Origin of the sequence: Azotosporobacter soli (genome assembly GCF_030542965.1) — a bacterium.
Classification (GTDB): Bacteria; Bacillota; Negativicutes; order SG130; family SG130; genus Azotosporobacter; species Azotosporobacter soli.
Genome location: NZ_JAUAOA010000015.1, coordinates 1 through 57,671 on the forward strand (window position 1 = coordinate 1; position 57,671 = coordinate 57,671).

General features: G+C 52.2%; 43 protein-coding genes (1 of these 43 running past the window's edge). 34 read left to right on the forward strand and 9 right to left on the reverse strand.

The genetic code is table 11. The annotated features are described in order from the left end of the window. Both QTL79_RS12570 and nifJ read left to right on the forward strand, forming a co-directional pair. Window positions 1–1,350: amino acid permease (locus QTL79_RS12570; RefSeq protein ID WP_346355317.1), on the forward strand; the 1,350-nt coding region annotated here is incomplete at its 5' end. 100 nt (window positions 1,351–1,450) lie between these two features. Then, window positions 1,451–4,960 (forward strand): pyruvate:ferredoxin (flavodoxin) oxidoreductase, encoded by a 3,510-nt coding sequence (gene nifJ / locus QTL79_RS12575; protein ID WP_346355318.1) that lies wholly within the window; start codon window positions 1,451–1,453, stop codon window positions 4,958–4,960. A 688-nt stretch (window positions 4,961–5,648) separates the two neighbouring features. Here nifJ and QTL79_RS12580 read toward each other — a convergent pair. Beyond that, entirely contained in the window at window positions 5,649–6,974 is a 1,326-nt protein-coding gene (locus QTL79_RS12580; protein ID WP_346355319.1) for an SLC5/6 family protein, read from the reverse strand. Between the two features lie 305 nt (window positions 6,975–7,279). Between QTL79_RS12580 and QTL79_RS12585 the strand changes: the two genes are divergently transcribed. The 6 genes from QTL79_RS12585 (at window position 7,280) to nrdJ (ending at window position 14,284) form a co-directional block, all read left to right on the forward strand. Further along, a complete protein-coding gene (locus QTL79_RS12585; protein WP_346355320.1) occupies window positions 7,280–8,314 on the forward strand; it encodes a M42 family metallopeptidase in 1,035 nt (344 codons plus the stop codon). A gap of 234 nt (window positions 8,315–8,548) precedes the next feature. Further along, a complete protein-coding gene (locus QTL79_RS12590; RefSeq protein ID WP_346355321.1) occupies window positions 8,549–9,235 on the forward strand; it encodes a Crp/Fnr family transcriptional regulator in 687 nt (228 codons plus the stop codon). A 17-nt stretch (window positions 9,236–9,252) separates the two neighbouring features. Continuing rightward, entirely contained in the window at window positions 9,253–9,957 is a 705-nt protein-coding gene (locus QTL79_RS12595; protein WP_346355322.1) for a DUF969 domain-containing protein, read from the forward strand. After that, entirely contained in the window at window positions 9,954–10,880 is a 927-nt protein-coding gene (locus QTL79_RS12600) for a DUF979 domain-containing protein (protein WP_346355323.1), read from the forward strand. The genes QTL79_RS12595 and QTL79_RS12600 overlap by 4 nt, the downstream gene beginning before the upstream one ends. 2 nt (window positions 10,881–10,882) lie before the next feature. Further along, a complete protein-coding gene (gene pcp / locus QTL79_RS12605) occupies window positions 10,883–11,527 on the forward strand; it encodes a pyroglutamyl-peptidase I (protein ID WP_346355324.1) in 645 nt (214 codons plus the stop codon). A gap of 411 nt (window positions 11,528–11,938) precedes the next feature. Beyond that, the gene (gene nrdJ / locus QTL79_RS12610) at window positions 11,939–14,284 is read left to right on the forward strand and encodes a ribonucleoside-triphosphate reductase, adenosylcobalamin-dependent (protein WP_346355325.1); all 2,346 of its coding nucleotides are present in this window, start codon (window positions 11,939–11,941) and stop codon (window positions 14,282–14,284) included. Window positions 14,285–14,335: 51 nt separating this feature from the next. Here the strand turns inward: nrdJ and QTL79_RS12615 are convergent, their stop codons facing one another. Both QTL79_RS12615 and QTL79_RS12620 read right to left on the reverse strand, forming a co-directional pair. Further along, on the reverse strand, window positions 14,336–15,952 hold the full coding sequence (locus tag QTL79_RS12615) for a flagellar assembly protein A (RefSeq protein ID WP_346355326.1): 1,617 nt from the start codon (window positions 15,950–15,952) through the stop codon (window positions 14,336–14,338). Between the two features lie 96 nt (window positions 15,953–16,048). Then, entirely contained in the window at window positions 16,049–16,519 is a 471-nt protein-coding gene (locus QTL79_RS12620; protein WP_346355327.1) for an acyl-CoA thioesterase, read from the reverse strand. Between the two features lie 254 nt (window positions 16,520–16,773). On the opposite strand from QTL79_RS12620, the gene QTL79_RS12625 reads away from it, so the two are divergent. Beyond that, entirely contained in the window at window positions 16,774–17,157 is a 384-nt protein-coding gene (locus QTL79_RS12625) for a hypothetical protein (RefSeq protein ID WP_346355328.1), read from the forward strand. Between the two features lie 54 nt (window positions 17,158–17,211). Here the strand turns inward: QTL79_RS12625 and htpG are convergent, their stop codons facing one another. Then, the gene (htpG, locus tag QTL79_RS12630; protein ID WP_346355369.1) at window positions 17,212–19,158 is read right to left on the reverse strand and encodes a molecular chaperone HtpG; all 1,947 of its coding nucleotides are present in this window, start codon (window positions 19,156–19,158) and stop codon (window positions 17,212–17,214) included. A 277-nt stretch (window positions 19,159–19,435) separates the two neighbouring features. On the opposite strand from htpG, the gene QTL79_RS12635 reads away from it, so the two are divergent. The 12 genes from QTL79_RS12635 to QTL79_RS12690 all read left to right on the forward strand — a co-directional run bounded on the left by QTL79_RS12635 (window position 19,436) and on the right by QTL79_RS12690 (window position 37,718). Continuing rightward, complete coding sequence (locus tag QTL79_RS12635) at window positions 19,436–20,362, forward strand: exopolyphosphatase (protein WP_346355329.1); 927 nt, start codon at window positions 19,436–19,438, stop codon at window positions 20,360–20,362. Window positions 20,363–20,747: 385 nt separating this feature from the next. Next, the gene (locus tag QTL79_RS12640) at window positions 20,748–22,430 is read left to right on the forward strand and encodes a ribonuclease J (protein WP_346355370.1); all 1,683 of its coding nucleotides are present in this window, start codon (window positions 20,748–20,750) and stop codon (window positions 22,428–22,430) included. A 166-nt stretch (window positions 22,431–22,596) separates the two neighbouring features. After that, window positions 22,597–23,466 (forward strand): aldose 1-epimerase family protein, encoded by an 870-nt coding sequence (locus QTL79_RS12645; RefSeq protein ID WP_346355330.1) that lies wholly within the window; start codon window positions 22,597–22,599, stop codon window positions 23,464–23,466. A gap of 15 nt (window positions 23,467–23,481) precedes the next feature. After that, window positions 23,482–24,963 carry a tetratricopeptide repeat protein gene (locus tag QTL79_RS12650; RefSeq protein WP_346355331.1) on the forward strand — a complete coding sequence of 494 codons (1,482 nt, stop codon included), beginning with the start codon at window positions 23,482–23,484 and terminating at the stop codon, window positions 24,961–24,963. 216 nt (window positions 24,964–25,179) lie between these two features. Further along, window positions 25,180–25,656 (forward strand): PTS sugar transporter subunit IIA, encoded by a 477-nt coding sequence (locus QTL79_RS12655; RefSeq protein WP_346355332.1) that lies wholly within the window; start codon window positions 25,180–25,182, stop codon window positions 25,654–25,656. A 33-nt stretch (window positions 25,657–25,689) separates the two neighbouring features. Continuing rightward, entirely contained in the window at window positions 25,690–26,526 is an 837-nt protein-coding gene (locus tag QTL79_RS12660; protein ID WP_346355333.1) for a PRD domain-containing protein, read from the forward strand. Window positions 26,527–26,580: 54 nt separating this feature from the next. Continuing rightward, complete coding sequence (gene nagE, locus QTL79_RS12665; protein WP_346355334.1) at window positions 26,581–27,984, forward strand: N-acetylglucosamine-specific PTS transporter subunit IIBC; 1,404 nt, start codon at window positions 26,581–26,583, stop codon at window positions 27,982–27,984. 296 nt (window positions 27,985–28,280) lie between these two features. After that, window positions 28,281–29,183, forward strand: a complete 903-nt coding sequence (locus tag QTL79_RS12670) for a type I phosphomannose isomerase catalytic subunit (RefSeq protein ID WP_346355335.1) — start codon at window positions 28,281–28,283, stop codon at window positions 29,181–29,183. 147 nt (window positions 29,184–29,330) lie between these two features. Further along, the gene (locus tag QTL79_RS12675) at window positions 29,331–30,737 is read left to right on the forward strand and encodes an FAD-dependent oxidoreductase (protein ID WP_346355336.1); all 1,407 of its coding nucleotides are present in this window, start codon (window positions 29,331–29,333) and stop codon (window positions 30,735–30,737) included. 9 nt (window positions 30,738–30,746) lie between these two features. After that, window positions 30,747–31,829, forward strand: a complete 1,083-nt coding sequence (locus tag QTL79_RS12680) for a lipocalin-like domain-containing protein (protein WP_346355337.1) — start codon at window positions 30,747–30,749, stop codon at window positions 31,827–31,829. A gap of 41 nt (window positions 31,830–31,870) precedes the next feature. Continuing rightward, on the forward strand, window positions 31,871–36,841 hold the full coding sequence (locus QTL79_RS12685; RefSeq protein ID WP_346355338.1) for a diguanylate cyclase domain-containing protein: 4,971 nt from the start codon (window positions 31,871–31,873) through the stop codon (window positions 36,839–36,841). Between the two features lie 112 nt (window positions 36,842–36,953). Then, on the forward strand, window positions 36,954–37,718 hold the full coding sequence (locus QTL79_RS12690) for a sulfite exporter TauE/SafE family protein (RefSeq protein ID WP_346355339.1): 765 nt from the start codon (window positions 36,954–36,956) through the stop codon (window positions 37,716–37,718). Window positions 37,719–37,810: 92 nt separating this feature from the next. Here QTL79_RS12690 and QTL79_RS12695 read toward each other — a convergent pair whose 3' ends face one another. Together QTL79_RS12695 and QTL79_RS12700 are read right to left on the reverse strand one after the other, a co-directional pair. Continuing rightward, a complete protein-coding gene (locus QTL79_RS12695) occupies window positions 37,811–38,713 on the reverse strand; it encodes an RluA family pseudouridine synthase (RefSeq protein WP_346355340.1) in 903 nt (300 codons plus the stop codon). 23 nt (window positions 38,714–38,736) lie between these two features. Then, a complete protein-coding gene (locus QTL79_RS12700; RefSeq protein WP_346355371.1) occupies window positions 38,737–39,549 on the reverse strand; it encodes a YitT family protein in 813 nt (270 codons plus the stop codon). A 269-nt stretch (window positions 39,550–39,818) separates the two neighbouring features. Here QTL79_RS12700 and QTL79_RS12705 point away from each other — a divergent pair, with 269 nt between their 5' ends. From QTL79_RS12705 to QTL79_RS12720, 4 genes are read left to right on the forward strand one after another with little or no spacing between them, the layout of a single operon-like run. Further along, a complete protein-coding gene (locus QTL79_RS12705) occupies window positions 39,819–40,367 on the forward strand; it encodes a folate family ECF transporter S component (protein ID WP_346355341.1) in 549 nt (182 codons plus the stop codon). Window positions 40,368–40,400: 33 nt separating this feature from the next. Further along, on the forward strand, window positions 40,401–41,186 hold the full coding sequence (gene modA, locus QTL79_RS12710; RefSeq protein WP_346355342.1) for a molybdate ABC transporter substrate-binding protein: 786 nt from the start codon (window positions 40,401–40,403) through the stop codon (window positions 41,184–41,186). A 56-nt stretch (window positions 41,187–41,242) separates the two neighbouring features. Continuing rightward, window positions 41,243–41,740, forward strand: a complete 498-nt coding sequence (gene msrA / locus QTL79_RS12715) for a peptide-methionine (S)-S-oxide reductase MsrA (RefSeq protein WP_346355343.1) — start codon at window positions 41,243–41,245, stop codon at window positions 41,738–41,740. 21 nt (window positions 41,741–41,761) lie between these two features. Then, window positions 41,762–42,586, forward strand: coding sequence for an epoxyqueuosine reductase (locus QTL79_RS12720; protein ID WP_346355344.1), 825 nt, complete (start codon window positions 41,762–41,764; stop codon window positions 42,584–42,586). Between the two features lie 254 nt (window positions 42,587–42,840). Here the strand turns inward: QTL79_RS12720 and QTL79_RS12725 are convergent, their stop codons facing one another. After that, the gene (locus QTL79_RS12725; RefSeq protein ID WP_346355345.1) at window positions 42,841–43,188 is read right to left on the reverse strand and encodes a PAS domain-containing protein; all 348 of its coding nucleotides are present in this window, start codon (window positions 43,186–43,188) and stop codon (window positions 42,841–42,843) included. Window positions 43,189–43,295: 107 nt separating this feature from the next. Next, the gene (locus tag QTL79_RS12730; protein ID WP_346355346.1) at window positions 43,296–43,568 is read right to left on the reverse strand and encodes a hypothetical protein; all 273 of its coding nucleotides are present in this window, start codon (window positions 43,566–43,568) and stop codon (window positions 43,296–43,298) included. A 249-nt stretch (window positions 43,569–43,817) separates the two neighbouring features. Between QTL79_RS12730 and QTL79_RS12735 the strand changes: the two genes are divergently transcribed. The 9 genes from QTL79_RS12735 (at window position 43,818) to hutH (ending at window position 57,263) form a co-directional block, all read left to right on the forward strand. Next, a complete protein-coding gene (locus QTL79_RS12735; RefSeq protein ID WP_346355347.1) occupies window positions 43,818–45,098 on the forward strand; it encodes an HD-GYP domain-containing protein in 1,281 nt (426 codons plus the stop codon). A 79-nt stretch (window positions 45,099–45,177) separates the two neighbouring features. Then, window positions 45,178–48,102 carry an ATP-binding protein gene (locus QTL79_RS12740; RefSeq protein WP_346355348.1) on the forward strand — a complete coding sequence of 975 codons (2,925 nt, stop codon included), beginning with the start codon at window positions 45,178–45,180 and terminating at the stop codon, window positions 48,100–48,102. Between the two features lie 158 nt (window positions 48,103–48,260). Beyond that, complete coding sequence (gene hutG / locus QTL79_RS12745; protein ID WP_346355349.1) at window positions 48,261–49,271, forward strand: formimidoylglutamase; 1,011 nt, start codon at window positions 48,261–48,263, stop codon at window positions 49,269–49,271. A gap of 15 nt (window positions 49,272–49,286) precedes the next feature. Next, the gene (gene hutU / locus QTL79_RS12750; RefSeq protein ID WP_428845480.1) at window positions 49,287–51,326 is read left to right on the forward strand and encodes a urocanate hydratase; all 2,040 of its coding nucleotides are present in this window, start codon (window positions 49,287–49,289) and stop codon (window positions 51,324–51,326) included. A gap of 13 nt (window positions 51,327–51,339) precedes the next feature. Further along, window positions 51,340–52,599, forward strand: coding sequence for an imidazolonepropionase (hutI, locus tag QTL79_RS12755; protein WP_346355350.1), 1,260 nt, complete (start codon window positions 51,340–51,342; stop codon window positions 52,597–52,599). Between the two features lie 12 nt (window positions 52,600–52,611). Then, window positions 52,612–53,505: a glutamate formimidoyltransferase gene (gene ftcD / locus QTL79_RS12760; RefSeq protein ID WP_346355351.1), complete on the forward strand. Its 894-nt coding sequence runs from the start codon at window positions 52,612–52,614 to the stop codon at window positions 53,503–53,505. Window positions 53,506–53,523: 18 nt separating this feature from the next. Then, window positions 53,524–54,147: a cyclodeaminase/cyclohydrolase family protein gene (locus QTL79_RS12765; protein ID WP_346355352.1), complete on the forward strand. Its 624-nt coding sequence runs from the start codon at window positions 53,524–53,526 to the stop codon at window positions 54,145–54,147. Between the two features lie 142 nt (window positions 54,148–54,289). Then, the gene (locus QTL79_RS12770) at window positions 54,290–55,705 is read left to right on the forward strand and encodes an amino acid permease (RefSeq protein WP_346355353.1); all 1,416 of its coding nucleotides are present in this window, start codon (window positions 54,290–54,292) and stop codon (window positions 55,703–55,705) included. A gap of 28 nt (window positions 55,706–55,733) precedes the next feature. Next, window positions 55,734–57,263: a histidine ammonia-lyase gene (gene hutH / locus QTL79_RS12775; protein WP_346355354.1), complete on the forward strand. Its 1,530-nt coding sequence runs from the start codon at window positions 55,734–55,736 to the stop codon at window positions 57,261–57,263. Between the two features lie 98 nt (window positions 57,264–57,361). On the opposite strand, the gene QTL79_RS12780 is transcribed toward hutH, so the two are convergent. Then, window positions 57,362–57,671: the final stretch of a sensor histidine kinase gene (locus QTL79_RS12780; RefSeq protein WP_346355355.1), read on the reverse strand. Its footprint extends 1,697 nt past the window's final position; 310 of the gene's 2,007 nt are visible here — the last part of the coding sequence; its start codon lies off the right edge, out of view; the stop codon is at window positions 57,362–57,364.

Consider the following 57,671-nt stretch of genomic DNA (forward strand, 5'->3'; position numbering starts at 1 on the left):
GAACTGATCGCTTTGGGCGGCACAATCGGCGTAGGTCTATTCATGGGTTCGGCAAGCACCATCAAGTGGGCAGGACCGTCGGTTCTTCTCGCCTATGCGTTAGCCGGCATGGTTATGTTCTTCGTTATGCGGATCATGGGCGAAATGCTGTTCCTCGAACCGGTCACCGGTTCCTTCGCCACCTATGCGCATAAATACATTCATCCGTTGGTCGGTTATCTGACCGCCTGGTGTTACTGGTTCCTCTGGGTCACCGTCGGCATGGCCGAGGTCACCGCAATCGGCATTTATTGTAATTATTGGTTTCCGGACGTCGCACAGTGGATTCCTGCACTCGCAGGCGTTGCGATCGTCGCTGCGGCCAACATGGCAGCAGTTAAATACTACGGCGAATTCGAATTCTGGTTTGCACTCATTAAAGTAGCGGCCATCATCACAATGCTGGTCATCGGCGTTGGCATCATCGCTTTCGGTATCGGCAACGGCGGCGTGCCGATGGGCATCGGCAACCTCTTTAATCACGGCGGTTTCTTCCCGGGCGGTCTCGAAGGCTTCCTCTTCGCACTCTGTTTAGTTACCGCGGCGTACCAAGGCGTTGAACTCGTCGGCATCACGGCCGGCGAAGCCGAAGATCCGAAAAACACGCTGCGCAAAGCAACGAAAAACATCATCTGGCGTATCCTGATTTTCTACATCGGCGCGATCTTCGTTATCCTGTCCATCTATCCCTGGAATCAAATCGGCACCATCGGCAGCCCGTTCGTTATGACCTTTGCCAAAGTCGGCATCGTAGCCGCTGCCGGCATCATCAACTTCGTTGTTTTAACCGCGGCCATGTCCGGCTGTAACAGCGGCATCTACAGCGCGGGCCGCATGCTCTACACGCTGGCGCAAAACGGCCAGGCGCCGAAATTCTTCGGCAAAGTATCCGAAAGCGGCGTACCGTCGAACAGCATCATGACCACAATCGGCTGTCTGCTGCTTGGCGTATTCTTCAACTTTATCGCACCGGATTCCAAACTGTTCATCTATATCTACAGCGCCAGCATCCTGCCTGGCATGATTCCCTGGTTTGTCTTGGCGATTGCGCAACTGAGCTTCCGCAAGAAATGGGCGGCTGAAATGCCGAATCATCCTTTCAAATCGCCGTTCTATCCGATCAGCAACTATTTCACGATTGTGTTCCTCTGCTGCGTACTGGTCGGCATGTGGTTCAACTCCGATACGCAGGTATCGCTGATCGTCGGCGCAGTGTTCTGCGCGATCGTCATTGCCAGCTATTACATCTTTGGCATGGGCAAACGTCAGACGCTGCATGATGCGGATGAGAAAAAAGCAGTGAATCAATAAGCGTCTTCCAGTAACTGATTGCTTGCGCGCCGCAAGGTGCGCAAGCAATCTTACTTTAGAAAACAAAACAATTTACGATAGAAAGAAGGATGGAAAAAACATGACAAGAAGAATGCAAACAATGGACGGCAACACGGCTGCCGCATACGTATCCTACGCGTTTACCGATGTAGCGGCTATTTTCCCGATCACGCCTTCCTCCAACATGGCGGAACACGTCGACGAATGGGCGGCCAAAGGCAAGAAAAATTTATTCGGCCAAACGGTCGAAGTCGTTGAAATGCAATCGGAGGGCGGCGCAGCCGGCGCTGTGCACGGTTCGCTGCAAGCAGGCGCATTGACCACCACTTATACCGCATCGCAAGGTTTGCTCTTGATGATTCCGAACATGTACAAAATTGCCGGCGAATTGCTGCCGGGCGTCTTTCATGTCAGCGCGCGCGTTGTCGGCGCGAATGCGATTAACATTTTTGGCGATCATTCCGACGTCATGGCGACGCGGCAAACCGGTTTCGCACTGCTCGGTTCGAACAGCGTGCAGCAGGCGATGGATCTGGCTGCCGTTGCACATCTGTCGGCGATCAAGGGCAAGGTTCCGTTCATGCATTTCTTTGACGGCTTTCGTACTTCGCACGAAGTGCAAAAAATTGAAGTGCTGGAATATGAGGAACTGGCAAAACTGCTCGATCAGGATGCGGTCGACGCTTTCCGTCGTCGCGGCTTAAATCCGGATCACCCGGAAATCAAAGGCACCGTACAAAACTCGGACATTCATTTCCAACAGCGCGAAGTATCGAACCGCTATTACGAAGCGCTGCCGGAAATCGTAGAAAACTACATGGCGGAGATCAACAAATTGACCGGCCGTGATTACCATCTCTTCAATTACTATGGCGCAGCCAACGCCGACCGTCTGATCATTGCGATGGGCTCGGTTTGCGAAGCGATTGAAGAAACCGTCGATTATCTGAACGCCAAAGGCGAAAAGGTCGGCTTGCTGTCCGTGCACCTTTTCCGTCCGTTCTCGGTCGAACATTTCTTCAAATACATCCCGAAGACGGTCAAGAAAATCGCCGTGCTTGACCGCACAAAAGAACTCGGCTCCTATGCCGAACCGCTCTATCTCGACGTCAAAGCCGTATTCTGCGGCAAAGAATGGCAACCGACCATTGTCGGCGGTCGTTGCGGCGTCGGCGGCAAGGACGTCATTCCGGGCCATATCGAAGCAGTCTTTGAAAACCTGAAACTGGCGCAACCGAAAGATCATTTCACGGTCGGCATCGTTGACGATGTAACGCATACGTCGCTGCCGCTCGGCAATGACATCGATACAACCGCTCCCGGCACAAAAGCCTGTAAGTTCTGGGGCCTTGGTTCCGACGGCACCGTTGGCGCGAACAAGAGCGCGATTGCGATCATCGGCGATCACACCGACATGTATGCGCAAGCTTACTTTGCCTATGACTCGAAAAAATCGGGCGGCGTTACGATTTCGCATCTGCGTTTCGGCAAACGTCCGATCCGTTCCCCGTACCTGGTTAACCAGGCAGACTTCATTGCCTGCCATAACCAGTCCTATGTCGATAAATACAACGTGCTCGAAGGCCTGAAACCGGGCGGCAACTTCCTCTTGAACTGCAACTGGAGCGCGGCCGAACTCGACGAGCACCTGCCCGCCGACATGAAGCGCTATCTGGCAAAGCACAAGATCAACTTCTACACGCTCGATGCGGTGAAAATTGCGCAGGAGATCGGTCTCGGCGGCCGGATCAACATGATCATGCAATCGGCCTTCTTCAAAATTGCCGACATCATTCCGGTTGACGAAGCGATCGCGCACCTGAAGAAAGCGGTCGTAAAATCGTACGGCAACAAAGGCGACAAGGTCGTCAACATGAACAACGCGGCAATCGACCTCGGCGTGAACGCAATCGTCAAGATCGATGTTCCGGCTGCCTGGTCGGATGCGAAAGACGTTGCGACAAACAGCCAGGAAACGCCTGCGTTCATCAAAAATGTTCTGGTACCGATGAATCGCCAGGAAGGCGACAAACTGCCGGTCAGCGCTTTTGTCGGCATGGAAGACGGTACCTTCCCGATGGGCACGTCCGCTTATGAAAAACGCGGCATTGCGATCAACGTGCCGTGCTGGTTGGAAGACAAATGCATTCAGTGCAACCAGTGCGCCTATGTCTGCCCGCATGCGGCCATCCGTCCGATTTTGGCCGACGCGGCTGAAATGGAGCGCGCACCGCAAGGATTTAGCGCAAAAGCGGCTGTCGGCGCAAAAGATCTGAGCTTCCGTATCGCGGTCTCGCCGTACGATTGTACCGGTTGCGGCAACTGTGCGCAAATCTGCCCGGCGAAAGAAAAAGCGTTGGAAATGAAACCGCTCGAAAGCCAGCTGGAGCAAGCTCCGCTCTGGGATTATGCGATGGAAGTCAAAACCAAGGTCAATCCGATGAATCCGTTCACGGTCAAAGGCAGCCAATTCGAACAGCCTCTGCTCGAATTCTCCGGTGCCTGCGCCGGTTGCGGCGAAACGCCGTATGCGAAATTGGTCACCCAGCTGTACGGCGATCGGATGATGGTCGCGAATGCCACCGGCTGTTCGTCCGTCTGGGGCGCCAGCGCGCCGTCGATGCCGTACGCGAAAAATCAGCGCGGTCATGGTCCGGCTTGGGGCAACTCGCTCTTTGAAGACAACGCCGAATTTGGTTTGGGCATGATGCTTGGCGTGAAACAACTGCGCAAAAAAATGGCGCTCGATATTGCAAAAGCTATCGAACTGCCGGTTAGCGCCGAGTTGAAAGCGGCCGGACAGGCTTGGCTCGACAATGTTGATAATGGCGAAGGAACGCGACAGCGCGCCGATCAACTGATCGCCTGCCTGGAAAAGGAAAAAGGCAGCGATGCGCTGCTCAACGAAATTTACAAAAACCGCGACTTCTTGGTGAAACGTTCGCAGTGGATCTTTGGCGGCGATGGCTGGGCGTACGACATCGGCTTCGGCGGTCTTGACCATGTGCTGGCTTCCGGCGAAGACGTCAATGTGCTGGTCTTTGATACCGAAGTGTACTCCAATACCGGCGGACAATCGTCGAAAGCAACGCCGACCGCGGCGATCGCCAAGTTTGCCGCCAGCGGCAAGAAGACGCGCAAAAAAGACCTCGGCATGATCGCGATGAGCTACGGTTACGTCTATGTGGCGCAAATCGCAATGGGCGCCGACAAGAACCAGACGCTCAAAGCAATTGCCGAAGCGGAAGCGTATCCGGGTCCGTCGCTGATCATCGCTTACGCGCCGTGCATCAACCATGGCCTGAAAGTCGGCATGGGCTGCAGCCAGCTCGAAGCAAAACGCGCGGTCGACAGCGGCTACTGGGCGATGTACCGCTACAACCCGGCGCTCAAAGAAGCCGGCAAAAAAGCGTTCAGTATGGATTCCAAAGAGCCGATTGCAGACTTCAAAGAATTCCTGATGGGCGAAGTGCGTTACTCCTCGCTGCAAAAACAGTTCCCCGAAATGGCCGAAGCGCTGTTTGCCAAGACGGAAGAAGACGCCAAGGATAAACTGGCTACCTATCGTCGTCTGGCGGAACAAGAATAGAGTAAGAACGAAATAGAAGGGCGTCGTCGAATAGCTAAAACTATCCGGCGACGCCCTCTTTTTTTCAGACTTGCTTAAAAGGAGTCTGCTTCGCAAACTAAACTTGATTGTGCTGCTTTCATTCTAAGCATCAGCTCTATCCGCAGACGTGGTTTTTCCAGAACTAACGGGCTCCGTACCCGACATGGCCGAAAGAGTCTGCATCTTCCGTCATTCCGGACACAATGCGCCATCCGGGCGCAGTGTCCGCCCGCAGCGTCCATGCTGCGGGTGATGTCAGATTTGCCTCTTTCAACCTGTCGGGCTTTACTCGCCCTAACGTTCTGTAAAAATCACGCCTGCGGGGCTTGGGAGACGGAAGGATAAGACGGAAAAGGATTCGATGATTCTCGGCGTTCCTTTAAAATCACTTTTGCGGAAATAGCTAAAGCCATTAATAAACAAAATTGCTATCGATTTCATTTTGCTAAGACCAATTCTTAAAATAATATCTGTGTTAATGTAAGATGGCAGTGAAAAATATTCTTAGGCGAAACATGCGTAATCGTAGGAGTGATTCGTTAAGGCATAGAAAAGCCCGGAGCGAAAATTCGCTCCGGGCTTTTCCTAATGCGATCCACCGCAGAATGTTCTTGCGCGTTCCAGCCAGAGAGTGGTTGAAATTAAGTATGCGCAGGGGTGCTGTTGCTTACGAGAAAGCGAGGAACGGGGAGATGCAAAGCAGAATGCCGGTGGCGATGATGATCTTCAAGGATAGGCCTTTGTATTGTTCGAGGAACGGTACCTGATAGACCAGATAAGCCGGAATCAGACAACCGACCAGGCCGAAAATCGGACTGCAGATCGAGGTGAAACTGAGAACCGGCGCATTTAATGCGATTGCGCTCCAGGATAATAATACCGTGAAGATCATGATGCCGTAACCGACCAGCGTCGTGTTGATTTTGTCTTCCGGCATGATCCGGCGCAGGAAGTTCATCGCTAAGCCTTGGCAGGCTTCGCGGAAACCGAGGTACACGCCAAAGTATGCGGTCATAACGGCAAAAATATTCAAGATCAGGCTGAATATCTTGACGCTCTGCTGGCCGCCGCCTTGGGCAACCATTGCCAGAGCCGAAATGTTCTCATGTGATGCCTTTACGGCTTGTTCATGTCCCATTGCCAAGGTGAACGAAACTGCGTAAAAGAATACCGTGACGAACAGAATGCCGAATGCGATGTTCATTGCGCGCATCGCTTTGAAGCGGGCTACTTCGATCGATTTTTCATGCGAACGATAGGAGATGACCATAGGGCTTAAACTTTGGATGAACAGGATGGAAGTCAACGTAAACGGCAGCATGACGATCGCGTCTTTGAACAGGTCGCCCAGTGCGGGAATCGCACCGATGTTGGCGAAGTCCCAACGGCTGACCATTGCCAGACCGAGGAACGCGACAACGCCGAGCTTGGTCAGAACCATGCCGGTGGAAATCTTAAAGAGGATTTTTTCTCCGCGTGAGGCCAGGGCAACCAGGCCGCAAATCAGCGCCAGGCCGTAAAACGGATTTGTCGAGAGCAGCGTATCGGTTACGCCGAAGGATTGCAGGAACGAAGCGCTGTCGTTGGTGATCGCGGTCGAATAGACGAAGACCCAGATCACCAGCATGATAAAATACAACGCGCCGAGGAATACGCCCCAGTTTTTGCCGAGATAACCGGCGATGACGCTGGGATAATCCTTGCATTCGGGGGAGGCTGCCAAGGTGTTGATAAATAATTTCTGAAACAGATACATGGCGGGATAACCGATTACGGAGGAAAGCAAGAATACCCATAAGCCCATCAGGCCGACTTGAACCGGCAAAAATACGATGCCGGCGCCGATCGCCATGCCGATGCTCATGATGACCCAGCCCCAGTCGACCGAATCAAAGCGGATCGCTTCCTTCCACTGCTTATCGGTCATACCGGCTCGCGCTGCTGGACTGTCTAACAACAAGTCCGCTTCTTCTTCTCTAGCTAGTGCTTTCATGTATAACGCCTCCTAAAAATATAAATGTCTTATGCTTGCTGCGGTGGATACACAGATATACATAACTAATGCAAGAAGCGTGCCAAGCGAAAAAACAAGCGTGGCAGGAGTGAAAAGTAGATGTATTCTCAATGCGTCGTGCGAATTTGCGAGAAAAAATGAGAAGTTTCGCAATTATTGAAACTGAAAAACAATTATATCAATGAAATTTGGCAGGGGAATGGGAAATCGGAAAGGAATAGTAGGAAGAGAGAAACAAATGATTGCAAGAATAGCTAAATGCATGAGCAATGGAGGACGCGAACATGGAAAAACAGTTGGATTATGCGGTAGCGCAAATTGTAAAACTTTGTGCAATTCCGAGTCCGTCGGGATTTACGAAAGAGGTTGAAGCGCATCTGTTGGAAGAGTTTCGTGCGCTTGGCTTTAAACCAACGCAGACGAACAAAGGATCGGTGCTTGTCGATCTGGGAGGCGAGGGGAACGCGCTGGTGCTGGCTGCCCACGTCGATACGCTTGGTGCGATGGTACGATCGATCAGTGCCAACGGACGCTTGGCGTTGACGAAGATCGGCGGTTATCCGGAAAATTATATCGAAGCGGAAAACTGCACGGTTCACACGCGTACCGGAAAACAGTATTCCGGTACGATCCTCTTGAAAAATCCGGCGGCGCATGTCAACCCGGAGGTGAATAATACAAAGCGCACGCTGGAAAAAATGGAACTGGTGATTGATGAAAAGGTAAGCACGAAAGAGGCGGTGAAAGCGCTTGAAATAAGCGCCGGAGATTTTGTTTCGTTTGCGCCGCGTACCGTTGTGACGAAGAGCGGCTTCATTAAAAGCCGTCACCTCGATGATAAGGCCAGTTCCGGAATTTTGCTGGCGCTGGCAAAGTGGATCAAAGAGGAGAAGTTGCCCCTGACGCGCAAGGTGTATTTATTGTTTACGACCTATGAAGAAGTCGGGCATGGCGGTACAAGCGGTTATCCGGCCGACGTTAAGGAAATGATCTCGGTTGACATGGGCGCGGTGGGGGATGATCTTGAGACGGATGAATACAAAGTGTCCATTTGCGCCAAAGCATCGAAAGGACCCTATGACTATGACGTGACGACACGCTTAATTGAACTGGCGAAGAAATTAGCGCTGAATTATGCGGTCGATATATATCCTGCCTATGGTTCGGATGCGGATGGCGCGCTATTGGCCGGTCACGATTTTAAGCACGGGCTGATCGGTCCGGGCGTCGCCGCATCGCATGGTTATGAGCGCACGCACCTTGACGGACTGGAAAATACGTTACGCCTCGTCAAAGAATACATCACGACAAAGAAATAATGGGAAATCAGGCTGTGAATGACGCGGACGGCGTTTTTCGCAGTCTTTTATTTGCCGGTATACTTGTGATTTGCACCGGAAGTGTAGCCTGGGATACTTTTTTTTCGCACGACCTATTTATAATGATAGATAGATGACTGTCCGATGTGAACGTCCGAATGAGTTTGCGGGAAAGACGCGATCTGTCTGTGATAAGATATAAAAAAACAGGCAGAAATAAGGGATGTGGGGAAAATGTATCAGGATCTGTTCGATGAGCAGCGTCAAACGGCGATGCGCCAGTACTTTTTGCAGAACTTGGCAGGACAGGGGATTATCCGGCGCTACCAGCGCAGGGAATTGATCGATTTGTCACTCTTACAGGACTGTTTTGCGATCGTATGCAAGGGGAAGGTGGTGAAAAGCATCCTCAGTTCCAGTGGTCAGGAGAAACTCTTATATACGCTGCGTCCGGGGGAGATTTTCGGCGAAATGGCGATGCTGAACGGCGGATTTTTAAATTACCAGGCGCGCGTTAAGGAAGACTGTGAACTGGCGTGCATCAGTCGTGAGCTATTGGCGAAAAACAGGGCGGCGGATGCCAAAGTGCATGACTATATCATGAACAGCATCACGCGCAAGTTCCGTATTGTTCTCCTGCAGCTTACCAATACCACCTTCAACGATGCCCATGGTCGCATCGCCGATCTCCTGATTCGTCTGGCCGCCTGCGCCGACGACCTCGAAGATGAGTGCGACGGCCGCACCATTTCCACACATTTCACGCAACAGGAATTAGCGCAAAACGCAGGCTGCTCAAGGATTACCGTGTCGCGGACGTTGCAGCGCTTTTCCCAGGAAAATCTTATTACGATCTCCAAGAAGCGGATTGTCATCAAGGATCTCGAAGGTTTGGCACGTTATACGGATCGCGTGCAGTAAGAAGTGGAGGGGTTGCATTGATCAAGCTTATCGGTGTAGTCGTTGTTATCATTGGCCTAGTGTTAAGGTTTAACCCGCTGTTGGTCGTCATTGCGGCGGGCTTTGTCACCGGCTTTGTTTCCGGCATGAATCCGCTGGAAGTACTCGGAGCGATCGGCAAGGCATTTACGACCAATCGATACATGTCTTTATTTATTCTGGTATTGCCGGTGATCGGCGTTTTGGAACGAAACGGATTAAAGGAACGGGCGGAAAATCTGATTCGCCGGATGCAGGCTGCAACGCCGGGGCGCATTATGCTCTCGTATATGCTGATTCGTCAGGTGACGAATGCGTTCGGCCTTCAGATCGGCGGCCATCCCAGTTTTATCCGGCCGTTGATCGCGCCGATGGCGGAAGCGGCCGCATTAAAAGGCCGGACGGCATCGACGAATACTTTGGATCGCATTCGCGGCATGGCGGCTTCGGCGGATAACTACGGCAATTTTTTTGGCCAAAATTTATTCATTGCGGCCGGAGGTCTGCTCTTGATTAAAGGGGTTATGGATCAGGCCGGTTATCCGGTAAGCTTATTGACGATGGCGCAATATGCGATACCAACGGCTCTGGCAGCGCTGGCCATTGCGGCGTTTCGCTTCCTGCTCTTTGACCGTAGAATCGAAAAAGCCATTCGCCGCGAACAAACGTCGGAGCAGGCGAAGCGGGAAGGAGAATCGGCATGAAATTGACATTGGAACACGTATACTATTTGACAGGGGCTTTTCTGCTGATTTTTTCGCTCTTCACCGCAGTCGATAAGAAACACAACAAGCGTTGGGGGACGGCGGCTTTTTGGTTTCTCTACGGCGTTACTTTTTTGGCGGGCACAAAACTGACGGATGAAGTGGTTGGCGGCATGGTCGTACTGATGGCTGCGATTGTCGCCTGCAAGCAAATGGGAAGCGGTTCTTACAACGAAGCATCAAGGGAAGAGCGGCAAGCGCGGGCCGACAAATTCGGCAACCGTTTGTTTATTCCTGCTCTGCTGGTGGGATTGATTACGCTGTTGGTAGCGAAGTTCACGACGTTGGGTGCGTTGGTCGGACTGGGCATCGGAGCTGTTGTCGCATTGCTGCTGACGTTGGGTTTGACGCGGGAAAAACCGCTGCAGACCTGTAATGAAGGGCGACGCCTTATCGATGCCATTGGCTGGGCCGCCATTCTCTCGCAACTGTTGGCGGCGCTTGGTTATTTATTCGATAAGGCTGGCGTCGGACAAGTTGTGGCGGGCATCGTGTCCAGCATCGTGCCGTCCGAAAGCGCTTTGGCCGCAGTAATCGCCTATTGCTTAGGCATGATGCTGTTTACGATGATCATGGGCAACGCTTTTGCTGCGTTTGCCGTGATTACCAGCGGAATCGGTCTGCCTCTGGTGATTAAGGTGCACGGTGCAGATCCGGCAATTGCCGGCGTTATTGCGATGCTGGCCGGATTCTGCGGCACGCTGATTACGCCGATGGCGGCCAATTTCAATGTGGTGCCTGCGGCGCTGTTGGAAATGGTCAATAAGAACGGCGTGATACGAGCGCAGGTCATGATGGCGCTGCCGCTGATTTGCGTTAATATTTTGCTCATGTATTTCTTAGCATTGCCAGGGGGGAGATAAGCATGAAGACCGTACTGATTACAGGTTTTGAACCGTTTGGCGGTGAGCCGGTGAATCCGGCGCTGGAAGCGATACGCCGTTTGGAAAAAAGCACGATCGGCGGTGCGCAGATTGTGACGCGGGCGCTGCCGGTGGTAAAAGATAAAGCGATCAGTCATTTGGTCAGTCACATCGATGAAATAAGGCCGGATCTGGTGTTGGCCGTGGGGCAGGCCGGTGGGCGGCCGGAGCTTAGCGTCGAACGGGTCGCAATCAATGTGGACGATTACCGGATCAAAGACAACGAGGGCAACCAACCGATTGATGAAGCCATCGTGGCGGGCGGACCTGCGGCTTATTGGTCCAGCCTGCCGATCAAGGCGATGGTGGAAGCCGCTAAGCAAGGCGGGATTCCGGCCAGCGTCTCTAACAGTGCGGGAACCTTTGTCTGCAACCATTTGTTTTACGGCCTGATGCATCATTTGGCGAAAAAAGAGGCGATACGCGGCGGCTTTATCCATATTCCGTATTTGCCGGAACAAACGGTGCGCAATCCGGGGCAACCCAGCATGGCGCTGGAAACGATTGTGCTCGGTTTGGAACTGTTCATCAAAGCGGCGCTGAAATATCGCGAAGATTTGAAGCAAAGCGCCGGTACAATTTGTTAAACGATCGCATAGATAAAAAAGACGAAGCTTCGGCTTCGGCTCAGAGTGTAGACAATTGAAAAAATAAGATGAACACGAAATGAAAAGAAACGATAACACGAAGAAGTGAAGCGGGCCGATCCTATCGGCCCGGTAGAAAGAGAGGAAGAGTAAAAATGAACTCTTCCCCCCTTCTCTTCTTCAACTCTTCGTGTAAAAACGTTCCTCTTGATTTCGTTTTGTCGACAGTCTCAGACGAAGCTTTGGCTTCGTCTTTTTTAGTTGCCGGGAAAAGATAAAAATGAAGGCGACTAAAAAACAAAACATAATTATTATCCAAAAGGCATTGTTATTGTCTTTTGGATGCGATACAATATATAGTGTCAGCGAAAATGAAAATGTTTTTTTGATACTATATATGGGGGGTGCGGAATGAAGATTGTCAAACGCCAGGGAAACCTGGTCGAATACGATGCAGCGAAGATCTGTCGGGCGATTGAAAAGGCGATGGCGGAAACCAAAGGCGGCGTCGATGAGGCACTAAGCCGAAAGATTGCCGAATGCATCACGCAAGAACTGTCCGGTCGCAGCGGCTGGCCCGGCGTGGAAGAAATTCAGGATCGGGTCGAAGAATTATTGATGGACAGTCCGCGCAAAGACGCGGCGAAAGAATATATCATCTATCGTTGGGAGCGGGAAAAAATCCGGCGTCGCGACACGAAAGACGAGTATGTGATGCTCACGGACGACTTCGTCAGCAAATACAAGCATCTGCAATCGCCGATGGGGCAACTGGGGAACTTTGTTTATTACCGCACCTATTCACGATATCTGCCGGAACAGGGGCGGCGCGAATATTGGTGGGAAACGGTGCGCCGGGCGGTAGAGTACAATGCGACTCGCGTGCCGACGTCACGTGAAGAAGCGGAAAAATTATTCGACAATATTTTTCATTTGCGTCAGTTTCTCTCCGGCCGGACGTTCTGGGTCGGCAATACGGCAGTCGCGAAAGAATATCCGATGGCGAACTATAATTGCGCCTTTGAAATCCTCGATTCGTTCGAGGCCTTTAAGGATTTATTTTATCTCTTGATGATCGGTTCCGGCGTCGGCGTGCGAATTTTGCAGGATGACGTTGCGGCGATGCCCAAAGTGTACGGCAAGTACGAGTTGGTGCATCGCGATTACATTCCGGTGCCGAAAGAGGAACGCGATGAGCATACCAGTCTGCTTTTTGAACAGAATACGGCGGAAATACGGGTCGGCGACAGCAAAGAAGGCTGGGTACAGGCGCTTGGTTTCTTTTTTGAGCTGGTGAGCAGCCACGAATACAAAACGATCAAGACGATCCTGATCGACTATTCACAGGTACGGCCGAAAGGCGAGCGCTTGAAACGCTTCGGCGGCACGGCGAGCGGGCATGAAAGTTTGAAGAACATGTTCCGCAAGATTGACAAGGTGATCCGCCGCCGCGCCGAAGCGAGTGAAGAACGCGGACGCTTGCGCGCCATTGACTGTCTCGATATTGCGAACATCATCGGTGAAAATGTCGTGGTCGGCGGCGTGCGCCGCACCGCGGAGATGGTGATCGTCGATCCGGAGGATCAGGAGTGCATAGAGGCTAAGTCATCGCTTTATAAGCAGGTCGATGGCAAATGGGTCGTCAATCAGGACTTGGTTCATCGTCAGATGAGCAATAACTCGATCTACTATCAGGCAAAACCGAGTCGCGAGCGTTTGAAATGGCAAATGGAGCGGATGCGTTATTCCGGTGAGCCGGGTTGGATTAATGGCGAAGCGGCGGCAAAGCGGCGCAGTAATATGAATGGCGTGAATCCGTGCGGCGAGATTTTGCTCGATTCGAAAGGACTCTGCAACTTGACGACGCTCAATGTGCTTGCGTTCGTCACGGAGAACGGCAGCGTCGATCTGCCTGCGTTGCTTGAAGCGCAGCGCCTGTCGGCGCGAGCGGCTTATCGCATGACCTGCGTGGAACTGGAATTGCCGAGATGGGACGCGGTGCAGGAACGTGATCGTCTCGTCGGTTGTTCGCTGACCGGTTGGCAGGACATGGTCAATGCGGTGAAAATGGAGCGTGCGGCGCAGGCCGAGCTGCTCGCCAAGTTGCGCCAAGCCGCAAAGACGGCGGCGGACGATTATGCGAGGGAACTCGGCCAACGCGCCCCGATCCTGGTGACGACGATCAAGCCGGAAGGCACACTCAGTCAGTTACCGACGGTATCGAGCGGCGTCCACTACGCTCATGCGCCTTATTTTATCCGGCGCATCCGCATCAGCAGCAGCGACCCGCTGGTGAAAGTGTGCGAAGAACTTGGTTATCCGGTCTATGCCGAAGTCGGTCAGGAATGGGAAACGTGCGTGACGAAGGTCATCGAGTTTCCGGCTAAGGCGCCGCAGGGACGGACTAAATATGACGTATCGGCGCTTGAGCAATTGGAAAACTATAAAATGTTCATGCAGCATTATGTGGATCACAATTGTTCGATCACGGTGTCGGTGCGTAATGACGAATGGGCCGACGTCGAAGAGTGGGTCTGGGATAACTGGGACGATGTCGTTGCGATATCGTTCTTGGCGCTCGACGACAGTTTTTACGAATTGCTGCCGTATGAGGCGATCGACGAAGAGGAATACCGGCGTCGCGTTAAGGCGATGCGCCCGTTCCTGCCGTCGCTGTTGGCCAAGTATGAGCGGGAAGGCGATGTTTTTGACCTGGGGGAGGACGGCTGCGAAAGCGGCATTTGTCCGATTCGCTGAGAAAAAAGGCAGACGGTGTGATTTTTCACATCGTCTGCCTTTTTCTTGTCGCTAGTAGTCCGCAGAGATGCGGATCTCACCGTCGTGAACATAAAGAGATAAGTGCTGTAGCGCGTCCGTCATTGTCCGGGTCAATCGTCCGATCGAGACCTGCGTGCCCGGATAGATCACATCGGCAACTCGGATGATGCCGGGTTTTAACGATTTTAGAAGCGCTTCGATATCGGTGATACGTTCTTTCGTTTCTTGGAGCTGTTCTTCGAGTACGACGCATTGCGTCGAGAGTTTTTCATGCCGCGCCTGTTTTTCCGTATCAAGATTTTCGCGGCCGCGTACGTTGAGATAACCTAGCAGACGTTTCGACTCTTGGTATAAGGATTCGAAGGTGGTTACCGAGAGGCGGAGCGCATCGAGTTCGTCCTTGAGAAAGGGGTTGCCTGCGACTTCAAGTCGGGTCAAGAGGTGCGTGTGATTGCCGACAGTCTTGCTGCAGATCTCTTCGCCTGCTGAAATCCGTCCGCCGATGATGCGGCCGCGACGTCCGATCACCGCGACCTTGAGACCGGCGAAGATGGAACTGTTCATGACGACATCGCTGACCGTCACGCTTCTTCCGGCGAACAGGGAGGCATTTTCGACAAACAGCGCCGAGATGTCCTCCCGCGCCTTGATCTGGCTGCGGTTCATGCCTTGGATGCCTTTATGAACAAGGATGTTGGTCGCTTCGATCACGCCGCCGCTGACGCTGCCGCGAATCTCCACATTACCGCCGGCTTTGAGCGAGAAGCCGCATTGTAGGGAACCGTGCACTAAGACGCTGCCGATAAAATCGATGTTGCCGGTGTCGTAATCGATGTCCGACTTGATTTCTAAAAGCGGCAGAACGCCGACGCGTCCGTGCGCGATATGAAGCTGCCCGTCGATTGCGGCCAGCAGCTTCAACTTGTCCTTGACGCTGACGTTCTTTCCGACCGGCAGGGCGATCTCTTTGCCATGCTTGGCGGGAATCAGGTTGCCGAAGATGTCGTTGCCGGGAATGCCGGCGCTGGCCGGAATTTTTTCGAGCAATAACTGGTCTGCGCTTACGCTGAGGAATTTATTGATGTTTTTGAAATCGACACGATCGCCGTCGATTTCCTCCGGCCGGCCCTGCGCTTCGATGTCGATATGATAAGTCAGGACGGCGTCCGTGCCGTCCTGCGGCGCTTTGCCGCGCGCGCAGCAAACTCCGGTGCCGGAGCCCTGATCAACTAAGTCGGCGATGGCTGCATGGTCAATGCCGTAGATGACTCTGGCTGCGTGAAGTTCCTGCAGGATCTGCGCCGCACTCACAGGACTGGCGTCAGGCGGCAAGATCACATCGACGAAGGCGCGCAGGCGATCCGGACGGATATGGACCCGGATTTCCGCCGGAACGGCCGGAGGCGGCTCTGGCGGCAGCGGGTTGGCGATCAGAACGGGGCGTCCTTTTGCTTCCAGAACGGCCTTTTCAATGGCCGGCAAAAGAAAGAGAGTGATATTTCGTTTCTTTAACTCTTCGAGAATGACGGATTGGTGAAGAGGCTGGCCGCCGTTTTTCGGCGGATATACTTTGACATAAACGCCCACTTCCGTGATGCTGAGAGCGTAGCGCCCGTTTTCGGCGGGTAGGGAGGTCGGATCATCCATGAAAGCGACTCCTTTTGCAATAAGTGTGGTTTCAAGTGACAAGACAATGACTGAACATGTTCGGTGGGCAGCAACCGTTTTCCTGCAGGAAAACGATCAGGCGCCGCTTTTTTTGCGGGACAAATAGCGTTTTTGGCCTTCGAGGAAAAGGTGCTTTTCTTCTTCGTCTTCCGTAGCCGCCTCGGGAACCGGTTGTGGTTTTCCGTTGGCGTCCAGAGAAACCAGCGTGAAAAAAGCGGTCAATGCGATTTTTTCCGGTTCTTCATTGCTCAGATCTTCTACGCTTACGCTCACGGAAATTTCCATGGAACTGCGTCCGGTGAACGTCAAGCGACCGTGGCAGGTCACCAGATCGCCGATCCGAACCGGATGATGGAATTCCAGTTGATCCACGCGGGCGGTGACGACATTGGCGCGCGTATGGCGGCGCGCGACGACGCCCGCCGCGGTGTCCATGAGCTTCATAATTTCACCGCCGTGCACATTGCCGGCCGGATTGGCATGTTCCGGCATCATGACGGCGGACATGGTGACGAGAGAGTGGCGGATGGGTTTGCGGTTCATCATGATTCCTCCGGATAATATAGATAAGCTACTTCTATTATAACATGTCTGCTGCGACTGGGCGCGGCAAGAAAATGAGCGTGAAGCGGAAAAACAGTGAAGATTGCGTCGTCAGATTACGATAGTATTAGTAGAGTCTGTGACGGGAGGTGAAAAAGGGGATAAGCCAGGAAGGCGAATCGTTTTATGCATGGATGCGACCGGGCCGGATTTATCCGGACCTATCATACGTATGAATGATAAGGAGGCGCAAAAACATGACAAACGGAATCGGAGACCTAGGTAGTTTCAAGGTGGCTGCGACGCTTGGCACAAGCAAAAGCAGCGAAAACGCGAAATCGAACGACACGAAGCCGAAATATCTGACGGTACGAGACGGGCAATACGCCTATACCTATGTCGTGATCAGCGACAATTTCAAGGTGCTGATCGGACGGGTACCGCTGAGCGACGAGGAAAAGAAAGAAGCGGCTGAGAAAGAGGAAAAAGCGAAGTATGCCGCTTCGGAGGCTGCCAAGCAGCAAAAGGAACAGGAAGCGGTTCAAAGCGCCAACGCGCCGTTTCAAAACAGTCAGGATTATATCGCCTGTCAGCAGGTGGTCGCGCAAGCCAAAGAAAAGGGTATGTTGCCGTTCCTATAAGAAACCAAAGGAAAAGAAGCCTGCATGTGCAGGCTTCTTTTCCTTTGGGCCGATTTATTTGGCCATCAGTTTGGCTACCAGATTCGCGAAGCTTACCGGATCTTCCGGCGCCAGGCCTTCCATCAAAAGAGCCTGGCCGTAGAGCAGATCGCAGTAATCTTTGAACGACTCGGAATCCGGCGCTGTTTCATGCAGGTTCTTCAAGGTGCCGAACAGTTCATGCGTCGGATTGAGTTCAAGGATGCGACTCGCTTTGAACATACCTTGGTTCATTTCCGCGAGGATCTGTTCCATCGACAGGCTGATGCCGCTGTCGCCGCTGACCAGGCAGACTGCGCTTGATTTCAGACGGCTGCTGACGCGCACTTCGGCCACTTTACCGCTGAGTTTTTCCTGGATTGCTTTGATCAAGCTTTCATTTTCTTTGGCGATCTCTTCGGTCGCCGGTTTCTCGGCGTCAGGAGAACCCAGATCATCGAGATTCAGGTCGCCGCGGCTGACGGACTGGAAGGTTTTTTCCTTGTATTCGCGCAGTGCGTCGATTGCGAACTCATCCACGCGATCGAACAGGTAGAGGACTTCGACGCCCTTGTCGCGCAGCAGTTCCATCTGCGGCAAACGTTCGACGGCGGCGCGGTCTTTGCCTGCGGCATAATAGATGACTTTTTGTCCTTCCGGCATGCGGGCGATGTATTCATCCAGGCTGGCCAGGTTTTCTGTGCTGTGCGAGGTTGGGAAGAGCAGCAGCGCTTGCAGTTTTTCCCGGCTGGAGAAATCGGAGTAGACGCCGCTTTTAAGCGCCTTGCCGTATTCTTTCCAAAAGAGTTCATATTTGGCGCGATCCTTCTCGAGCATCGATTCCAAGGTTTTCAGGATGCTTTTCTCCAGATTCTTGCCGATTTTTTTCAATTGGCTGCTTTGCTGCAGCAATTCGCGAGAAATGTTGAGCGATAGGTCCGGTGAGTCGACCAGACCGCGTACGAAGCGCAGATGCTCCGGCAAGAGATCCTGACAGTTGTCCATGATGAAAACGTTTTTGCAGTAGAGGCGAATGCCGCTGGTCGATTCGCGCTGGTAAAAATCAAACGGCGCATGGGCAGGCAGGAAGAGAACCGAGGTGTATTCCACCATGCCTTCGACCTTGGAATGGATGACTTCAAGCGGCGCTTCCCAGTCCTGGAACATTCCTTTATAGAAGTTGTCGTATTCTTCGCGGCTGATCTCATTCTTGTTGCGCGTCCAGAGCGGCGTCATTGAATTAAGCGTACGAACGGTTGTCGTTTCGATTTCTTCCGCATCTTCGATGATTTTGCCTTCGGCGTCACGCGGCTTTTCTTTTTCGCTGAAACTCATCTTGATCGGATAGCGGATGTAATCGGAATATTTCTTGATCAAATCGGAGAGCGTGCGGCGTTCGATGAAATTTTCCGCCGGATGTTCGCTGCTGTGATGTTCTTCGTTCAAATGCAGGATGATCGTCGTGCCGCGGCTGTCTTTCTCGCACTCTTCGATGCTGTAGGTTCCGTCGCCGGTCGACTCCCAGCGTACGCCGCTTGCTTGTCCGGCGGCGCGGGTGATCAGCGTGACGCTTTTGGCTACCATGAACGCAGAGTAAAAGCCGACGCCGAATTGGCCGATCAGCTCGGTGTCGCCGACCGAACCGGCTTCTTTTAGTTTTTCAAGGAACGCCTTTGTACCGGACTTGGCGATCGTGCCGATATTTTCTACGACTTCATCATAAGTCATGCCCATGCCGTTGTCGGAGATCGTCAGTGTGTTCGTCTTTTCGTCCGGCAACAGATATATTTCAAAGTCGGAGTTTCCTTCCAGTAAATCCGGATTGGTCAATGATTGAAAACGAACCTTGTCGATTGCGTCGGATGCATTCGAGATCAGTTCGCGCAGGAAAATTTCCCGATTCGTATAGATGGAGTGTACCATCATCTCCAAGAGTTGCTTGGTCTCCGCCTGAAATTCCCGGGTCTGTTTTTCTTGTGTCATCATGAAGCCTCCCATTCTAGTCTAATCGACGCTATCTTGCGTTTCGCGCACAGGCGACGATGTTTTGTTAGCACTCTGATTCCATGAGTGCTAAATCATCTTTTATGATAACGAAAAAGTAAGATAAATGCAACGCTTCTTGCTTAAATATATTGGAAAAAAGCAAAGGTAAATGGAGGAAATTTCCTTTTTATGGTGAATTAGGATATAGTAATAACGGGAAACGGTTGCAGGAGTGACAAAGTGATGGGGATGAAGAAGAAAAGGGGGAGCTGCCATGTTTGATTTAAGCAAGAAGTATCGCTTGGTGACGCGCAGTGATTTTGACGGATTGGTATGCGCCGTGCTGCTGAATGAAATGAATCTGATCGATGAGATAAAATTTGCGCATCCGAAAGATATGCAGGACGGCAAGGTCGAGATCACCGAACGCGACATTACAACGAATCTTCCCTATGTCGACACGGCCGGACTCGCTTTCGACCATCATTTGAGCGAGACGATCCGCGTGGGCTGGGGCAAGCAGAATCACGTCATCGACGGTGTCGCGCCTTCGGCGGCGCGCGTCGTCTATAAATATTTCGGCGGCAAGGAACGATTTGCCGCTATTCCGGAGGAGATGATGCTGGCGGTCGACAAGGCCGACGCGGCGCAATTCTCGGTGGAAGACATCCTCGATCCGCGCGGTTGGGACTTGCTCAGCTTCATCATGGATGCGAGGACAGGACTCGGACGCTTTAAAGATTTCAGAGTTTCCAATTATCAGTTGATGATGGATCTGATCGCCTATTGCAAGAATCATACGATCCAGGAAATTCTCCGCCTGCCGGACGTAAAAGAACGGACCGACATGTACTTCCTGCATGAAAAAGATTTCAAAGACCAAATCAAGCGCTGCGCAACGGTGCATGATCATATTGTCGTGCTGCACTTGAAGGAGGAAGAGCCGATTTATACCGGAAACCGCTTTATGATCTATGCGCTGTTTCCGGAGAGCCAGATCTCGATTCATGAAATCTGGGGCTTGAACCGACAAAATACTGTGTTTACGGTCGGGAAATCGATCGTGAACCGTGCATCGCAAACGAATATCGGCAAGCTGATGCTGAGCTACGGCGGCGGTGGGCATCCGAACGCCGGTACCTGCCAGATCGAGAACGACAAAGCGGATCAGGTCCTGGCTGAGCTACTGCAAAAGCTGTGAAACGACAAGGCTTCCATAAACGAAATCAAGCGGGACGTTTTTACACGAAGAGTCGAAGAAGGTAAGGCGGGAAGATTTTATTATTCTTCTTCCTTTCTTCTTAACGGGTCGATAGGAGCGGCCCGCTTCGCTTCTTTCATGTTCATTCTATTTTAGCTACGCTCTGCAAGGCTTCCGTAAAAGGGAGCCTTGTTTTCTTTGCTGATTATTGTTGCAAATTTCCCAAAAGTAGATTAAGATTAATTGAATAGTAATTGAACGGCGTTAGTTTTAAGGATCATGGGTGCGGATTACAATGCAACAGTGAAGTAAAACTAGGGGCCTGCGGGGGTGCCTAGTTTTCAATTTCTAAGGGCTTACGAACAACATGTTACTGTTGAATATAATGAATGGAGGTGTTCCTTTGAAGAACACAACTGAAAAACTTTCGATCATTCCTCTGGGCGGTTTGGGGGAGATCGGCAAAAATATGACTGTTTTCCGCTACGGCGATGACATTGTCGTAATGGACTCGGGCCTGGCTTTCCCCGAAGATGACATGCTGGGGATCGACCTGGTCATTCCCGACATGAGCTACCTGGTGGAAAACAAGGATAAGGTCCGCGCCGTCGTCATTACGCACGGACATGAGGATCATATCGGCTCGCTCTTTTATTTGCTGCGCCAGATGGACGTACCCGTATATGGCTCTAAACTGGCCTTGGGTCTGGTGGAAGGCCGTCTGAAAGAATATCACGTTTCCGATCACAATCTGATTCCGGTGGAAGCCGGAGAAAAGATCCAGATCGGCGCGTTTGAAATTGGCTTCATCCGCGTCAACCACTCGATTGCCGATGCGTTCGGCATTTCGTTCAAGACGCCGGTCGGCACGGTCGTCCATACCGGCGACTTCAAGATCGACCAGACGCCGGTTGACGGCAAGATGACCGATTTGCACCGCTTTGCCGAATTGGGCGACGAAGGCGTTCTCGTCATGATGTCGGACAGCACGAATGCGGAGCGTCCCGGTTATACCAAGTCGGAGCGCACCGTCAGCGAGGCGCTCGATGTGCATTTTTCCGAAGCCAAGGGGCGGATCATCTTAACGACCTTTGCCTCCAATGTGCCGCGTTTGCAGCAGGCAATCGATTCCGCTTGCCGCTATGGGCGCAAAGTGGCTTTACTCGGCCGCAGTATGGTCAATGTGGTTGCAAAAGCGACCGAACTTGGTTATATGCAAGTTCCGGACGGCGTCATCATTGAACCAAATGAGATTTCCCGCTATCCGGAGAATCGGATACTGATCCTGACTACCGGCAGCCAAGGCGAGCCGATGGCCGCACTGAGCCGTTTGGCGAACAAGAGCCATCGCAGCGTCGAATTGAATCGCGGCGATACGGTACTGATTGCGGCAACGCCGATTCCCGGCAATGCGCGCTCCGTCGGCCGGATTGTCGATGCGCTGATGAAACTGGGCGCGGACGTCGTATATGAAAAATCCGAAGGCATTCACGTTTCCGGTCATGCCAGCCAGGAAGAATTGAAGCTGATGCTCAATTTGATCCGGCCGAAATACATGATTCCGGTGCATGGCGAATTCCGGATGCTGAAGGCGCATGAACGTCTGGCGACCGAAGTTGGCGTGCCAAAGGAAAATATCTTTATCGGTGAAAATGGCGCGGTGTTCGAATTTACCGCGGATAGCGGCAAAATTGCCGGCAAAGTGGCCTCGGGCAAAATTTTCATCGACGGTTTAGGCGTCGGCGATGTCGGCAACATCGTGATTCGCGATCGCCGTCAATTGTCGCAGGACGGCGTATTCATCGTCGTTGTGACCCTCGACAAGGAGCGCGGCTGCGTACTGGACGGCCCGGACATCGTGTCGCGCGGTTTCGTCTATGTGCGTGATGCCGAAGCACTGATCGGCGAGGCGAAAAAGATCGTCCGCACCGTGCTGGCGCGTTCGGAGAACGGCCCTATCACGGAATGGGCGCCGCTTAAGAATGCAATCCGCGATGCGGTCGGCAAGTTCCTCTTTGCCAAGACGGGGCGCAAGCCTATGATCCTGCCGATCATCGTCGATATTTGAGTGAAAACCAGCAAACCACCATCAGCCTGAGGCTTGATGGTGGTTTTTTATGATTTTAACACGCAGATCTTTTTTACTTATGGCAGGAAAAAAGTAGCTGGAAGCGGTATTATCATAAAGATTACGCGTCGACAAATAAGATGGACGGGTGCGATAGGGGGACAGTATGATTACGACATTGAAAAATGATTTTATTACGGCGTCGCTTGACAGTCTTGGCGCCGAATTGACGAGTTTGCGGCTGAACGAGGACGGATCGGAATACCTCTGGCAAGCGGATGCGGCGCATTGGGGTCGTCATGCACCGGTGCTGTTTCCGATTGTCGGGCGGTTGCGTGACAATCGTTGCCGGATTGCGGGCGAAAGCTATGCAATGACGCAGCACGGTTTTGCGCGGGACATGGAATTTAGCGTTGTGGAACAAAGTCCAGACGCAGTCACATATTGTTTGAAGGCCGATGCGGCGACGCTGAAAAAATATCCCTATCATTTTGCGTTGTGCATTGAATATCGTTTGTGCGTTAACGCCATTAACGTCGCGTATCGCGTGGAAAATAAAATGGATACGGAGATGTTTTTTTCAATCGGCGCGCATCCGGCTTTTAATTGTCCGCTAGTGAGCGGCGAAACATTTGCCGATTATTATCTGGAATTCGAAAAAATGGAGACGATCGGCAACTATTTGTTGGAACATGGATTATTACGCTTGGAAACGAAACCCTTGTTAAAAAACGAAGCGGTGATTGGCCTGAATTATCCGCTCTTTGCTAATGATGCGCTGGTTTTTAAAGGTTTGCAGTCGCGCGTGGTCAGTTTGAAAAGCCGCAAATCTGACAAGTCGGTAAAAGTGATGTTCGAAGGTTTTCCCTATCTTGGCATCTGGTCAAAGGAGGCTGCGCCATTTATTTGCCTTGAACCGTGGTACGGCGTGGCAGATCTGGCCGATGAAGAACGTGCGTTTGAAAAGAAGGAAGGTATGCAGAAACTGGCTGCGCACGAAACCTTTCGCGCGGCGTATCGGATTGAAATCCGCTAAGGAGGTTTGAAGAATATGGCGGGCAGGCAGAAAAAGGCGCGCAGTGAAGCGCAAGAAATGGAGCTGGGGACGCTGGCTTTGGAAAACGGTGCGTTCGAGACCGCTGCCGCGGCGTTTTGTCTGGCGATCGCTCAAGAGCCGGAAAACGCCGTGGCTTACGGTGGTTTGGGCCTGGCCTTGCTGAATCAGGAAAAATGGAGCGAGGCGGAGGCGTGTTTTCGCAAAACGGTCGATCTGGAGCCAAAGCGGGCGGAAGGCTACAATAATCTGGCGCTGGTCTTTATCGAGACGAGACGCTTTGCTGAAGCGGAGGCTTGTTTGGAAGTCGCGCTCAGCTTGGCGCCGGAATGCGCGGCGATTCACAATAACCTGGGTTTGGCGTCGGAAGAACTGGGCAAGCTGGAAGAGGCAAAAAAGTACTACCGCGCAGCGATCCGCCGAGATGCGATGTATGCGCAAGCCTATTACAATCTGGGGAACTTGCTGAAGAAAGCATTACAACTGCCGGAAGCGGAGGAGTGTCTTGAACAGGCTGTTTATCTTCAGCCTGAATATGGCGAGGCGCATCATTCACTGGCGACGTTAAAATTATTGCAAGGGCGTTTTGCGGAGGGCTGGCGGCAATATGATAAGTGGCGCATGAAGCAGCCGACGCGTCGGGCTCAGGGGATTCCGCGCTGGTCCGGCGAGACGTTGCAAGGCCGAAGTATTCTCTTATATTATGAACAGGGATTCGGCGATACGATTCAGTTTGTTCGTTATGCGCCGCTGGTCGCAGCGCTGGGCGCTGCGGTCGTCGTCTGGCTGCCGTCTGAACTGGGCGGCGTATTTGATGCGCTTGATGAAAAGATATCCATTCATATCGGTGCAGTGCGTCCGGAACAGGCTTTTGATTTCGCCTGCCCGCTTCCGAGTCTGCCTGCACTCTTGCACGAGGGCGAGCCGACGCTTTTGGCGACGCCTATTCCGTATGCGGCGGCGTCTTCGGCGCTACGCTGCGCATGGCGGGCGCGAATCGATGCGAGACGCTTGCCGGGCAGACTGAAAATAGGCATTGTCTGGGCCGGAAATCCCGGCCATCACAATGACGCCAACCGCTCCATCCCCTTCGAACAGTTCAGGGCACTGCTGCGTGAAAAGGATGTAGAGTGGCATAGTTTGCAGGTCGGCAGGAGCAGTGATGATTTGCAGGACGAGAGCGCGCAAGATGTACTTGATTGGTCGGCGCAGCTGACGGATTTTTCGCAGACCGCCGCGGCGCTTGATCAGCTCGACCTTCTGATCGCGGTGGATTCATCGGTGGCTCATTTGGCCGGAGCGATGGGCAAACCGGTTTGGTTATTAGTGCCGTTTTTACCGGATTGGCGATGGCAACTGAAGCGAGAAGATAGTTACTGGTATCCCAGCATGCGTTTGTTCCGTCAGGAAAAAAACGGCGATTGGGCAGGCGTTTTGCAGCGTGTGGCGCAGGCGCTAAAAAAAGTGGAAATCCTTTAGCTTGACAATGAACAGCGTCCTGCCTATAATAAAAACATAGCGTGTTACTGTTGAATCAGGCATGAGCTCTCAGCTCATGCCTTTATTTTTTCTCTTGTGTTCGTTGCAATTTACTTGCGACGTTGCCGGGGGACGCAAGGCGGTTGCTGAGGGCGTTAGCCCGGCAAAGCCGGGCTTTTTGATTTTCGAGAATGGAAATGCTGAGGAGGACAGACAATGTTTAGCTTATTTCAAAAGAGTCAGGATATCATCGCGCCAATCAGCGGAAAAGTTATCGGTCTTGACATGGTGCCGGACGCGGCGTTTGCGCAGCGTATCATCGGTGACGGTGCGGCGCTGAGCGAGCTGTGCGACGACACGGTCTACGCGCCGGTGGATGGTACGCTGACGTTGGTGTTTCGCACCAATCATGCCTTTGCGATCACGACGAAGGACAAGCTGGAAGTCTTGGTTCATGTAGGGATGGATACGGTAAAAATGGAGGGAGAAGGCTTTGAACGCCTTGCCGAAGAAGGGGCGCAGGTTAAGGCCGGACAGCCGGTTCTGCGCATTGATCGCTCTAAGATCGAAGCGGCCGGATATTCTTTGATAACGCCGGTTGTCATTACTTCAATGGCTAACATCAAAAAAATCGAGGTGATGCTCGATAAAAAAGTAACCGGCGGTAAAGATGCCATGTTTTCGCATAAATGAAGCGGACTGTGAAGCAGTCGTGGGGGGCTTGCGGTGAGAAGCGATCAATGTGAAATCCTCAAAGTGTTTAACAATAATATCGTCCTCGCGGCGGCGGACGGCAAAGAACAGATTTTAATGTCGAAAGGCATCGGCTTTGGCCGCCAGAGCGGAGACCGGATCGCAGCAGGAACCGAAGTGGAGAAGATCTTTGCGATGCAGGATGCGGAAAACCATGACCGCTTTTGCAAACTGCTAAGCCAAGTCAATGATGAAACCTTTCGTATCTGCCAAAAAATCATCCGCATGATCGGTGAGCGGCTCGGCGAAGAGTTGGACGAAAACATCCACATCAATCTGGTCGACCATATTGCGTTCATGGTCAAACGGGTCATGAACGGCGAACAGATCCATAATCCGTTCCTGACGGAGATCGAACTGCTTTATAAGACCGAATTTCAGTTGGCGGAGCAGGCTGTTCAAATGCTGCGCCAGGAGACGAAACTTACGATTCCAGACGGTGAAATCGGCTTTATTGCCATGCACATTCATTCGGCGCGCAACCAGGGGAAATTGTCACAGACCGTGAAATGCGCGTATCTGGCGAACAGCATCGTGGAACTGATCGAAGAGGAACGCGCCATAACCATTGACCGACAGTCGCTTGATTACGCGCGCTTTATCACGCATGTGCGCTTCACGGTGCAGCGTTTGACCAGCAATACGCCGATTCCCAACGATTTGCTCTCGACGATTAAGCGCAAGTATAAGACCTCATATCTTCTGGCGCGCAAGATCAGCAAGATGATCGCCTTCGAATTGGAACTGAAAGAAGTGCCGGAAGGCGAAGTCGGCTATATTGCGATCCATATCGAAAAACTCTGCAGCTAAAGAGGTACGACCCCGGTATTCCGGGTAGATTATAAAAAACAAGGAGGTAGAACAATGTCATCAAATGTAATGGGGTATATCCAAAAATTAGGCAAGGCGCTGATGACGCCGGTCGCTGTATTGCCGGCCGCCGCACTTTTGCTGCGTCTTGGCGCGCCGGACATTCTGAACTGGCCGTGGATGTTCCAGGCTGGCGATGCTATTTTCGGTAATCTGGCGGTCATCTTTGCGGTAGGCATCGCAGTAGGTCTGGCGGAAGAGAACAACGGCGTTGCCGGTCTCGCCGCTTTGGTCGGCTATTTCGTATTGACTAAAGTCGGCACCAGTTTTGACAAGACGATCAATATGGGCGTTCTCGCAGGTTTCCTCTCCGGCATGGTAGCAGGCTATTTGTATAATAAATATCGTAACATCAAGCTGCCGGATTTTCTTGGCTTCTTTGGCGGCAAACGCTTCGTGCCGATCATAACTTCGATCTATATGCTGGTTATAGGCGTTTTGGCAGGCTACGTGTGGCCGCTGATCCAGCATGGCTTGAATACGTTCGGCAATGCGATCGCCGGTTCCGGTGCGGTCGGTGCGATGATTTTCGGCATTCTGAACCGTGCGTTGATCCCGTTCGGTTTGCATCATGTTTTGAACAGCCTCTTTTGGTTTCAGTTCGGTACGTTCACCGATGCGGCCGGCAAGGTCGTCAACGGCGACCTGACGCGTTTCTTTGCGCATGACCCGACGGCCGGCACGTTTATGACCGGTTTCTTCCCGATTTTCATGTTTGCATTGCCGGCTGCCTGCCTGGCCATGATCACTACGGCCAGACCGGAAAAACGCAAAGCAATCACCGGCATGATGCTCGGCATCGCGTTGACCTCCTTCCTGACCGGCATCACGGAGCCGATCGAATTCACCTTCTTATTCCTCGCGCCGGGCTTATATGCTGCGCATGCGCTCCTGACGGGCCTGTCGATGTTTATCACCGCATCGCTCGGCATGAAACTGGGCTTCGGCTTTTCCGCCGGTGCAATCGATTATGTGCTCAATTACGGCATCGCGACGAAACCGGCGCTGCTTTGGGCCGTCGGTGCGGCCTTCGCGGTCATTTACTATCTGGTCTTCGTATTCGTGATCAAGAAATTCGACCTGCCGACGCCGGGCCGCGAAACGGACAATGGCGATGAGGACGTTGACGGCGTTACCGAACAGCAGGCCGATCTGACTGAGCGGGCGCATAATATTTTGCTGGCGCTCGGCGGCAAGGAAAACATCACGTCACTTGACGCTTGCATCACACGGTTGCGGATTGTCGTCAAGGACATGAGCCTGATTAATGAAGGCAAACTGAAACAACTCGGCGCGACCGGCGTCATGAAAATGGACGCGGTCAGTCTGCAAGTCATCGTCGGCACGGTGGCCGATCCGCTGGCTTCGTACATTAACCGCGAACGCAAACAATCCTAAGGCCAAACGAGAGTAGAATTCGATAACACGAAGAAGGGAAGCGGGCCGATAGAATCAGCCCGCTTCCCTTCTTCAACTCTTCGTGTAAAAAACATCCCGCGTGATTTCGTTTTGTCGACCGTCTCAGGCGACCTGTTGCAGGCCGCTTCTTTGCTGTTCAAAGGAAGGAGTAGGGTTGTTATGCTTTGCCATGAAATAATTGCCGCAGGCCTGTGGCAATTATTGTGGCTTGCATGCCTTCAATAATGTGCTACTATTAGGGATGACACTATCTGATGCGGCAGGGGGACAGGCTTATGTATCCGTTAAAATTTGAACCGATTTACAAGGAGCGCATTTGGGGCGGGCGCAAAATGGCATCGCTCTTACAACGCAAACTGCCGGAGGGCAAAATCGGTGAAAGCTGGGAGCTATCCGGTTATGGCGGCGATGTCAGTCGGGTGGTCAATGGAGCGCTGGCAGGCAAAGATTTAAATGAATTGATGAAAGATTATCGAGAGAAGCTGCTGGGAGAAACGGCAGCGCGGCTGACCGAATTTCCGCTCTTGATCAAAATTATCGATGCCAATGACAAACTTTCGCTTCAGGTCCATCCGGCAGACAGCGTGCTTGGCAACGGAAAAACCGAGGCCTGGTATGTTGCAGAGGCAGAGCCGGGCGCGCAAATCATCTATGGCCTTAAAGCTGGCGTTGACAGAGCGCGACTTGAGCAGGTCATGCAGGAGGGACGAATTCTAGATTCGATTAAAACCGTCACGGTTAAAAAGGGCGATCTTGTTTTTGTTCCGGCAGGCATGATTCATGCCTTGCTCGAAGGCGTAGTGGTTTATGAGGTGCAGCAAAGTTCGGATACCACATACCGCCTGTACGACTATGACCGCGTAGCGGCAAACGGCGCAAGACGCGAGCTGCATATCGATCAGGCTCTTGATGCCGTTGATTTTTCGGCTGAAGCGAGCGTGGATTTTAGCCAACCGGTTCACTGCCCTTATTTTTCGCTGGAGGCAATCCAGTGTGCCGGAGAGAAACAGCTTGCCACGCAGGGGGCATTTATGATTCTCTGCATTACCGAAGGGCGAGGAAAGATTGAATACCAAGGCGGCAGCGAAAGCGTCGCAGCCGGTGAGACGCTTTTGATTCCGGCTTGTCTTGATCAGATCCGAATAATCGGTGCAATGAATGTATTGCAAATTCGATAAAATAAACAGCTCCCGTTGGCGATGCGGCCAACGGGAGCTGTTTATTAAGAATTATATAAGATTATATTTATGAGCAGGAATTTACAAAAAATAGAAGAAAGGTTTTAATTAAGTGTTTTATACGCCAGTGAAAAGGATGAGACTGCGATGGAGTATGATTATGATGTTGCGATTGTTGGGGGCGGTCCGGCAGGATTGAGTGTTGGAGCCGAACTGGCGAAGCTTGGCAACCGGATATTGCTCATGGAAAAAGGGAAAATTGGCGATACGGATCGCGCCTGGATTGTACCGGGATCCATTCTGGCGACCGCGGATGCGAGCGTACAGTCTTTTGCCTATAACGGGGTGCGTCGTTTTCTCGAGTACACGCCTACTTTGTCGATTCAGTGGGAAGCGGTGGCTCCTTGGGACAGTGACGAACGTTGGAAATGCTATCCGTATATTAGACAAACGGAGTTGCTTAATCACTGGGCCGATGTTATTCGTCAGTCAAAGTCTACGGTTATTGAGAATACGGCTTATCTTGATCATATAGTGGAGGAGAATGCAGTTCGTGTGCGCGCTCAGGGCGGGCAGGAATACAGGACGCGTATGTTGCTTGATGCATCAGGATACCATTCTTCGCTCGCGCAAAAACAGCGTATCAGTCGAGAGGGATATTTTTGGTGGTCGGTATACGGCTATGAACTGGAATTTGAAAATACGGCGCAATTGTCGCATCCAGGGACGCTCGGTGCGATGCAAGTTGGCGATTATATGCTCTGGCAGTCATTTAAGTCGAGTCCGCTTGATGCACGGGCGACGCTGTCGCAGCTCAAGCCGATTATGGAATATGAAGTACTCGATGAGAAAAAGGTTTTTGTCTTTATTTTGTTTTTTACTACAGATACTGTGGAGAAGTCATTTATCAAAAATCACTTGGACGATTTGTTGCAGCGTGATCCGGATTTAGCTGCATTTCGTACCGGTCGCGTGGCTTGTGAACGCTTTGGCTGGTATCCGTCCGGCGGTCTGTCGCAGCAATGTGCGACAGACCGGATTGCTTTCATTGGCGATGCCGGCTGTTGGACAATTCCGGCTGGCTGGGGAATGTCATTTATTTTGCAAAACTATCGGACCTATGCTGCTGGTTTGCATCAATTGCTGCAGGATGATGCGCTTGATCAGATAAACTTAAACCGGGCGGCAGTTTTTAATGAACGACAAAAGTACGAAATCTGCATGGACAAAGTCGTCTTGCATTTTCTCGCTTATGCGGAGTCCGAATTAATTGACCGTTTTACGAAGAGGATGCTGGATACATTTGGCGGCGGTATGCTGGAAACGATGTTTTGCCTGCAGCTTGATGAACGTCAATCCATTGACGCCCTAAAGGCAGTGGTTCGAGAGTTCAGCATTACGGAACTGGCGGGGCTGCTTAGCCGCGAGCGCGAACCGGAATTGCTGTTGACCGTGCTGGCGGAATTTGCCGAGAGTGCGTTGATTGATGGAATCCGGCGATTGTTGGGCAAAGAAAGAGAAGCGGCGGGATTTTCTTTTACGCCGCTGCGCTAAGGAGACGCGATGAAAAAAATATTGGGACGTCTGTATCATGCTCTTGTTTATCGCTATTCGCTGCTGCGGCCGCTTCACTATTTATTTCGCTCCCGTAAACGTAAGCCAATCAGGTTGCCTGAAGCGGATGGGTTTCTTAGAGAGCAGGATGTGCAGTGGTGGTATTGGACAGGCCATCTCGAGTCAGAGACGGGACGGAAATATGGTTTTGAAATTGTATTTTTTGCTTTTAATAGCTGGATTTTCTTTAAGAATCAACTGGCTCAAGCGGCTATTACCGATATAAGCGAAGCTTCATTCCAATACCGGGAAGAAGTTGAATTTTGCAGCTTGCCGAAACGATTGGCAGGCCGCTTTGCGATGCAAGCCGAAGAAGACGGCAGGGCAGTCATTGTTGCAAACGGCGGCGGCGGACGGGATCGCCTATCCTGTGAAGTTGGGAAATACGAGCTGCAACTGCAACTAACGGATAGGAAGCAGCCGGTGATGCATTATGGCGGTGAGGCTCACGACTATTCGTTCGGCGGCTATACCTATTATTATGCACGCGAGCGGATGCAGGTTCAGGGAACCATTCGAATTGACGGGCAGGAATATGCCGTAACGGGCGAAAGCTGGTTTGACCGTCAATATGGTGACTTATATGAGAGCATTTTTAAAGGATGGCAGTGGTTTGCGTTAAGCCTCAACGACGGACGCGCCATTATGCTTTATGACTTTTTGGGGACGGCTTATCAGCAGGAACGAATTGGTTCGATCACTTCGCTGCAAGCGACGCAGGAATTGGGTATGAATGACTTTTTCGTAACGATATTAGACTCGTGGCAGTGTCCGGAGAGCCGGATTCGCTTTCCTGCTCGCTGGCGACTTAATGTCAAGGGGGAGATCTTTTCTGTTACGCCGTTGGTTCAGGATCAAAGTCTGCTGGCGCGACATGGATGGTGGATTGGCCCGGAATATTGGGAAGGGGCGTGTAGCGTCACAAACGCGGATGGTAGTTTAGTCGGTCAGGCCTATGTTGAACTGAATGGTTTTGGTCATAAACTGATCAGCCTCGATCTGGAAGGTGAAAATTTGGATTTTGCGATATAAACAGAGTCGCTTTCAGTTAGGCGGAAAGGACGGGGTTGAGTATGCTGGCACGCGAATATGAGCTGGGAGAAAAAATGTATGAAAGTACGACCAGCATTCTATATCGGGCAACAACGTTAAAAGACCGGAAAGCGGTCGTTCTAAAAATGAGCCATGAAGAGTACCCTGGTCCAGAAAAAGAGGCTCAATTGCGTTATGAATATGAACTGACAAAAGAAGTCAGCGGTCCTAGCGTAATAAAAGCATTGGACTTAATTGAAGAAAATGGTACGAACATCATTGTGTATGAAGACTTTGGCGGTATGGCGTTAAATGATTTAGATTGTTCAAAATGGCGCATGCGGCAAAAAATAACCCTGTTTCTCAAAGTGATTGATGGGTTAAGTACGGTTCACAGCAAGGCTGTTATTCATAAAGACTTAAATCCGGCCAATATTGTTTTGAATCAGTCAACTGGTCAGGTAAAACTTATCGATTTTGGCAACGCAACGCGGTTGACAAGAGAAAATATTGTAAATGTGCCGCGCCCGAGAATTGAAGGGACGTTGGCGTACATGGCGCCGGAGCAAACCGGACGGATGAACCGCATCGTTGATTATCGCGCCGATTATTATGCGCTTGGCGCGACCTTTTATGAAATAATGAGCAATCAATTTCTGTTTCCACACGCCCAGGATTCGGTAGAATTGATGCATTGCCTGCTGGCCAAGGAACCGAAGCCTTTGACGGAGCTAAATGAAAAAATTCCGCCTATGCTGTCGCGCATTGTAATGAAGTTGCTGGCTAAAAATGCAGAGGATCGCTATCAAAGTTTGTACGGCGTCAAAGCAGATTTGGAAAATTGTCTGGATCAATTGGAAAATAAGGGCAGAATCGATGATTTTATGCTTGGCCAGAAGGATGATCTTGGCAAGTTTGAAATTCCGCAACGCCTCTATGGGCGCAAGCAGGAATTGACGGAATTGATTAGCGGTTATGAAAAGGTATACCGTGGCGGCTTTGAAATGCTGTTAATAACAGGACCTTCCGGCGTCGGCAAAAGTCTGCTTGTCAGCGAATTGCAAAAAGCGGTTATACAGGGGCGCGGCTATTTCGTAACGGGAAAATATGAAAAACACAAACATGAAATTCCTTATAGCGCCTTGCTTGACGCGTTTCGCGATTTGGTGCGCGTTGTGCTGACGGAGCCGGAAGAGAAAATTGCCCAGCTCAAAACACGTTTAAAGGAAAAATTGGCTGCGAATGGACGAATTATTACAGATGTGGTGCCGGAAGTAAAATTTATTATTGGCGAGCAGGCGGCGGTTGAGGAGTTGACGCCTGTGGAAAATAAAAATCGTTTTCATTTTGTTTTTCGTGAATTCATCAGCGCGTTTGTCGGATCCCGGCAGACACTGGTGATCTTTCTTGATGATCTGCAGTGGGTGGATGATGCGTCGATTGAACTTTTGCGTACGCTGGCCTTGACGAAGGAGCACGGCTATTTGTACCTGATCGGCGCTTACCGAAAAGACGGCATAAATGAACTGCATCCGTTGTCCGTTGCGTTAGAAGAAATGGAAAAAAGAAATGGCAGAGGCATCAAAACCATTCATTTAATGCCGCTTGGCGTTTCGGCCATTTCGGAACTGCTGGCCGATGCATTGAAGAGTGATGTGAAAAATGTGCAGGCGCTGGCCGAGTTGATTCACCATAAAACGGACGGCGTACCGTTTTTTATCAATGAGATATTATTGCAGTTGGAGAAACAACATTTAATTTGGCTTGATTACCAGGCCATGTGTTGGAAATGGGATTTGGCAGGCATCAAAAATGCAGGAATTTCCGATAGCATGGTGGGCCTTCTTAGCAAGCGAATCAACAGTCAGGATGAAAATACGCAGCGTGTGCTCGGAATGGCGGCGTTGGTCGGAAATCGTTTTGATTTTACATTGTTGTCGGAACTTGATCCAAATCGGCAGCATCTGATAGCAGCTGCTCTTTGGAATGCATTGCAGGAAGGCTTTATCCAGCCGCTCGATCCGGCTTACAAGTATATTCAAGATGCAAAGGTTGATTCTGTATTCCGTTTTTTTCATGACAGCATTCAACAAGCAGCGCAAAGCTTACTTAGTGAAACGCAACGTATGGAACTCCATTTGCGAATTGGCCGTATTTTGCGTGAACAGGAAAAGACGGTGGGCGGTGAAAGCAGGATTTTCGATATGGTCAGGCATTTGAACGCGGCGCAACCGTTAATAAGCGATCCGGCCGAACTGCGCGAATTAGGAGCTTTAAACTATTGGGCCGGAAAAAGAGCTAAGAAATCCTCTGCTTTTAGCACTTCGTTGGTTCATTTTCACCGTGCGTTGGAACTCTTGGGAACAGATGCTTGGCAAAAAAATCCGGCGTTGGCGCTCGACGTATATGTGCAGGCTGCGACAGTTGCCTATTCTTGCGGCGCATATGCGATGATGCAGACTTACAGCGATAGCGTATTTGTCAATTGTCAGGATCCTTTTGTTCGCGTATCGATTTATGAAATTCAAATTCGTGCGCTGCTGGCGAGTGGTAAAGCGGGCGAAGGCGTCGAATTGGCACGTACAGCGTTGTCGATGTTGGGCGTTAATTTTCCCAGAAAGATAGCAAAACCATATTTGTTGCTGCAACTGACGACGTCAAAATTTTTTCTCCAACTTCGTGGTTTAGAATCGCTAGAGGAACTGCCGGCACTGCGCGATCAAAGACAAGAAGCGATTATGCGGATTTTGGCGGCAGTATCGTCATCGGCCTACCTGGCAGCACCGGAATTATTTGTATTGATGGTATTGAAACAAGTGGAAATCACCGTTAAATACGGCAAGTCCTCTCGCAGTCCGTTCGCATATTGCCTATACGGCGTCATTGTCGGAGGCGTTTTGGGCGACCTTGGGACGGGATATAAATTTGCTAAATTCGGTCTGGAGGCGATTGAGAAGGGGAATTATCAGGAAGCCGTTGGTAAGACGATGCTCGTCGGCAATCTGTTTGCTGCGCACTGGAAAGATCCGCTGAAAAAGGTGATTGCAGAATTTATGCGCGCCTATCGTGTTGCGATGGCTGACGGAGATTTAGAATATGCGGCATGGGCGTTAATGGCGCATGGCTTTCACTCCTTTTTTTCCGGTGCGCCGCTTGCTGACGTTGAGGCGGACTTGTTGGCTGCCTCGGAAAAAATAAAAAGCGAACTGTGCCAGGAAACGCAATATGCCTATACGCGTTCTTTTGCGCAATTGGTCGGAAACTTACGTCGCGCCGATAACCTGGAAGGACAGGATGAAGCAGCGCAGCTGATGGAGTATCAGCGCAAAAATGACAGTAACGGGCTTTATTACACCTATAGCAATAAAATGTTGGAACAATTATTTTTGGGGCAACAGAAAGAAGCGCTTGCGTCTATGCGTATGGCGAAGCTGTATCTGGAAAGTGTGTTGTCGACGATCAATCATCCTGTATTTTATTATTATAGTACGCTGATTTACCTGATCGAGTATGACAGTTTATCTGATCAGGAACGAAATGAAATTGGCAAACAAATGAAACGCCTGAAGGTGTGGGCCAAAACGGCGCCACATACGCATGGCTATAAATATCGTTTTCTTCAAGCCGAAATGTATGCTCATGAACGAAACTATGCGGAAGCTTCTACGGCCTTTGATGAAGCGATTGAAGCGGCAAAGAAAAATGAATTTTTGCAGGATGCTGCATTGGCGAATGAGCGAGCGGCAGAGTTTTATCAAAAACAAGACAAAGAAACGATTGCACGTTCATATCGTATGGCAGCGTATCACCTATATCGTCAGTGGGGAGCGGAAAGTAAAGCTAAGCGACTGCGCGATCAGTATTTGTACTTATGGATGAAACCAGAAGAAAGCATCGCTGCCTTAAACAGTAAAGATTCACTTCGTTTGACGGCGCCGCAAGCCTTTGATTGGGCCAGTATTGTAAAAATTGCGCAAATGTTATCCAGTGAAATGAATTATGAACAGCTAATCGTAAAAATGATGAGCATTGTAATGGAGAATGCCGGAGCGCAACGCGGCGTCTTTCTTGCGCAAGTGGGACTTGAACTAAAAGTGGAAGGGCGGGCGGATATGGCAGGCTCGCAATGTCGGATTTTCCCGGTCGTTGAAGCTGAGGCGGGCGAGGATGCATATTCGATCGGCATTGTTAATTATGTGCTGAGGACGGAAGAAAGTCTTGTGATTCAAAATGCGCTGACAGATCGCTTGTTTGCCAATGATCCATATGTACTAAGTCGGGAACCGATATCGATTCTTTGTATGCCGGTTTGTACGCAGAAAAAGATAATCGGCGTTTTGTATTTGGAAAATAATTTAATCAAAGGAGCTTTTACGCCGGAGCGAATTGAAATTTTACAAGTCGTAGCTTCCCAATCAGCAATTTCACTGGAAAATATTAATGTATATCAACAACTGGAAGAAAAAGTGCAGGAGCGGACTTGTCTGCTCAATGAGCGAACGCGCGAACTGGAGAACGCTTATGAAGAAGTTAAATATATCAGTATGCATGACGCGTTAACGGGTTTGTACAACCGTGCTTATTTTGAACAGGAAATGCAGCGTTTAGGGAAACGACGCCAAGGGGGAACGGGCGTACTTGTTTGCGATATGGACGGTCTCAAGCGAATTAATGATTCGCAGGGGCACGAAGCTGGGGATAAGATGCTGCAGGCGGCAGCTGACGTATTGAGAAAGACCTTTCGTCCGTGTGATATGGTAGCGCGAATCGGCGGCGATGAATTTGCGGTGCTGGTTCCTGATGCGGACAGGCTGTTGATGGAGCGCTTAAAAGAGCGTATTCAAACTGCTGTCGAGCAGTACAACGAAAAGGCAGGTGCAACAGATTTGAGCATTTCGGTTGGTTTGTCGTTGCAGGGAAATGCGCAAGCGACGATGCTGGATACGTTCAAAGAAGCGGATGAGCGAATGTATCAGGAGAAGGTACTAAAACCCAATGCGATGTGTCGCTGAAGAGCGACAGGAAAGGCAAGGCTTAAGTAAAAAAGTCTTGTCTTTTTTTAGCGCACGCGGTATGATGCAGCAATTGATAGCGATGCAACGATGTTCGTTGGGGAGGATACGTATGCTAAGCGGAGGTTTTTTGCTTTTAGGTTTCGCGGTGGGATGTTTTGGCACCATGGTCGGGATCGGCGGCGGACTGTTTTTGGTGCCTTTCTTTATTCTGCTCTTGCAGTGGGAACCGCAACAGGCGGCGGGAACGTCGCTGGCCGTTGTCTTTTTAAATGCCGTATCCGGCAGCATCGCCTATATCCGGCAACAACGCGTTTATTACGACGCGGCGGTTCGTTTCAGTGTAGCGACGATACCGGGCGCTTTTCTGGGCGGCTATTTGATACAGTATTTTTCCGGCAGCGGATTTCGCGTCGCATTCGGCGGCGTGCTGATGCTGCTGGCGCTATTGATGTTCTTTCGTTTTTCGCTTACGGGAAAGGAAAAAACGTTTGATAAGGCCAGCTTCACTTATAATCGACTGCTGGGAGTCGCGCTTAGCATGCTGATTGGTTTTCTATCAAGCATTTTAGGCATCGGCGGCGGCGTCATCCATGTGCCGGCGATGATTTGTCTGCTGGGTTTTCCGGCGCATGTCGCAGCGGCCACATCGCATTTCGTGCTTGCGATATCAAGCTTTTTCGGCGTCGTCGCACACTACTTGCTGAACAATATCGTATTCGAGGCCGCACTGCCGATCGGCGTCGGCGCCGTCATCGGCGCGCAGGCTGGCGCGAAGCTGTCGCTGAAGGTGCGCTCGAAGGCGCTGATTTTTCTTTTGGCTCTCTGCCTTTTTGCATTAGGATTGAGAATGGTGCTGACGGCTCATTTGTTTTAGCAGTGAATTTATTTCAACACGAAGACATGAAGAAAAACCAAAGACACGAAGTGGAGAAAGCTCCTTTCGTGTCTTTGGTTTTAAAAAGAGTATTAAATGCTGTCTTTTTCTAATGCATTGATCGCGCGTAGAAAGTCGTTTGGCAAAGGGGCTTCCACACATATTTCTTCGCCGCTGCTTGGCTGGAAGAAGCGAATGCTGTAAGCGTGCAGCGCCTGACGCGACAGCAGAGGACTGCGCTTGCCGTACATGCCGTCGCCGAGAAGCGGCGAACCGATGTGCGCAAGGTGAACGCGAATCTGATGCGTGCGGCCGGTTTCCAGTTCGAGCTCGAGCAGCGCGCCGCTGGCGTAGTTTTGCCGGGTTTGGTAGTGGGTCACCGCCGCGTCGCCTTTGGGCGATATGGCCCTTCGATTCGGCTGCGACGGATGTTCGCCGATTGCTGCGTCGATCGTACCGGCGGGCGGTTGCGGCGCTGTCTCTACCAATGCCTGGTAGCTGCGTTTCAAACGGCGTTCTTTGAGCTGCGTTTCAAGACGCGTTTGACTTTGCGCATTCTTCGCGAATAAGAGGCAGCCGGAAGTATCGCGGTCCAGACGGTGCAGCGGACGGATCGTGCAGAGGATGCCGCGCTGGCTAAACTCGAAGGCCAGGTGATTGGCCACGGTGCCGTGTGTGGTTCGGCCGGCGGGATGTACCAGTTGATAGGGCGGCTTGTCGACGACCAAGACGTCTTCGTCTTCAAAGAGGATTGAAAGCGCGCCGCTTTCCGGTTCTACGCCGTAGCCGCTGTCTTCGAGCGTCAGAATACGCAAGATATCGCCGTTTTTAAGCGGACGGGTCAGAAAGGTCGGCTTATTGCCGAGACGGATGCCTTTTTGCCGCGTCAGTTTTTGCAATTTGCGACCGGAGAGCTGCAACACTTGTTTTAGGTAGGTTTCGACGCTCAGACCGGCATGCTCGGCCGTGATCGTGTAAGCGGTGAATGCTTTCATGCGTGGAGCTCCTTTTGACGCGTCTAATGCGACGCTTTCTTTTTTACCATGCCGCCGACAACGTCATAGACGTCCTGGATCGTGACAAAGGCGGAATCATCGATCTCGTTGACGATGATTTTCAGTTGTGAGATTTCCAGACGGGTGATGACGGAATAAAGGATTTTCTTGGTTTCGCCGGAAAAGCCGCCCTCACCGTTAAAGACTGTGACGCCGCGCCCCAGTTGATCCATCAAGGCGGCCGCGATTTCCTGATGCTGGTCGGAGACGATCAGCACGCCCTTAGATTCATCGACGCCTTGAATCGTGATGTCGATCATCTTAAAGGCGATAAAATAGGTCACGAGTGAATACATCGCTTTGTCCCAGCCCAATAAGAAACCGGAACCGCCCAAGATGAAGAGGTTGAAGAGCATGACGATCTCGCCGACGGAAAAACCACTGCGCCGGTCGATCAGGATGGCTACGATTTCCGTGCCGTCAAGCGAACCGCCATAGCGGATGATCAGGCCGACGCCGATGCCGACGATGATGCCGCCGAATACCGCGGCGAGGAATAAATCATGCGTGACTTCGGCCAGCGGATGAAAGACGGAGAGCCAATAGGAGAGGGAAATAATCGAAAAAATCGTCGATAAGGCGAAGGATTTGCCGATTTTCTTATAGCCAAGATAAAGAAAAGGAAGATTGAGCGCGACAACGAACCAACTCAGCGGGGCATTGGTCAGATAGCTCGCCATGATCGAGAGGCCGACGATGCCGCCGTCGATGATGTGGTTGGGAACAAGAAAGAATTCCAAACCCGCCGCCGCCAGGACCGAGCCGGAAAAAAGCATGATCGCCTTGCAGAAAAGTTGCTTGCGTGTGATCTTTTTCAAAAAAAAACCTCCTTTGCTTGCAGCCGGGTAAAAAAAAAGAGTCCGCGTTGACAGACCTTGGTTTTCCGCTACAGATGGTATGAGAAAAGCATGACCATTTCTTATTTTATTCTATAGAAAAGTCGCCGGATTGTCAAAAGACGGGGAGAAGGTTTGATGAATGGGGAGGAAAAGAGGCGGACGAAGACGTATCTTAGAAATAACATGGCAAAGGGCGGAGGATAAAGATGCGTTTTACGACAAGAACGATTGCCTATATGGCGATGTTAGTGGCTTTGAATATCATACTGACGCGTTTTTTCAGCGTACGCATACCGTTTGAAGGCGTTGATGGCATTCGTCTGGGCTTCGGTTCGCTGCCGCTGGTGTTGGGCGGCTTGATGCTCGGCGCACGCGCGGGCTTTTTAATCGGCGTCATTGGCGATCTCGCCGGTTTTGCGATTTCGCCCAGCGGCTTATATCTGCCGACCTTTACGTTGGCGGCCGGTTTACATGGTTGGCTTGCCGGGATTTTGACCCGGCGTCCCTGGTCCGAAATCGCGACCTGGCAAATCTATCTGGCAATTGGGATCAGTCAGGGAGTGGTGTCGCTGCTGATCACGCCGACGCTGCTCAGTTTGCATTTTGCGCTGCCGTTCTGGCTTACGCTGCCGGGGCGTTTGGCGTCGCAGGCCATTTTAATTCCGTGCTACTGTGTGCTGATTGGCGTATTGTTGCAGCGCTTGTCCTGGATACTGCCGTACTCGGTCAAGTGCAGAAGCTTATCGCGGCAATAAAAAAACTTTAGAAGCAGAAAGGCGGTTAGAAAAATGAAAAAACTGAAACAGGCTTGTCTCCTCTTATGCGTGCTGGCGCTGGCGCTCAGCGGTTGCGCAACGGAAAAAAAGGCGGCTAACCAGCCGGTCGAACTGACCGTGTCGGCGGCGGTGAGCATGCGCGATGCACTGAATGAAATCCAGCAGGTCTATCAGGCGAAAAATCCGCAGGTGAAATTATCGTTTAATTATGGCGCGTCGGGTGCGCTGCAAAAACAAATTGAAGAGGGCGCGCCCGTCGATCTCTTTATCTCAGCGGCGTCCAAACAGATGGATGACTTGGCCAAGAAGAAAATGCTTAAAGAAGGCAGCCGAAAAGATTTGCTGCTCAATCAACTGGTGCTGATCGCACCGAAGACGTCCAAGACAAACATAACTGGATTTGCCGATCTGGCGAAAGCGGATGTCGGACAGTTCGCGATGGGTGCGCCGGAAAGCGTGCCGGCCGGACAATATACGCAACAAGTCTTGAAAAAGCTGGGCATTGAAGAAGCGGTCAAAGCGAAAGCGGTTCAGGCAAAAGATGTCAGATCGGTGCTGGCGTATGTTGAGACAGGCAATGTCGATATCGGCGCGGTCTATAAGACGGATGCGCTGAGCAGCGACAAGGTGAAAATCATCGCAGCCGCGCCGTCCGGAAGCCATGAGGCGATCGTATATCCGGTAGCGGTTCTGGCGGCGACGAAGCAGGGAGCAGCGGCCGATGCGTTCGCCGCGTTTCTCGGCGCAGCGGAGAGCAAGGCGATTTTTGAAAAATACGGCTTCGTGATGAATCCCTAAGCGGGAAGAGGAAAAAATTCCGAGCATAGATAACGGGGCGAAGGCGGTGGTGGACGATGAAGAAGATATGGTTGGCGGGCGGCTGTTTTTGGGGCGTGGAAGCCTATTTTCAACAGTTGAAGGGCGTTGTCGACACGACGGTTGGTTATGGACAGGGGACATTGGAAAATCCGACTTATCAGCAAGTCTGTCAGGGAAACACCGGTCATGCGGAAGTTTGTGAGATCGTCTATGATGAGAGCGTGTTGCCGCTCGGCACGCTGCTGGAACATTTTTTCCGTATCATCGATCCGACCGCGCTGAACCGTCAGGGGAACGATTACGGCACCCAATACCGCAGCGGCATCTATTACCGCGAAGAGGCGGATCAAGTGAAGATTATGGTCTTTCTTACGGCGCAGCAAAAGAAATATGCGGCCAAAATCGTTGTCGAAGTGGAACCGAAACGGAATTTTTATCTTGCGGAAGAAGAGCATCAGGATTATTTAAGGCGCAATCCTTCCGGTTATTGTCATATCAATCTAAACTTGGCCAGCGAAGCGGAAAAGAAATGAGATAACAAGGGGGAAGCAAAGATGCAAACTGCGCTTGTCGCCGAAATCAATCGCTTCGTTGCGGCAGCCGAGGAAGAGCGGTGCAGAATCGGTTTGATGCCGCTTTTTGAAGAACCGTTGGTAGGAGTTGCCGCTGCGACCGATCCTTTATTTGCTGCTCAGAAGCAGATCATCGGCACATTCCATCTGACGCCGCAGGAACTGGTGGAACAATCCGGCGAAGAAGGGATCTGGCAAGCGGCCAGCGTGATCTGCTGGGTACTGCCGATCGGCCTTAAGGCAAGATCGGCGAATCGCGCGGCGGTCCGCTATCCTTCGCGCGAGTGGGCCGAAGTGCGCAGCCGGGGCGAAGAGTTCAACACGGCGCTGCGCCGCCATGTGGTCTCGTATATCATGCGGCTTGGCCATCGCGCTATCGCGCCCCAGTTGAGTCCTGTCTGGCAATCGTTCGCCGATACGCCGGTCGGCATCGCGTCCAATTGGTCGGAACGCCATGTCGCCCATATCGCAGGCCTTGGAACCTTCGGCTTGAATGACGGCTTGATCACAAACAGGGGCATCGCGCACCGCCTGGGCAGCGTGATCACCGATCTACCGCTTGCGGCGACGCGGCGTTCCTATACGACTTACCGTGAATACTGCCTCTATTCGCAGGAGGGACGTTGCGGCATCTGCATCGGTCGCTGTCCGGCGGGAGCGCTGTCGAAGCAAGGTCATGACAAAGAGCGGTGCAGGAAATATGTTTACGGCGATGCCGTAAACGCAGTGAGCGAAGAATACGGTTGCCACGAAGTCGGTTGCGGACTTTGCCAGACGAAGGTGCCGTGTGAAGATCGGATTCCGTAAATACGGCTGTGGGAAAAACAGGATGGCATAAAGGAAAAACCGCCGTTAGGCGGTTTTTTCAGACTGTCGACAAAGCGAAATCAAGTGGGACGTTTTTTACACGAAGAGTTGAAGAAGGGAAGATCGGAAGGGTTTTTAAATTCTTCTTCCTTTCTTCCCAACGGGCCGATACGATCGGCCCGCTTCGCTTCTTCGTGTTATCGTTTCTTTTAATCATTCTATTCGTTCCTGTTATCGCATTCTGTTTTTTCTTTTTATTTCGGCGTACGGATATAATGCTTCATCTCACGGGGAATTTCAATCGAGAGTTCGAGCAGACCGCCGAAGACACGATTGTTATACCAGGGAGACTGGTGAATCAATTTTTTAATGCCGTTCTTCTCGATCGTATAGCTGTTTGTTCCCTGCGTCGCTAACAGTTCGGTCAACTTAGTGCGGGCCGGTTCCGGATGGCAGTCGAGCAGATTTTGGCCGATCAGGCTGTCGTCGCCATGCGCCAACACCGTAACGGCGCGTTCGTTCATGTAGAGGATGATGCCTTGCGGATCGCAAATTGTGACCGCGCCGGGATATTCGCGCAGCCAATCGGGACAATTTTGCATGAAATCAGACTCCTTTGCGTTAGCGTAGTTTTCTTTTATTCGTTGGCAAATAAAAAAACCGCAGAATTGGCTAAGCGACAGGCGCTTAGTTCATCTGCGGTTGTTTTTTAAATGCGTTCCAGTGTCTCTACCTGGTACATGCATTCCGAGACTTGAGACAAAATGGCATTTAGTTGCGACTCAGACATGTGAGCGCAGGGAATATGGAATTCGAAAACGACTTCGCCGATTTTGGCGGGTTTGGCGGTGACCGGCTCAATATGGACGCCTGCCAGATCGGGAGCGTGACGGCGCAGATAGCTCAGGAGTTCTGCCGCGCTGCGGTCGGTATTGCCCAGAACAACACGAAATTTTTCCGGTTTGTGGATGCTGTCGCCCATGAAACTCAGCCCCTTTCCCAATTCAAGTATTTGCCAAATTACTTCGCTGTCGCTCAAGAGAAATCCTGCCGAAAAAGACGGTGAAAAAAGCGTTTTGCAAAACAAGGAGCGAAGCAGGAAAATAGAGAGGGAAAATAAGTGCGGTATCGCCTTATTTTCATTGACGCGTAAAAAAGCAATGGGGTAGAATAGAAAGGTGCGTAAATGGAATTTGAAATGAATTTTGTTAAATTATAGATAGGAGTCGTCATGCTACGTTTGAAAAAATACCAGGGAAAAAATCACTGGTGGGCATATATGTATGGTGTAGGACTCCTTGCGATTGCGATCGGCTGGGTGTCGATCAGTTCAACGATGGCAGAAAAAACAATTGCGTTGGCGATGGTTTTCCTGGTCGGAATGGCCGGAGCCTTGCGCAATTTAGCGCTGGAGCGCAATCGTTTTTACCGGGCCAGCATCACCGATCCGTTAACGGGGCTGCATACGTTCACGCATACGATCATGCTGGGACAGGAACTGTTGGCGCAGGGCAATGATTCCATGCTGGTACTGGTCAATCTGGACAATTTTAAGAATGTGAATGCCACCTATGGTCATTTTATCGGCAATCGGATTCTGGTGCAATTTGCACAGCGACTGCGCGAACTGTGGGGCGCGAAGGCGATCATCGGTCGTTTGGGCGGCGACGAATTTATCGCCATCCTGCCTGATCTCGGCAAACAACGCGCGGCGGTCACGCAACAGATCGAAGAACTCAAGGGTCAGCGTTATACGGCCGACCCCGATATTTCACCGGTGCAAGTTGAATTTTCTTATGGTTTGGCGCAAGCGGATCCGGAGCGGCAGGGCAATGTCGAAGAACTGGTCGATTTTGCGGACAAAGAGATGTACGCTTATAAATTATCGCGCAAGACAAAGCAGACGACGTGCCAGTTTAACGCGGAGATGCCGGAAGACTACCGCGATATTCTGACCGTGTTGTCGCAAAAAGACATGTACACGTTTCTGCACTCCTTGTACGTGGCGCAGTATGGCGTATTGCTGGCCCGAAAAATCGGCTTGGACGAGGAAATGGTGGAAAATATCCGTCTGGCAGGCTGGCTGCATGATATCGGCAAGATCGCAGTGCCGAATGAAATTCTGCGTAAACCGGGAAAACTGAGTCAGGTAGAGTATCAGTCGATACAAAAGCATGTAAACTACGGTTTGAATCTTTTACATACCTTTTCGATGCCGACCGCTGTCTATAATGCGATCGGTCAGCACCATGAACGCTATGACGGCAAAGGCTATCCGAATCAGCTGAAAGGCGACGACATTTCGCTCAGCGGGCGGATTCTCGCGATCGTCGACGCCTATTCCGCGATGACGATCAAGCGCGTCTATCGTCGTTATCAATTTTCGACCGATGATGCGCTGGCTGAATTGATGCGCGGCAGCGAAACGCAATTCGACGCTGCGCTCGTCAATCAGTTTGCACAAGTGCTGCGCGACGAAAGCCGCGAAATAGAAGAGAGGCAAATTAGTTAAACGAAGAAGCCACCAAGGCCATACAGCCGGGGTGGCTTCTTGAGCATAGCTATGCAGCCCGGTCAGGAGGGATGAAAGAGTGCTGACGGCGAGAATGTTGGGCACGGCGGCGATCAACTGGAACGGAAAGCGGGTCGTATTCCCGTTTGCCAAGATGGAAGCGCTGCTTTATTATCTGTTGGTGAAAAAGAGTTGCAGTCGTGCGGAACTGGCGGCGCTTCTCTGGAGCGAGATGGACGATGAAGCGGCCAAGAAAAATTTGCGCAATACCTTGTATCTGCTGAAAAAAATGTTCGGCGAAAGCTTGATTCAGACGCCGTCCCGTTCCCTGCTGCTCCTTGATCCGACGCACAGCGGCGCAAGCGATGTTGCCTGCCTGCTCGAGGGGGAAGCGGAGGAAGAAGCGGCGTACGGCGGTGAATTTCTTGCCGGATTTTATTGCAAGGATGCGGTGCTGTTTGAAGAATGGGTGAATGAAAAGCGGCAGGAGCTGCGCGAGGTTTATTTGTCGCGTCTCACACGCCGCGGCGTTGCACTGTTGAAAGAAAAGAGATACGAACAGGCGAAGAGTTGTTTGAAGCGATTGGTTGCGATCGACGAATACAATGAAAGCGCCTATCGCTCGCTGATGCGCATCTATAGCCAGGCTGGCGCGGATAACAAAGTCATTGCGACATACCGGCAGCTTGAGAATAAGCTGCAAAGCGAACTGGGCATCCGGCCGGATGCGAAAACGAAAGAGATTGCGCAGCAGGCGCTAAGGCGCAAGGAAAATAACGCAGACGCTGAAAAAAGCAGTCAAACGGAATTGTTTTTCGGGCGCGAAGCCGAACGTAGCCGCCTTTTTGACTGGCTGGGTCAGTCGAAAACGGGCGATGCTTTGCCGCGTTTTCTGGTGTTGCATGGTGAGCAGGGCGTGGGAAAAAGCGCGCTGGTGCGGAACGTATTCGAGTCGTTATCAGGCGAGGATGCGCTGATTTTGCGCACCCAGTGCTATCAGGTAGAAGAATTGTATCCGTATAAAGCGTGGAGCGCCATTTTCAGCCAGGTTATGCTGGAACTTAAGCGCCGGGAAATCGAAGCGCCCGATTCCTGGCGACAGGTGATCTCGTATCTCTTTCCGGCGATTGCGCTTGAGCGGAGTGCGGAAGATTTTTCGCACCAAATGGATATTCACGCGCTGCAGGTCACGATGGCGCAGGAAGTGATGCATGGCTTACTGCAACTGTTGGCCGAACATTGCCGATTGCTGCTCGTGATCGAAGACATTCAGTGGCTGGATCAGCAAGGCTATAACGTATTGCAGCAGGTTCTGCGCAGCAGTGGCTCTCACATCGACTGCCTGGCTACTTGCCGCAGCGAAGCGCTGAGCGCTTTTGCGCAACGCTTTGGCGAACGGCAGGCGCAGCAGGTGATCGAGTGGTTGCCTGTCGAACGTTTCAGCCGCAGCGAAGTCGAGCGTTTTGCCGCATTGGCTTTGGATACGGCAAGTCTTGATCCGCTATTGCAGGAAAAACTTTATGAATATACCGAGGGCAATGCGCTGTTCCTGGTAGAGTGCTTCAAGTTGCTGCAACTGGGCGAAGGCGTCGGGCGTCTTTCGCCCCGATTGCACAGCGTGTTGACGGAGCGCGTCGGACAATTGTCCGAAAAGGCGCGCAAAGTGTTGGCCGCGGCATCGGTTTTTTTCCGTGACGCCAGTTATGAGGAGCTGACGGCAGTCGCGGGTCTGAATGAATTTGAACTGGTCGAAGCGATTGAAGAGATCCAAAAGAAAAAATTACTGGAAGAAGGGATACAGCCGGGACGCAGTCACCTGACGTATCGCTTCTGTCATGGCTGTATCCGTGAATTTGTTTATGGACAATTATCGGCGTCGCGGCAGAAAATGCTGCATCACCGCATCGGCCTGCATCTGGAGGAACGGATGCAGGCGTGTGATGGCGCGCGCGAATTGTTATATGCGGCGATCCATCATTTTAGTCAGGCGGGCGAAGAGGCGAAGGCGATCGAATATCGGATCCGTCTGGCCGAACGCTATTCCTGTCCGCACTATGAAATGTTTCCCGAGTTGAGTGCCGCGGTGATGGTCGGCAGCGACAGCGGTTATGACCGGCGGCAAATTACCGAGCATCTGCAGCAATTGGAAGAGTTGATCGCGGCTGCGGCCAAACGGGCGCTTGGCGAAGAACGCATCAGCCGTTATCAGGCGGCGTATTTGGAAATGTCGGGGCGCTACCACATTTGGCTGGGCGAACATCGTCAGGGCTTGCGGGCGATTCATCGTTTGCTGCGTTTGGCAGCGCTGCGCGAATATCAGGAGTATCGGATCAAAGGCTATCAACAGGTCGTGTACTGTGCGATTCAGACGCGGCGCGACCGGATGATCGAGGCGTTCGCCGATAAATTGATCCGCGCGGCGGCCGATGCCGGACGTGAAACCGTGCTTGGCGCAGCTTTGCGTTTCAAAGGAATCGCGTATGCGCTGCGCGGCGAAGACGAACTGGCCGAACAGAGTTACCGTCAATCGATCGCGCTCTTTAAACGTCTGAACAGCCGCGGTAACGGCTATGCGGCCCATATTGCCGCTGCCTATAATTACATCGGTGATCTGCGCGGCGGCGCGGGGGAGTGGGTTGAGGCGCTGCGCCATTACGAAACTGCGATCCGTCTGCATGGACAGGCGACCGTTGGCGAAGGCTTGACGATCTTTTACATCAATGCCGGGTATGCGGCTTTTGAATTGGGCCGATACGATGCAGCTAAAAGCCATCTGCAGCAGGCGCTCGTCGTCGGTGAACAGTTCGGCGGACAGATGGGCTATTGGTGCCAGCGCGGCCATTGTACGCTAAATTGCGTGCTGGCGCGGATTGCCTGCCGTGCAGGCGATATGGCCGCCGCGCGGGAACACCTGAATAGGGCCGAAGAATTCCTCGTGAAATATCACGATGCCAATCAGTCTGCCATCATTGAACGCACGCGACGCGAAATGAAAATGCTATAAGTAACAAAATGAAAAATGAGAGCAACGGTAAAAAAGCGTTGCTCTCATTTTTTTATTTCTGGAGCACTACTCTCGAAATTTTTTGACTATTTATCGACGCTAGCAAAGTAAAATGGAAATAAGCTGGCCTATTTATTTTAACGAAGGGTTGGAGGACGATGGAAAAGCACCAATACGCTGCGCCGGATATGTCCGGTTGGCAGGGACGAATCGACAGCACAGAAAATTATGCAGCCTTTCGCTGGCACCAATGGATGAAAGGTTGGGATTTACGGCAGGCGGCTGCGCCGCAGCCGGGTAAGCTTGGCATTGCACTCGTGGGCTTTTGCTGCGACGAAGGGATTAAGCGCAACAAAGGGCGGGAAGGCGCTTCGCTGGGGCCGCTTAGCATCCGCAAAGAATTGGCCAATGTGCCCTGCGCTTTTTCGCAGGATGTCACTTTGGTCGATGCGGGAAACATCCTTTGTCAGGACGGCGATTTGGTCGCGAGCCAGAACGCGCTTGCCGAAGCAGTCAGCCGAATTCGCCGGGCGGGATTCTTCCCGATTGTGCTCGGCGGCGGCCATGAGACGGCGCTGGGCCATTACCGCGGTCAAGCCGCTGCGTTGCGTGAGACTTACGGTAAAGCGGAGCTTGGCATTATCAATTTTGACGCACATTTTGATTTGCGTCCGCTGCCGGAAAGCGGCAGTTCCGGGACGATGTTCCGCCAGATCGCGCAAGATGCCGCAGCGCTTGATGAAGCGTTCAAATATTTTTGTCTTGGCATCCAGCGCAGTAGCAATACATTGGAGTTGTTCAACGAAGCTAAGCGGCGCGGCGTGCAGTATGTCTTGGCAGGCGAAGTCGCGGCGCGCAAGGATGACGATGTTATCGACCGACTGGATGCGTTCATGCAGGACACGGAACATATTCATCTGACGCTTTGCGCGGACGTCGTGTCATCGGCTTTTGCTCCCGGCGTAAGTTCGGCGCAGCCGATGGGACTCCAACCGGAAGACATTTTGAAATTTTTGAAACATATTTTGCGCAGCAACAAGGTCGTCGGTTTTGACATTGCGGAGGTGTCGCCGCGTTTTGACCGGGACAACGCCACATCGCGTCTGGCGATGGTTCTGATTTTTGGCGTTGTTGATGCGTTATGCCGTCTGAAGGGATTGGCCCGATAAATAAAAGGAGGAGCGATGAAGATGTCGATCACAAACACTCAGGTTAAGGATGTCATGGAAATCAAACTGGATGCGGTATTGCCCGAAGCGCCGCAGTTCAAAGCCGGAATTCGTCGCGCGCCGGATCGCGGTTTTCGCTTGAGTCTGGAACAAACCAAGCTTGCGCTGAAAAATGCGCTGCGTTATATCCCGGAAGAGTTGCATGCGGCGCTGGCGCCGGAATTCATGCAGGAATTGAAAGAATACGGACGCATTTACGGTTATCGATATATGCCGAAAGAAAAAATATCCGGCAAGCCGATTGAAGAGTACAAGGGGCGCTGCATCGAAGGCAAGGCGTTCCAGGTGATGATCGATAATAATCTTGACCATGCGGTGGCGCTCTATCCTTATGAACTGGTCACCTACGGCGAAACCGGCAGCGTCTGTCAAAACTGGATGCAGTACCAACTGATCAAACGATATCTCGAAGTTATGACGCAGGAGCAGACGCTGGTGATCGAATCAGGACATCCGGTCGGACTCTTCGCCTCAAAGCCGGAAGCGCCGCGCGTCATCATCACCAACGCGCTGATGATCGGCATGTTCGACAACCAGGACGACTGGGAGATCGCCGAACAAATGGGCGTCGCCAATTATGGACAGATGACCGCGGGCGGCTGGATGTATATCGGGCCGCAGGGCATCGTCCACGGCACGTTCAACACGTTGCTGACCGCGGGGCGCAAACGCTTGGGGCTGGCGGCTGACGGCGACCTGGAAGGGACGCTTTTTGTCTCGTCGGGGCTCGGAGGCATGAGCGGTGCGCAGCCGAAGGCGATTGAAATCGCCGGCGGCGTCGGCATCATTGCTGAAGTCGATGAATCGCGCATTAAGACGCGCCTCGAACAGGGCTGGATCAACAAGGCGTCGAACGATCTCGGCGAAGTATTCGCCTGGGCGAGTGCGGCGCAGGAACGAAAAGAAGCGTTGTCGATCGCTTATCACGGCAATATCGTCGATCTGCTCGAATATGCGGTCAAGAATGATGTGAAAATCCCGCTGCTTTCGGATCAAACCTCCTGCCATGTGCCGTATGACGGCGGCTATTGCCCGCATGGCTTAAGCTTTGCGCAGCGAACCGAACTCTTGGGGCGTGATCGCAATCAATTTAAAAAATTGGTGCAGCAAAGCCTGAAGCATCACTTTGAGCTGATTAAAACGCTGGTCAGCCGGGGGACGTATTTCTTCGATTACGGCAATGCCTTCATGAAGGCGGTTTATGATGCAGGCGTTACGGAAATTGCCAAGAATGGGCATGATGAAAAAGATGGTTTTATTTTTCCCTCGTATGTCGAGGACATCATGGGGCCGGAACTCTTTGATTACGGCTATGGTCCGTTCCGTTGGGTTTGCCTCAGCGGCAAGGCTAGCGACTTGGCGAAGACCGATAAAGCGGCGATGGACTGCATCGATCCCAAGCGGCGCGGCCAGGATCGCGACAATTATATCTGGATTCGCGATGCGGAAAAAAACAAACTGGTCGTCGGCACACAGGCGCGCATCCTGTACCAGGATGCGGAAGGCCGCAAAGCAATCGCGCTGCGTTTTAATGAAATGGTGCGAAACGGCGAAGTCGGGCCGGTCATGCTCGGGCGCGACCATCATGACGTCAGCGGCACCGATTCTCCTTTCCGCGAAACGTCGAACATCAAAGACGGCAGCAATGTCATGGCCGATATGGCGGTGCAATGTTTCGCGGGCAACGCGGCGCGCGGCATGAGCCTGGTGGCGCTGCACAACGGCGGCGGCGTCGGCATCGGCAAATCGATCAACGGCGGCTTCGGCATGGTGCTCGACGGGAGCGCAAGGGTCGACGAAATATTAAAATCGGCGATGCTCTGGGACGTCATGGGCGGCGTAGTGCGCCGGGCCTGGGCGCGCAATGAGCATTCGATCGAGACCGTCGTCGAGTTCAACAAGACTTATGCGGGCAAAGCGCATGCGACGTTGCCGTATATTCCGAGTGAAGACTTGATCGAAAAAGTGGTCGGCGAAGCGATGGCGAAGGGATAACGAGGTGAAAACAATGCAAGAAAATAAACAACGCTTGCTAATAAAAAACGCTGCAGAAGTCGTGACCTGCGCAGGCGGCGTCAAGTCCGGCGCTGCGATGAACGAGATCGGCAGCATTGCGGACGGCGCTGTGCTTGTCGAGGACGGCGTCATCGTTTGGGTCGGCAAAAACGCTGAACTACCGAACGGGGCGGCTGACGGCGCTGAAATCATCGATGCAAAAGGACAATGCGTCCTGCCGGGCTTCGTCGATTCGCACACGCATCTGGTCTTCGGCGGTTATCGACCCGAGGAATTCTTCTGGCGGCTGGATGGTCTGCCATATCTCGATATCCTGGAAAAAGGCGGCGGCATATTAAATACGGTAAGCGCGACGCGTTCCGACAGTGTCGACAAACTGACGACGCTCGGTTTGCAAAGGCTGGATGCGATGCTGGCGATGGGAGTTACCACTGTCGAAGGCAAGAGCGGCTATGGTCTCGATCTCGCTACCGAACTGCGGCAGCTCGAGGTCATGGATAAAATGAGCGCAACGCATGCGGTGGACGTTGTGTCGACCTTTATGGGCGCGCATGCCACGCCGCCGGATTATCGCGGTCGCAGTGAAGAATACCTTGATTTCATTATTGATTCGGTTCTGCCCGAAGTGAAGAAACAGGGCATTGCCGAATTCTGCGATGTCTTTTGCGAACAGGGCGTGTTTTCGATAGCGCAATCGCGCAAGCTCCTCCTGGCAGCCCAAAAACTTGGACTGAAAAGTAAAATTCACGCCGATGAAATCGTCTCGCTTGGCGGCGCGGAACTGGCCGGCGAGTGTGGTGCAGTTTCCGCGGATCACTTGCTGCATGCTTCCGACGCCGGCATTGAAGCGATGGCGAAGTCCGGCGTCGTTGCGACGATTTTGCCCGCGACGGCGTTTTGCCTGCGCGAGCCGTACGCCAGAGCGCGGACGATGATCGATAACGGCTGCATCGTCGCTTTGGCGACCGACTTCAATCCGGGCAGCTGTTTCAGCCACTCCATTCCGCTTGTTGCCGCATTGGCTGCGATCCAGCTTAAAATGACGCCGGCGGAAGTGGTGACGGCGCTTACGATTAACGGCGCGGCTGCGGTCGGCAGGGATAAGAGAATCGGCAGCATCGAAGTCGGCAAGCAGGCGGATCTCATTATCCTTAAGCATCCATCCCATTTATATTTGATCTATCATGCCGGAATGAATGTCGTAGACAAGGTTGTAAAAAAAGGACAACTGGTTTGGCAAAACAACGTGTAGGAGGAATTCAGAATGGGAAAGTTAGTAGAATGCGTGCCCAATTTTAGCGAAGGACGGCGGCCGGAGGTTATAGACGCGATTGCTGCCGCTGTGCGTAGCGTAGACGGCGTTAAGCTATTGGACATCAAACCCGATGCCAGTCACAACCGCGTCGTATTCACGTTCGTCGGCGAACCACAGCCGGTGAAACGGGCGGCGTTTGCCGCCTGTGCCAAGGCGACCGAATTGATCGATATGGAAAAACATGAAGGCGAGCATCCCCGCATCGGCGCGAGTGACGTCATTCCGTTCGTGCCGGTCAGCGATGTCAGCCTTGAGGAATGCGTCGAACTGGCGAATGAACTGGGACAGGAAATCGCTGAAAAGTTAAGCATCCCGGTGTATTTGTATGAGGCGGCCGCGAAGCAGCCGCAGCGCAAAAACCTGCCGGATGTCCGTAAAGGACAATACGAAGGGCGCAAGGAGAATATCGGCGAAGCGCAGTGGAAGCCGGATTACGGCCCGGCCAAGATGCATCCCACCGCCGGGGCGGTGATCGTCGGCGCGCGTCAGTTTTTGATCGCCTACAACATCAATCTGAGTACCAGCGATGTGAGCATTGCCAAGAAAATTGCCTCGGCGATTCGCGAAGCCAAGGGCGGCTATAAATATTGCCGTGCGATGGGCATCATGATTGAAGAACGCAATCTGGCGCAGGTGACCATCAATATGGTCAATTATGAAGGTACACCGCTGCATCGCGTATTTGAAACGGTCAAGAGCGAGGCGGCGCGCTATGGCGTATCCGTCGTCGGCAGCGAAATCGTCGGCCTGCTGCCGCTCCAGGCGCTACTCGATGCCGCCGACTTTTATCTGCGGCTCGAAGATTTTGATCGCAAACAGGTTCTGGAAGAAAATCTGCAATAAAAGAGGGGGGGGAAGAAGATGTTGATGAAAAAGAGCGTGACCGATTTTCTCGCGGAACTGAAATCCAATTCGCCTGCACCGGGCGGCGGCAGCGTTGCAGCGCTCGCGGGCGCGCTGGCGGCGGCTCTTGGCGTAATGGTCGGCAATCTGACGTTGGGCAGCGCCAAATGCGCCGATGCGCATGATGAGGCCGGAACGTTGAAATGCGACCTGGAGAAAGCGCTGACCCGTTTAGCCAGCTATGTGGATGAAGACACGGCGGCGTTTAACGAAGTCATGGCTGCGTACAAACTGCCGAAAGACAGCGATGAAGACAAGGCGATCCGCGGCCAGGCCATTCAGGCCGCGCTGCAAAAAGCGGCAAAATTGCCGCTGGAAGTCGCTGCGACTTGCGTAGGCGTGCTGGAATTGTCGCATCGCATGCTGGCGATAGGCAATCCCAATGCCGCAAGCGATGCTGCGGTTGCCGGGCGTCTGGCGCATGCCGGCGTTTGGGCCGCGCTGTACAATGTGCGGATCAATTTGGCGTCGATCAAAGAAAGTTCCTTTTTAGAGACAGCCGGCGCGGAAGTCAGAGCACTGGCCCAAAAGGCGGATGCCGCACTCGCTGCGCTGAGTCAAAAGGCGGAAGAAGTTATTTGAGCTGCGCCGCCCAGCCGGTGATGAACGATGCTGCAGCAATGTATGAAGTTGATATGAGCCAGTCGCTCTTGCGTTCAAAACCGTGTTTGTCAATGTATGCCCCGTTCGTCTAAGAACCTAGAATGAAATGGGAGGATGGAACATGACAACACCAAATCTGAAAGCAGAAGATCTTTGTCCGGAGAAAACAGGCTTGAAACGGGAAATGAAATCGCGCCATCTCATGATGATTTCCATTGGCGGAACGATCGGTACAGGGTTATTTATGGGTGCGGGACAGGTCATCAGCGACGCCGGTCCGGTCGGGGCGATCCTGGCCTTCATCTTCGGCGGTCTGGTCATGTATCTGGCATTATTGTGTCTGGGAGAACTGGCTGTCGCAATGCCGGTTGCCGGTTCGTTTCAAACGTACGCGCTGCAATTCATCTCGCCTGGCGTCGGCTTTACCGTCGGCTGGATTTATTGGATCAACTGGGCCGTCTGTATTGCGGCGAATTTTACCGCTGCCGGCATCATCATGGCGGGCTGGTTTCCTGACGTGTCGATTTGGATCTGGTGTGCGGTCTTTGCCGTACTGGTCGCGGTGTTGAATCTGATTTCGGTCAAAGTGTACGGCGAAACGGAGTTTTGGTTTGCCGGCATCAAGGTCGCGGCGATCATCGGTTTCATTCTGGCCGGAGCGGGCTTGATGTTTGGATTGCTCGGCCACGAAGGCGCGATCGGTTTTTCCAACTATCACAGCAATGAGGCTATTTTTCCACATGGCGGCTGGGCACTTTTCTTGACGATGATTAACGTAGTATACTCATTCCAAGGCTCGGAGCTGGTCGGCATCGCAGCCGGAGAATGCGAGAATCCGGGCAAGAACGTGCCGAAGGTTATCAAAGGCATTGTGATGCGAATCATCCTGTTCTATGTGTTGGCGATCGCAGTACTCGCGGCGACGATTCCTTATCAGGAAGCGGGTCTATTGGAGAGTCCGTTCGCCTATGTCTTCGGCCGCATCGGCATCCCGTTGGCAAAAGACATCATGAGTTTTGTCGTGTTGACCTCGGCTTTATCGGCCAGCAATTCGGCGCTGTATGTTTGCTCAAGACTCTTATGGTCGATGGCCAAAGACAAGCATGCACCGAGCTGGCTGGGTAAATTAAATTCCGGCGGCGTGCCGGTAAACGGCGTTTTGCTGACCTTGGTGCTTTCCGGTTTGTCGCTGCTGACCAGCGAATATGCAGCCGATACCGTATACTTGTGGCTGATGTCCAGCGTCGGTTTGACAGGCTGTCTGATTTGGATCGTAATTGCCTGGTGCCAGGTAAAGTTCCGTCAACGCTTTATCGAAATGGGCGGCAAACTCGAGACGTTGGTCTTTAAAACGCCGATGTATCCAGCGTTGCCGATCCTGTCGGTAATCTTGAATATTTGCATCATTCTCAGTCTGGCCTTTATCGAAGAACAGCGTATCGTCCTGTATACCGGACTGCCGGTAGTGGGACTGATCTACTTGTATTATGTTTTTGTACACAGCAAAACGGAAGCCAGCCGTCAAAACGCGGCTTAGCAAGAGATACAGAGGGGGACGTAAGAGCATGGTATTATTAGATGGAAATTCATTGACGCTTGAAGATGTGGTAAAAGTGGCCCGGCAAAATGAGAAGGCGGCGCTGAGCGAAGAAGGCCGCAAACAAATCATTGCCAGCCGGGCAATCGTCGATAAGATTCTTGCGGAAGAACGTCCTGTTTATGGGATTTCTACCGGATTCGGCGATTTCAGCAGCATCTTCATTTCGAAAGAAGAGCGGGAGAAATTGCAGAAAAATTTAATTCTCAGCCATGCGACCGGCGTCGGCCGCCACCTGCCGGTCGATGTCGTACGCTCCGCCATGTTGCTCAGGGCGAATTCGCTGGCCAAGGGCTATTCCGGCATCAAATTGTCGACGGTAGAAATGCTGCTGACCATGCTGAACGAAGGCATCTGTCCGGCTATTCCGGAGAAAGGATCGGTCGGTGCGAGCGGAGATCTCGCGCCGCTCTCGCATATGGTGCTGGTAATGCTTGGCGAAGGCGAAGCCTATGTCGACGGCGCGCTGATGAGCGGTGCTGCCGCGCTGCAGGCGAAAGGTTTAGAACCATTGGCACTTGGCGGCAAAGAAGGACTGGCGCTGATCAACGGTACGCAGATCATGACGGCGGTCGGTTCGATGGCCTGGCAGGATGCGGTGAATCTGATGAAAGCCGCCGATGTGGCGGCCGCGCTCTGCACCGAGGCGCTCAAAGGAACGCGCGCCGCGTTTGATGCACGGATCAGCCAGGTAAGACCGCATGTCGGACAGGTAGCGACCAGCGAGAACATGGCCCGTCTCACCGAAGACAGCGTCATCATCGCCTCGCATAAGAATTGCACGAAAGTCCAGGATGCCTATTCGCTGCGTTGCGTACCACAGGTGCATGGCGCTTCGAAAGACGCATTGCGCCGCGTGGAAGAGACGCTGACGGTCGAGATCAATGCCGCGACCGATAATCCGCTGATCATGCCGGATACCGGCGAAGCGGTTTCCGGCGGCAATTTTCATGGTCAACCGATTGCGCTGGTCATGGATTATCTGAAACTGGCGATCGCCGAACTGGGCAACATTTCCGAGCGACGCATCAACCGTTTGATGGATGCGCACTTAAGCGATCTGCCGCCGTTTTTGACCGCCTATCCCGGCGTGGATTCCGGTCTGATGATCACGCAATATACGGCGGCTGCATTGGTGTCGGAAAATAAAGTGCTGGTTCACCCGGCCAGCGCCGATTCGATTCCGACGTCCGCCAATCAGGAAGACCACGTCAGCATGGGCACGATTGCCGCGCGCCAATCGCGTGAAATTCTCGACAATGTGCAAAACGTACTGGCGATCGAGCTCTTGGCTGCGGCGCAGGGCGTCGATTTCCTCGCGCCGCTGGATCCAGGCAAAGGAACCGGCGCAGCACATAAGACGATCCGCAGCGTCGTGCCGCATCTTGACGAAGACCGCATTCCATCACCCGATATCAAGGCAATTTATTCTTTAATCGGCGACGGCACGCTGGTTGGTGAAGTGGAACGGGCAATCGGAGCATTGAAGATATATTAATTGAAAAACGCCGCGACTTCCGATAGCGGGAGGCGCGGCGTTTTATGCGTAACGGGAGCTGATTTAACACGAAGAGTGGAAGAAGGGAAGAATCTTTCTTACTCCGCCAGTAGCGGTAATGTAATCGTGAAGGTCGTGCCCTGCTCCGGTGCGCTGCTGCATTCGATCATACCGGAAAATTGCTGAGCGATGATGTTGTAGACGATCGATAAACCAAGTCCGATCGCGCCAGTTTCGCGCTTGGTGGTGAAGAAGGGCTCAAATATCCGGTCTTGGATATCTGCGGCGATGCCCTTGCCGTCATCCGTATATTTCAAAATTAACTTTGTAGGATGGCGTGTGACGGCGATGGTGATATGACCTTGCTGTTCTGGCTGATAGGCATGCAGCAAGGAATTGGCCAACAAA

Bases quoted from the DNA above. Each gene is read 5' to 3' on its own strand.
- pcp (WP_346355324.1), top strand. From the start codon at position 10,883: ATGAAGACCGTACTGATTACAGGTTTTGAACCGTTTGGCGGTGAGCCG.
- hutI (WP_346355350.1), top strand. From the start codon at position 51,340: ATGCAAGAAAATAAACAACGCTTGCTAATAAAAAACGCTGCAGAAGTC.
- QTL79_RS12645 (WP_346355330.1), top strand. From the start codon at position 22,597: ATGATTACGACATTGAAAAATGATTTTATTACGGCGTCGCTTGACAGT.
- hutH (WP_346355354.1), top strand. From the start codon at position 55,734: ATGGTATTATTAGATGGAAATTCATTGACGCTTGAAGATGTGGTAAAA.
- QTL79_RS12650 (WP_346355331.1), top strand. From the start codon at position 23,482: ATGGCGGGCAGGCAGAAAAAGGCGCGCAGTGAAGCGCAAGAAATGGAG.
- QTL79_RS12765 (WP_346355352.1), top strand. From the start codon at position 53,524: ATGTTGATGAAAAAGAGCGTGACCGATTTTCTCGCGGAACTGAAATCC.
- QTL79_RS12735 (WP_346355347.1), top strand. From the start codon at position 43,818: ATGCTACGTTTGAAAAAATACCAGGGAAAAAATCACTGGTGGGCATAT.
- QTL79_RS12590 (WP_346355321.1), top strand. From the start codon at position 8,549: ATGTATCAGGATCTGTTCGATGAGCAGCGTCAAACGGCGATGCGCCAG.
- QTL79_RS12685 (WP_346355338.1), top strand. From the start codon at position 31,871: ATGCTGGCACGCGAATATGAGCTGGGAGAAAAAATGTATGAAAGTACG.
- ftcD (WP_346355351.1), top strand. From the start codon at position 52,612: ATGGGAAAGTTAGTAGAATGCGTGCCCAATTTTAGCGAAGGACGGCGG.
- QTL79_RS12620 (WP_346355327.1), bottom strand. From the start codon at position 16,519: ATGATGAACCGCAAACCCATCCGCCACTCTCTCGTCACCATGTCCGCC.
- hutU (WP_428845480.1), top strand. From the start codon at position 49,287: ATGAAGATGTCGATCACAAACACTCAGGTTAAGGATGTCATGGAAATC.
- QTL79_RS12680 (WP_346355337.1), top strand. From the start codon at position 30,747: ATGAAAAAAATATTGGGACGTCTGTATCATGCTCTTGTTTATCGCTAT.
- QTL79_RS12625 (WP_346355328.1), top strand. From the start codon at position 16,774: ATGACAAACGGAATCGGAGACCTAGGTAGTTTCAAGGTGGCTGCGACG.
- QTL79_RS12670 (WP_346355335.1), top strand. From the start codon at position 28,281: ATGTATCCGTTAAAATTTGAACCGATTTACAAGGAGCGCATTTGGGGC.
- QTL79_RS12600 (WP_346355323.1), top strand. From the start codon at position 9,954: ATGAAATTGACATTGGAACACGTATACTATTTGACAGGGGCTTTTCTG.
- QTL79_RS12655 (WP_346355332.1), top strand. From the start codon at position 25,180: ATGTTTAGCTTATTTCAAAAGAGTCAGGATATCATCGCGCCAATCAGC.
- QTL79_RS12615 (WP_346355326.1), bottom strand. From the start codon at position 15,952: ATGGATGATCCGACCTCCCTACCCGCCGAAAACGGGCGCTACGCTCTC.
- QTL79_RS12690 (WP_346355339.1), top strand. From the start codon at position 36,954: ATGCTAAGCGGAGGTTTTTTGCTTTTAGGTTTCGCGGTGGGATGTTTT.
- QTL79_RS12705 (WP_346355341.1), top strand. From the start codon at position 39,819: ATGCGTTTTACGACAAGAACGATTGCCTATATGGCGATGTTAGTGGCT.
- QTL79_RS12640 (WP_346355370.1), top strand. From the start codon at position 20,748: ATGAATGGAGGTGTTCCTTTGAAGAACACAACTGAAAAACTTTCGATC.
- nagE (WP_346355334.1), top strand. From the start codon at position 26,581: ATGTCATCAAATGTAATGGGGTATATCCAAAAATTAGGCAAGGCGCTG.
- QTL79_RS12585 (WP_346355320.1), top strand. From the start codon at position 7,280: ATGGAAAAACAGTTGGATTATGCGGTAGCGCAAATTGTAAAACTTTGT.
- QTL79_RS12720 (WP_346355344.1), top strand. From the start codon at position 41,762: ATGCAAACTGCGCTTGTCGCCGAAATCAATCGCTTCGTTGCGGCAGCC.
- modA (WP_346355342.1), top strand. From the start codon at position 40,401: ATGAAAAAACTGAAACAGGCTTGTCTCCTCTTATGCGTGCTGGCGCTG.
- QTL79_RS12580 (WP_346355319.1), bottom strand. From the start codon at position 6,974: ATGAAAGCACTAGCTAGAGAAGAAGAAGCGGACTTGTTGTTAGACAGT.
- QTL79_RS12770 (WP_346355353.1), top strand. From the start codon at position 54,290: ATGACAACACCAAATCTGAAAGCAGAAGATCTTTGTCCGGAGAAAACA.
- msrA (WP_346355343.1), top strand. From the start codon at position 41,243: ATGAAGAAGATATGGTTGGCGGGCGGCTGTTTTTGGGGCGTGGAAGCC.
- QTL79_RS12635 (WP_346355329.1), top strand. From the start codon at position 19,436: ATGTTTGATTTAAGCAAGAAGTATCGCTTGGTGACGCGCAGTGATTTT.
- htpG (WP_346355369.1), bottom strand. From the start codon at position 19,158: ATGACACAAGAAAAACAGACCCGGGAATTTCAGGCGGAGACCAAGCAA.
- QTL79_RS12725 (WP_346355345.1), bottom strand. From the start codon at position 43,188: ATGCAAAATTGTCCCGATTGGCTGCGCGAATATCCCGGCGCGGTCACA.
- QTL79_RS12730 (WP_346355346.1), bottom strand. From the start codon at position 43,568: ATGGGCGACAGCATCCACAAACCGGAAAAATTTCGTGTTGTTCTGGGC.
- hutG (WP_346355349.1), top strand. From the start codon at position 48,261: ATGGAAAAGCACCAATACGCTGCGCCGGATATGTCCGGTTGGCAGGGA.
- QTL79_RS12700 (WP_346355371.1), bottom strand. From the start codon at position 39,549: ATGCTTTTTTCCGGCTCGGTCCTGGCGGCGGCGGGTTTGGAATTCTTT.
- nrdJ (WP_346355325.1), top strand. From the start codon at position 11,939: ATGAAGATTGTCAAACGCCAGGGAAACCTGGTCGAATACGATGCAGCG.
- nifJ (WP_346355318.1), top strand. From the start codon at position 1,451: ATGACAAGAAGAATGCAAACAATGGACGGCAACACGGCTGCCGCATAC.
- QTL79_RS12695 (WP_346355340.1), bottom strand. From the start codon at position 38,713: ATGAAAGCATTCACCGCTTACACGATCACGGCCGAGCATGCCGGTCTG.
- QTL79_RS12675 (WP_346355336.1), top strand. From the start codon at position 29,331: ATGGAGTATGATTATGATGTTGCGATTGTTGGGGGCGGTCCGGCAGGA.